The sequence below is a fragment of the Qipengyuania sp. S6317L1 genome, from assembly GCF_023015615.1.
GTDB lineage: Bacteria > Pseudomonadota > Alphaproteobacteria > Sphingomonadales > Sphingomonadaceae > Erythrobacter.
The window spans coordinates 227,354-284,760 of the sequence record NZ_JALKAJ010000003.1 but is presented as its reverse complement, the minus strand read 5'-3'; the positions used below and the strand labels follow the sequence as shown (position 1 = coordinate 284,760).

General features: G+C 57.8%; 53 protein-coding genes and 1 tRNA gene (1 of these 54 cut by a window edge). 18 read left to right on the top strand and 36 right to left on the bottom strand.

Annotation, left to right across the window (positions count from 1 at the left end; all coding sequences use genetic code 11):
- Positions 1–493 precede the first annotated feature (493 nt).
- The 3 genes from MWU38_RS09005 (at position 494) to ggt (ending at position 6,180) form a co-directional block, all read left to right on the top strand.
- Positions 494–3,778 (top strand): glycosyl hydrolase, encoded by a 3,285-nt coding sequence (locus MWU38_RS09005; protein ID WP_247271514.1) that lies wholly within the window; start codon positions 494–496, stop codon positions 3,776–3,778.
- 67 nt (positions 3,779–3,845) lie between these two features.
- On the top strand, positions 3,846–4,391 hold the full coding sequence (locus tag MWU38_RS09000; RefSeq protein ID WP_247271513.1) for a PepSY-associated TM helix domain-containing protein: 546 nt from the start codon (positions 3,846–3,848) through the stop codon (positions 4,389–4,391).
- Positions 4,392–4,401: 10 nt separating this feature from the next.
- Complete coding sequence (gene ggt, locus MWU38_RS08995) at positions 4,402–6,180, top strand: gamma-glutamyltransferase (protein ID WP_247271512.1); 1,779 nt, start codon at positions 4,402–4,404, stop codon at positions 6,178–6,180.
- Positions 6,181–6,274: 94 nt separating this feature from the next.
- Here ggt and MWU38_RS08990 read toward each other — a convergent pair.
- The 4 genes from MWU38_RS08990 to grxC form a co-directional block, all read right to left on the bottom strand.
- A tRNA-Arg gene (locus MWU38_RS08990) sits at positions 6,275–6,351 on the bottom strand.
- A gap of 55 nt (positions 6,352–6,406) precedes the next feature.
- Positions 6,407–6,901 carry a DUF1178 family protein gene (locus tag MWU38_RS08985; protein ID WP_247271511.1) on the bottom strand — a complete coding sequence of 165 codons (495 nt, stop codon included), beginning with the start codon at positions 6,899–6,901 and terminating at the stop codon, positions 6,407–6,409.
- 9 nt (positions 6,902–6,910) lie between these two features.
- A complete protein-coding gene (locus MWU38_RS08980; protein WP_247271510.1) occupies positions 6,911–7,729 on the bottom strand; it encodes a carbon-nitrogen hydrolase family protein in 819 nt (272 codons plus the stop codon).
- 12 nt (positions 7,730–7,741) lie between these two features.
- Positions 7,742–8,005: a glutaredoxin 3 gene (gene grxC, locus MWU38_RS08975; protein ID WP_247271509.1), complete on the bottom strand. Its 264-nt coding sequence runs from the start codon at positions 8,003–8,005 to the stop codon at positions 7,742–7,744.
- A 183-nt stretch (positions 8,006–8,188) separates the two neighbouring features.
- On the opposite strand from grxC, the gene MWU38_RS08970 reads away from it, so the two are divergent.
- The gene (locus MWU38_RS08970; RefSeq protein WP_247271508.1) at positions 8,189–8,680 is read left to right on the top strand and encodes an Hsp20 family protein; all 492 of its coding nucleotides are present in this window, start codon (positions 8,189–8,191) and stop codon (positions 8,678–8,680) included.
- Positions 8,681–9,171: 491 nt separating this feature from the next.
- On the opposite strand, the gene MWU38_RS08965 is transcribed toward MWU38_RS08970, so the two are convergent.
- The 3 genes from MWU38_RS08965 to tpiA all read right to left on the bottom strand — a co-directional run bounded on the left by MWU38_RS08965 (position 9,172) and on the right by tpiA (position 12,181).
- Positions 9,172–10,809 carry a CTP synthase gene (locus tag MWU38_RS08965; RefSeq protein ID WP_247271507.1) on the bottom strand — a complete coding sequence of 546 codons (1,638 nt, stop codon included), beginning with the start codon at positions 10,807–10,809 and terminating at the stop codon, positions 9,172–9,174.
- 108 nt (positions 10,810–10,917) lie between these two features.
- Positions 10,918–11,331: a preprotein translocase subunit SecG gene (gene secG / locus MWU38_RS08960; protein ID WP_247271506.1), complete on the bottom strand. Its 414-nt coding sequence runs from the start codon at positions 11,329–11,331 to the stop codon at positions 10,918–10,920.
- A gap of 85 nt (positions 11,332–11,416) precedes the next feature.
- Positions 11,417–12,181 (bottom strand): triose-phosphate isomerase, encoded by a 765-nt coding sequence (gene tpiA / locus MWU38_RS08955; protein WP_247271505.1) that lies wholly within the window; start codon positions 12,179–12,181, stop codon positions 11,417–11,419.
- Between the two features lie 307 nt (positions 12,182–12,488).
- On the opposite strand from tpiA, the gene MWU38_RS08950 reads away from it, so the two are divergent.
- From MWU38_RS08950 to lexA, 10 genes are all read left to right on the top strand, one after another.
- A complete protein-coding gene (locus tag MWU38_RS08950) occupies positions 12,489–14,426 on the top strand; it encodes a SurA N-terminal domain-containing protein (protein ID WP_247271504.1) in 1,938 nt (645 codons plus the stop codon).
- Between the two features lie 48 nt (positions 14,427–14,474).
- Positions 14,475–15,974, top strand: coding sequence for an anthranilate synthase component I (gene trpE / locus MWU38_RS08945; protein ID WP_247271572.1), 1,500 nt, complete (start codon positions 14,475–14,477; stop codon positions 15,972–15,974).
- Positions 15,971–16,804, top strand: a complete 834-nt coding sequence (locus MWU38_RS08940; RefSeq protein WP_247271503.1) for a phosphodiester glycosidase family protein — start codon at positions 15,971–15,973, stop codon at positions 16,802–16,804. The genes trpE and MWU38_RS08940 overlap by 4 nt, the downstream gene beginning before the upstream one ends.
- On the top strand, positions 16,794–17,768 hold the full coding sequence (gene pip, locus MWU38_RS08935; protein ID WP_247271502.1) for a prolyl aminopeptidase: 975 nt from the start codon (positions 16,794–16,796) through the stop codon (positions 17,766–17,768). The genes MWU38_RS08940 and pip overlap by 11 nt, the downstream gene beginning before the upstream one ends.
- The gene (locus tag MWU38_RS08930) at positions 17,765–18,388 is read left to right on the top strand and encodes an aminodeoxychorismate/anthranilate synthase component II (protein ID WP_247271501.1); all 624 of its coding nucleotides are present in this window, start codon (positions 17,765–17,767) and stop codon (positions 18,386–18,388) included. The genes pip and MWU38_RS08930 overlap by 4 nt, the downstream gene beginning before the upstream one ends.
- A complete protein-coding gene (gene trpD, locus MWU38_RS08925) occupies positions 18,385–19,377 on the top strand; it encodes an anthranilate phosphoribosyltransferase (protein WP_247271500.1) in 993 nt (330 codons plus the stop codon). Before MWU38_RS08930 ends, trpD begins: the two co-directional genes overlap by 4 nt.
- Positions 19,374–20,165 carry an indole-3-glycerol phosphate synthase TrpC gene (gene trpC / locus MWU38_RS08920; protein ID WP_247271571.1) on the top strand — a complete coding sequence of 264 codons (792 nt, stop codon included), beginning with the start codon at positions 19,374–19,376 and terminating at the stop codon, positions 20,163–20,165. The genes trpD and trpC overlap by 4 nt, the downstream gene beginning before the upstream one ends.
- Positions 20,166–20,325: 160 nt before the next feature.
- A complete protein-coding gene (gene moaC, locus MWU38_RS08915) occupies positions 20,326–20,799 on the top strand; it encodes a cyclic pyranopterin monophosphate synthase MoaC (protein WP_247271499.1) in 474 nt (157 codons plus the stop codon).
- Positions 20,800–22,005, top strand: a complete 1,206-nt coding sequence (locus MWU38_RS08910) for a molybdopterin molybdotransferase MoeA (protein ID WP_247271498.1) — start codon at positions 20,800–20,802, stop codon at positions 22,003–22,005.
- A 226-nt stretch (positions 22,006–22,231) separates the two neighbouring features.
- Positions 22,232–22,933 carry a transcriptional repressor LexA gene (gene lexA, locus MWU38_RS08905; protein WP_247271497.1) on the top strand — a complete coding sequence of 234 codons (702 nt, stop codon included), beginning with the start codon at positions 22,232–22,234 and terminating at the stop codon, positions 22,931–22,933.
- Positions 22,934–22,960: 27 nt separating this feature from the next.
- Here lexA and MWU38_RS08900 read toward each other — a convergent pair whose 3' ends face one another.
- Positions 22,961–25,108 (bottom strand): ComEC/Rec2 family competence protein, encoded by a 2,148-nt coding sequence (locus tag MWU38_RS08900; RefSeq protein ID WP_348646876.1) that lies wholly within the window; start codon positions 25,106–25,108, stop codon positions 22,961–22,963.
- A gap of 206 nt (positions 25,109–25,314) precedes the next feature.
- Between MWU38_RS08900 and gltX the strand changes: the two genes are divergently transcribed.
- Both gltX and MWU38_RS08890 read left to right on the top strand, forming a co-directional pair.
- Positions 25,315–26,745, top strand: coding sequence for a glutamate--tRNA ligase (gltX, locus tag MWU38_RS08895; protein ID WP_247271495.1), 1,431 nt, complete (start codon positions 25,315–25,317; stop codon positions 26,743–26,745).
- A 49-nt stretch (positions 26,746–26,794) separates the two neighbouring features.
- Entirely contained in the window at positions 26,795–28,081 is a 1,287-nt protein-coding gene (locus tag MWU38_RS08890) for a citrate synthase (RefSeq protein ID WP_247271494.1), read from the top strand.
- Positions 28,082–28,138: 57 nt separating this feature from the next.
- Here the strand turns inward: MWU38_RS08890 and MWU38_RS08885 are convergent, their stop codons facing one another.
- The 4 genes from MWU38_RS08885 to MWU38_RS08870 form a co-directional block, all read right to left on the bottom strand.
- Positions 28,139–29,572: a HAMP domain-containing sensor histidine kinase gene (locus tag MWU38_RS08885; RefSeq protein WP_247271493.1), complete on the bottom strand. Its 1,434-nt coding sequence runs from the start codon at positions 29,570–29,572 to the stop codon at positions 28,139–28,141.
- Positions 29,569–30,525, bottom strand: a complete 957-nt coding sequence (locus MWU38_RS08880) for a hypothetical protein (protein WP_247271492.1) — start codon at positions 30,523–30,525, stop codon at positions 29,569–29,571. The genes MWU38_RS08885 and MWU38_RS08880 overlap by 4 nt, the downstream gene beginning before the upstream one ends.
- Before the next feature lie 66 nt (positions 30,526–30,591).
- Positions 30,592–31,788, bottom strand: a complete 1,197-nt coding sequence (locus MWU38_RS08875) for a hypothetical protein (protein ID WP_247271491.1) — start codon at positions 31,786–31,788, stop codon at positions 30,592–30,594.
- Between the two features lie 101 nt (positions 31,789–31,889).
- A complete protein-coding gene (locus tag MWU38_RS08870; protein WP_247271490.1) occupies positions 31,890–32,207 on the bottom strand; it encodes an Hpt domain-containing protein in 318 nt (105 codons plus the stop codon).
- Between the two features lie 72 nt (positions 32,208–32,279).
- Here MWU38_RS08870 and MWU38_RS08865 point away from each other — a divergent pair, with 72 nt between their 5' ends.
- The gene (locus MWU38_RS08865; protein ID WP_247271489.1) at positions 32,280–34,850 is read left to right on the top strand and encodes an ATPase; all 2,571 of its coding nucleotides are present in this window, start codon (positions 32,280–32,282) and stop codon (positions 34,848–34,850) included.
- Between the two features lie 9 nt (positions 34,851–34,859).
- Here MWU38_RS08865 and MWU38_RS08860 read toward each other — a convergent pair whose 3' ends face one another.
- From MWU38_RS08860 to MWU38_RS08750, 23 genes are all read right to left on the bottom strand, one after another.
- Complete coding sequence (locus tag MWU38_RS08860; RefSeq protein ID WP_247271488.1) at positions 34,860–35,150, bottom strand: DUF1467 family protein; 291 nt, start codon at positions 35,148–35,150, stop codon at positions 34,860–34,862.
- Positions 35,150–36,814 carry a ribonuclease J gene (locus MWU38_RS08855; RefSeq protein ID WP_247271487.1) on the bottom strand — a complete coding sequence of 555 codons (1,665 nt, stop codon included), beginning with the start codon at positions 36,812–36,814 and terminating at the stop codon, positions 35,150–35,152. Before MWU38_RS08855 ends, MWU38_RS08860 begins: the two co-directional genes overlap by 1 nt.
- 36 nt (positions 36,815–36,850) lie before the next feature.
- Positions 36,851–37,648 (bottom strand): type III pantothenate kinase, encoded by a 798-nt coding sequence (locus MWU38_RS08850; protein ID WP_247271486.1) that lies wholly within the window; start codon positions 37,646–37,648, stop codon positions 36,851–36,853.
- A gap of 13 nt (positions 37,649–37,661) precedes the next feature.
- Positions 37,662–38,381 (bottom strand): biotin--[acetyl-CoA-carboxylase] ligase, encoded by a 720-nt coding sequence (locus tag MWU38_RS08845; protein ID WP_348646875.1) that lies wholly within the window; start codon positions 38,379–38,381, stop codon positions 37,662–37,664.
- A gap of 3 nt (positions 38,382–38,384) precedes the next feature.
- Positions 38,385–39,866: an NADH-quinone oxidoreductase subunit NuoN gene (gene nuoN / locus MWU38_RS08840; RefSeq protein WP_247271484.1), complete on the bottom strand. Its 1,482-nt coding sequence runs from the start codon at positions 39,864–39,866 to the stop codon at positions 38,385–38,387.
- Entirely contained in the window at positions 39,866–41,407 is a 1,542-nt protein-coding gene (locus tag MWU38_RS08835) for an NADH-quinone oxidoreductase subunit M (RefSeq protein ID WP_247271483.1), read from the bottom strand. The genes nuoN and MWU38_RS08835 overlap by 1 nt, the downstream gene beginning before the upstream one ends.
- A 15-nt stretch (positions 41,408–41,422) precedes the next feature.
- On the bottom strand, positions 41,423–43,417 hold the full coding sequence (nuoL, locus tag MWU38_RS08830) for an NADH-quinone oxidoreductase subunit L (protein WP_247271482.1): 1,995 nt from the start codon (positions 43,415–43,417) through the stop codon (positions 41,423–41,425).
- A gap of 6 nt (positions 43,418–43,423) precedes the next feature.
- The gene (gene nuoK, locus MWU38_RS08825; RefSeq protein WP_247271481.1) at positions 43,424–43,732 is read right to left on the bottom strand and encodes an NADH-quinone oxidoreductase subunit NuoK; all 309 of its coding nucleotides are present in this window, start codon (positions 43,730–43,732) and stop codon (positions 43,424–43,426) included.
- Positions 43,729–44,352 (bottom strand): NADH-quinone oxidoreductase subunit J, encoded by a 624-nt coding sequence (locus tag MWU38_RS08820; protein WP_247271480.1) that lies wholly within the window; start codon positions 44,350–44,352, stop codon positions 43,729–43,731. The genes nuoK and MWU38_RS08820 overlap by 4 nt, the downstream gene beginning before the upstream one ends.
- A 46-nt stretch (positions 44,353–44,398) precedes the next feature.
- Positions 44,399–44,887 carry an NADH-quinone oxidoreductase subunit NuoI gene (nuoI, locus tag MWU38_RS08815; RefSeq protein WP_247271479.1) on the bottom strand — a complete coding sequence of 163 codons (489 nt, stop codon included), beginning with the start codon at positions 44,885–44,887 and terminating at the stop codon, positions 44,399–44,401.
- Positions 44,887–46,023 (bottom strand): NADH-quinone oxidoreductase subunit NuoH, encoded by a 1,137-nt coding sequence (gene nuoH / locus MWU38_RS08810; protein ID WP_247271478.1) that lies wholly within the window; start codon positions 46,021–46,023, stop codon positions 44,887–44,889. Before nuoH ends, nuoI begins: the two co-directional genes overlap by 1 nt.
- Positions 46,020–46,307: a hypothetical protein gene (locus MWU38_RS08805; RefSeq protein WP_247271477.1), complete on the bottom strand. Its 288-nt coding sequence runs from the start codon at positions 46,305–46,307 to the stop codon at positions 46,020–46,022. The genes nuoH and MWU38_RS08805 overlap by 4 nt, the downstream gene beginning before the upstream one ends.
- Positions 46,304–48,319 (bottom strand): NADH-quinone oxidoreductase subunit NuoG, encoded by a 2,016-nt coding sequence (gene nuoG / locus MWU38_RS08800; protein ID WP_247271476.1) that lies wholly within the window; start codon positions 48,317–48,319, stop codon positions 46,304–46,306. Before nuoG ends, MWU38_RS08805 begins: the two co-directional genes overlap by 4 nt.
- Complete coding sequence (locus tag MWU38_RS08795) at positions 48,319–48,648, bottom strand: hypothetical protein (RefSeq protein ID WP_247271475.1); 330 nt, start codon at positions 48,646–48,648, stop codon at positions 48,319–48,321. The genes nuoG and MWU38_RS08795 overlap by 1 nt, the downstream gene beginning before the upstream one ends.
- Positions 48,645–49,937: an NADH-quinone oxidoreductase subunit NuoF gene (gene nuoF, locus MWU38_RS08790; protein WP_247271474.1), complete on the bottom strand. Its 1,293-nt coding sequence runs from the start codon at positions 49,935–49,937 to the stop codon at positions 48,645–48,647. The genes MWU38_RS08795 and nuoF overlap by 4 nt, the downstream gene beginning before the upstream one ends.
- On the bottom strand, positions 49,927–50,127 hold the full coding sequence (locus MWU38_RS08785; RefSeq protein WP_247271473.1) for a hypothetical protein: 201 nt from the start codon (positions 50,125–50,127) through the stop codon (positions 49,927–49,929). Before MWU38_RS08785 ends, nuoF begins: the two co-directional genes overlap by 11 nt.
- Before the next feature lie 88 nt (positions 50,128–50,215).
- On the bottom strand, positions 50,216–50,356 hold the full coding sequence (locus tag MWU38_RS08780; protein ID WP_247271472.1) for a hypothetical protein: 141 nt from the start codon (positions 50,354–50,356) through the stop codon (positions 50,216–50,218).
- A 6-nt stretch (positions 50,357–50,362) separates the two neighbouring features.
- A complete protein-coding gene (locus MWU38_RS08775) occupies positions 50,363–51,031 on the bottom strand; it encodes an NAD(P)H-dependent oxidoreductase subunit E (protein ID WP_247271471.1) in 669 nt (222 codons plus the stop codon).
- The gene (locus MWU38_RS08770; RefSeq protein ID WP_247271470.1) at positions 51,031–52,242 is read right to left on the bottom strand and encodes an NADH-quinone oxidoreductase subunit D; all 1,212 of its coding nucleotides are present in this window, start codon (positions 52,240–52,242) and stop codon (positions 51,031–51,033) included. The genes MWU38_RS08775 and MWU38_RS08770 overlap by 1 nt, the downstream gene beginning before the upstream one ends.
- A complete protein-coding gene (locus MWU38_RS08765; RefSeq protein WP_247271469.1) occupies positions 52,239–53,006 on the bottom strand; it encodes an NADH-quinone oxidoreductase subunit C in 768 nt (255 codons plus the stop codon). Before MWU38_RS08765 ends, MWU38_RS08770 begins: the two co-directional genes overlap by 4 nt.
- Positions 53,007–53,017: 11 nt before the next feature.
- Complete coding sequence (locus MWU38_RS08760) at positions 53,018–53,593, bottom strand: NADH-quinone oxidoreductase subunit B (protein WP_247271468.1); 576 nt, start codon at positions 53,591–53,593, stop codon at positions 53,018–53,020.
- 24 nt (positions 53,594–53,617) lie between these two features.
- The gene (locus tag MWU38_RS08755; RefSeq protein ID WP_247271570.1) at positions 53,618–54,004 is read right to left on the bottom strand and encodes an NADH-quinone oxidoreductase subunit A; all 387 of its coding nucleotides are present in this window, start codon (positions 54,002–54,004) and stop codon (positions 53,618–53,620) included.
- A gap of 212 nt (positions 54,005–54,216) precedes the next feature.
- Complete coding sequence (locus tag MWU38_RS08750; RefSeq protein ID WP_247271467.1) at positions 54,217–55,647, bottom strand: coniferyl aldehyde dehydrogenase; 1,431 nt, start codon at positions 55,645–55,647, stop codon at positions 54,217–54,219.
- 198 nt (positions 55,648–55,845) lie between these two features.
- Here MWU38_RS08750 and MWU38_RS08745 point away from each other — a divergent pair, with 198 nt between their 5' ends.
- The gene (locus MWU38_RS08745; RefSeq protein WP_247271466.1) at positions 55,846–57,042 is read left to right on the top strand and encodes an acetyl-CoA C-acyltransferase; all 1,197 of its coding nucleotides are present in this window, start codon (positions 55,846–55,848) and stop codon (positions 57,040–57,042) included.
- Between the two features lie 42 nt (positions 57,043–57,084).
- Here MWU38_RS08745 and MWU38_RS08740 read toward each other — a convergent pair whose 3' ends face one another.
- On the bottom strand, positions 57,085–57,407 hold the 3' portion of the coding sequence (locus tag MWU38_RS08740) for an SH3 domain-containing protein (RefSeq protein WP_247271465.1). 163 nt of this gene lie beyond the right edge of the window; the window shows 323 of its 486 coding nt (coding positions 164–486); the start codon falls outside the window, past its right edge; it ends in the stop codon at positions 57,085–57,087.

Sequence of the window (57,407 nt, the reverse complement as noted above, 5' to 3'; positions counted from 1 at the left end):
AGTCCCTAGGCATTCGCTAGTGTATCTTAGGCCGGCGAGGTCTAAACAAAGTGAAGAGGCCGCTAAGGATCATACCGAGGGCGGGAGGCTGGCTCCCACTTTTCCGGTTCCATCCGAGTGATCTCATAGCCACCCCGGCCTGATCGTGAGACGGGCCGTTATTAAAAGGGCGCTACGGCACTTTTTCCGAACAGCCTGCTGTTCACGGAATTGCCGAGCGCCCTTTTTTCAAGGCGCCGCTAATTATCCGAAATAGACACACCCTCGCCGTCTTGACGCTGGTCCGCCTCAATATGTCGTTCATCGGTTTCACCTTGCGGTTGAGCCGCGCGAAAGAGCTTTTGATCCATCAATGTTCATCGGCAGGTCGGGGCTTCTTCCTTGAAGGGGAGATAATGAGAGCCTAGCCATCGGACGTAAGGGGCTACGCGGTTCAAGCTGGCTGTCTTGGTTAAACTCTCGCAGGGGACGCCTCCTGCGACACGGGGGTTATATGTCGCTTCAAAAATTCTTCGTAACGCTAACGGCGGTCCTTGGGCTCGCCTTTTCTGGTCTTGGCACTTCCGCTTTTGCGCAAGACGACAGCGACAAACCGGCTTTGTCGAGCGGCACCTTTGAAGCCTTCAAACTTCGCGGAATTGGTCCTGCATTCATGTCGGGCCGCATCGCGGACATCGCCATTGTGCCCGACGAACCGGCTACCTGGTACGTCGCGGTGGGCTCTGGCGGCGTTTGGAAAACGGAGAATGCGGGAACCACCTGGACCAGTCTGTTCGATGGTCAAGGTTCCTATTCCATCGGCTCGCTCGCGCTTGACCCCAGTGACCCGAGCCGCATCTGGGTTGGCACCGGTGAAAACCACGGCGGGCGTCACCTTGCCTATGGCGACGGAATTTATCTTTCTGAAGACGGCGGTAAAAGCTGGAAGAATATGGGGCTAAAAGGGTCCGAGCGGATCGGCAAGATCATCGTTCACCCTGAAGATTCGAACACCGTCTGGGTCGCGGCGCAAGGTCCGGTCTGGAGCCCCGGCGGCGAGCGAGGCGTTTACAAGACCACCGACGGCGGTGAAACTTGGAATCTCGTTCTTTCTTCGGACAACGAATACACCGGGTCAGGCGATCTCATCATCGACCCGCGCAACCCTGACCGCCTTTATGCGACCACCTGGCAACGCCATCGCACGATCGCTGCATATGTCGGCGGCGGACCGGAAAGTGGCATCTGGCGCTCGGAAGACGGTGGAGAAACCTGGTCTGAGCTTAAAACCGGGCTTCCCCAAGGCAATATGGGCAAGATCGGCCTCGCCATTTCTCCCATGCGGCCCGACATCGTTTACGCAGCGATTGAAACCGACCGTCGCGAAGGCGGTATCTGGCGTTCGGCCGACCGCGGGTCCAGCTGGACCAAGATGTCCGACACCGTGTCGGGCGGCACGGGGCCGCACTATTACCAAGAGCTCTATGCAAGCCCGCACCACTTCGACCGCATTTACCTGATGTCGAACACCTCGCAGATTTCGAACGACGGTGGCAAGACATTCAGCGGCCTCAACAACGATCTGAAACACGTGGACGACCATGCACTTGCCTTCCGGCCGGATGATCCCGACTACGTGCTGTTTGGCTCCGATGGTGGTCTTTATGAAAGCTATGACCACACCAAAACCTGGCGCTTCATCAACAACCTGCCGATCACGCAGTTCTACAAAGTAGCGGTCGATGACGCTGAGCCGTTCTACTTCGTTTATGGCGGGACACAGGACAACAATTCGCAAGGCGGTCCGTCGCGGACCGACAACCGTCACGGCATCCGCAACGACGACTGGTTCATCACGCTGTTTGCTGACGGGCACCAGTCCGCGACCGAGCCGGGCAACCCCGACATCATGTATGCGCAATGGCAGCAGGGTAATCTGGCCCGCGTCGACCGCATCACTGGCGAAATTGTCCACATCCAACCGCAAGCCGCGCCCGGCGAACCGATTGCCCGTTTCAACTGGGATGCGCCCATTCTGGTGAGCGCGCACCAGCCTACGCGCATTTACCACGCCTCGCAGCGTTTGTGGCGTTCGGATGATCGCGGGGATAGCTGGCGGGCAATTTCACCCGACCTCACCCGCAACGAAAACCGCCTGCGCCTGCCTGTTCAGGGCCGTCAGTGGAGCTGGGATGCAGGCTGGGACCTGCTGGCCATGGGACAATACAACACGATTGCGAACATTGGTGAAAGCCCGCTGGATGAAAACCTTCTGTATGTCGGGACTGACGATGGCCTGATCCAGGTGACCGAAGATGGCGGCGCGAACTGGCGCCGGATCGAAGTCGGCTCGCTTCCGGGGGTCCCATCGACCGCCTACGTCAACGACATCCGCGCTGATCTTTTCGATGTGAACACTGTCTATGTCGCGCTCGACAATCACAAATATGGTGACTTCAAGCCGTACCTTTTGAAGAGCACGAACCGTGGCCGCACGTGGACCTCGATCAAGAGCAATATCCCTGATCGCCACCTCGTCTGGCGCATCGTTCAGGATCACGAAAACCCGAACCTGCTTTTCACTGCGACCGAATTTGCACTGTTCTTCAGCCTCGATGGCGGTCAGAAGTGGGTCAGGATGACTGGCGATGCTCCGACGATTGCGTTCCGCGATGTGACGATCCAACGCCGCGAAGATGATCTTGTTGCAGCCAGCTTTGGCCGTGGCTTCTTCATCGTCGATGATATCTCGCCCTTGCGCGAAATTAACGAAGCGAGCCTTTCCCAAGAGGCGATGCTCTTCCCGGGCCGCAAAGCGTGGTGGTACATCGAACAGCACCCGCTCGCCTTCGACGAGGGTGGCAGTCAGGGCCACGGCTATTTCCGGGCGCCCAACCCGCCATTTGGTGCAAACTTCACCTATTATCTCTCAGACGACGTTCAATCTCTGAAAGATATGCGCCAAGCGCGGGAAAAACCCGTTGCCGAGCGAGGCGGCGATACGCCACTGCCAGACTTTGACAGCCTGACTGCCGAGCTTTTGGAAGAAGAGCCTTCGATCTATCTCACCGTGCGCGATATGGATGGCAATGTGGTGCGCCGTATCAAGGGTCCGGCCAAGAAAGGCTTCCACCGCGTCAATTGGGACCTTCGATACCCCAGCCAATCGGCTGTGACGCGTATGCCACGTCCAAATTCGGACGGCAGCGGCTTCCTTGCAAGCCCCGGTCAATACACCGTCTCGCTTTCGAAGCGGGTGCGCGGTGTCACAACCGAGCTTGTGGGGCCAAAGCCGTTCATGGTGGAACGGCTTCGCGAGGGTGCTCTTCCGGCACAGCCCGATGCGGCAGACTTCTGGGCAGAGGTTGCTGCCTTCGACCGCAAGGTGACAGCTTTTGCGAACACGCTTGATGAAACTCAGAAACGCATCGATCTGATGCAAGTCGCGGTCGAGCGGGCTGGCGGCGATCCGACCGCACTCGACAACCGCCTTGCAGCAATCCGCAATGAGGCGAATGCACTCAATGGTCTTCTTAATGGCAATCAGGCACGCGAAGTCATTGGGGAGCGCACGCAGCCAACCGTTCGCAGCCGTCTGGGTATGGTGATGATGGGTCTTGGCGCATCGACCTATGGCCCGACACAATCGCACCGCGACCAGTTCGGCTACGCTCAGGCAGAATTTACCGACATTCAAAGCCGTCTGCGCACGCTCACCGAAAGCACCATTCCTGGCTTTGAGGTCGAGCTTGAAGCTGCTGGTGCCCCCTGGGTTGCGGGCAGCGCGCTTCCCCAATAACCTGCGATCGAAAAGAAAAGATGCTGGGGGCTTGTCTTCGGGCGGCCCCCGCTTCAGTTGAGAGACAATGAACGCAAAACGCTTGTTTCGTCAGGTCCATTACTGGCTCTCTGTCGCTGTATTCATCCCTGCGGCCATCATGTTTGTGGCTGGCGGGTTCCTCATGCTCAAAAAAGAGGTTGAGTGGATCCAACCCGGCACCGAAAGAGGCGCCGTTGAGGATACAATCCCCACCATCTCGTATGAGCAAATGGTCGATGCGGCGAGCCAGCACCCTGAAGCCGGCATTCAGGACTGGACCGACATCGACCGGATCGACCTGCGCGTGGACCGAGGAATTGCAAAACTTCGCGCCAATTCAGGCTGGGAGGTTCAGGTCGACACCGCGACAGCCGAGGTGCTCAAAGTTGCCTACCGCCGTTCCGACACAATTGAGGCAATTCACGATGGGTCGTGGTTCGCCGACTGGGTGAAGCTTTACGTTTTTCTGCCGGTTGGCGTCATCCTCATCATTATGTGGGGAACCGGGGCGTACCTCTTCTTGTTGCCATATCTAGCGAAATCGAAAAAGAAGCGGACCAAGAAGGCCGCATCGAAACCCGTCACAAACTAGGGGCCATTCCATGAGAACTCTCGCCGCCGCCGCTTCCCTTATTGCGTTGATTGCTTCGCCTGTTGCCGCAGAAACGCAAAAACCTGTCGAAGAACAAATCGGTGCAGGCGGCAGGCCTGTAGGGGCCAATTGGTCGCGCAGTCCGGTCTATGCCGAAAACGGCATGGCAGCGACCGCCCATCCGCTGGCGACGCAAATCGCACTCCAGATCCTTCGTGAAGGCGGCAATGCCGTGGACGCCGCGATCGCAGCGAACGCAGCACTCGGCCTCATGGAGCCGACTGGCAACGGCATTGGCGGTGATCTGTTCGCGATCATCTACGATCCAAAAACTGGCGAACTTCACGGCCTCAATGGCTCGGGCCGTTCCCCTTCGGGTCAAACCCTCGATGACCTGCTTGAAAAACTGGATGGCGCCGATGCCCTGCCACCAGTGGGCCCCCTGCCCGTCACCATTCCCGGCACAGTCGATGGCTGGTTCGCCATGCACGAACGCTTCGGCTCCATGCCGATGAATGATGTATTGGCGCCAACGGTCGCGTATGCGCGCGGCGGCCATCCCGTTGCGCCGGTGATCGCGATGTATTTCGACCGTAGCCTGCGCGCTTACGAAAACCGGCTTGAGAGCTTCCCGTTCGAATTCGAAAATGCGCGCGCAACCTATTTTGCCAACGGCGCGCCCGAAGCTGGTGACCTTTTCAAAAACCCTGATCTTGCCAACACGCTCGAGACAATCGGGCGCGAGGGGCGCAATGCCTTTTACGAAGGTGACCTGGCCAAGGTCATGGTGGATTATCTTCAACGTCAGGGTTCTGCCTACACGATGGAAGATTTCGCCAATCACACCAGCGAATGGGTGGATGTGGGCTGCGCTGAATACCGCGATGGTTATGAGCTATGCGAGCTTCCGCCAAACGGCCAAGGCTTTGCAGCTTTGCAGATGGTCAACATTCTGAAGAATGTGGACCTTCGCCAATGGGAACGTGGCAGCCCGGAGGTGATCCATTACATCACCGAAGCCAAGCGCCTAGCCTATGCCGATGTCGCGCGATTCTATGCCGATCCCGATTTCTCCGCCTTGCCAGAAGAATTGCTAAGCGAAGAATATGGAAAAGAACGCTTTGCACTGATCGACCCAGAGAAAGCGACGCCGGTCTTTGCCCCCGGCGAGCCCAAGCTTGAGGGCGAAGGAGACACCACATATCTCACCGTCACCGACAAAAACGGAATGATGGTGAGCCTCATCCAATCTAACTATCGCGGCATGGGCGGCGGTCTGGTGCCCGATGGCCTCGGCTTCATGTTCCAGGACCGCGGCGAACTTTTCAGCCTCGATCCTGAGCACCCTAACGCATACGAGCCTTCGAAGCGCCCGTTCCACACGATCATTCCGGCGTTCGTGAAGAAAGACGGAGAGCCCTTCATGACGCTTGGTTTGATGGGCGGAGGAATGCAGCCGCAAGGGCACGTGCAAGTGCTTGTCAACATGGTCGATTTCGGCATGAACATCCAGGAAGCAGGCGATGCTGCGCGCATCAATCACGATGGCGGACGGCAACCCACCGACAGCCTCGACGGGCCGATTGACGATGATCTGGGTACATTGAATGTGGAACCCGGTATTCCGGCCGAAACCATCGAAACCTTGCGCTCGATGGGTCACAATGTCCGCGTGGTTTCCGACGGCATCATGTTCGGCGGTTATCAGGCGATTATGCGCGATGCGGAAACCGGCGTCTATGCCGGCGCAACCGAGATGCGCAAGGACGGTCAAGCGAGCGGCTACTGATCCCGAAGGGCCGGAAGGGCGACTGGCGGGGGCAGCTTGCCTGCCCGTCTAGCGCGGATGCGCACCCGAATGGGCGTGCGTAAAAAGTGACGCTTGGTGACCCCGGCGTGATTCGAACACGCGGCCCCCAGATTAGGAATCTGGTGCTCTATCCGGCTGAGCTACGGGGCCAATCCAAGCGGCCACTGCCATAGCAGCGTGTGCGCGGTGATCAATTGGGCTTTGTTCAATTAAGCTTATCAGGTGGAGCCACAGGAAAGGGAAGCGGCGCGACGGGCACGCCTTCCTCGGCGAGTTCTTTGGCTTCCTCTAGGCTCGCCTGCCCATGAATGGGGGCCTCGTCGCGCTCTCCATAGTGCATTTCGCGCGCCTCCTTGACGAAGTTCTTGCCCACATAGGTGCTGTTTTCCAGAGCCTTGGCCTGCGCTTTGGCCAGCGCTTCCATCGCCTTTTGCACCTCTGCTGGAGGCGGCGCGTTGGTCACAGCTTTTCCCTCGCCGGGGGCTGACTGCTGCTCAGGTCGCGATGCGAGCGCACGGTCCGGCTTGCTGTTGCCCTTTGCAGGAACAGCAGGCGCCATGGGAGCCTTGCTCACTGCATCAGTGGCACATTCCGGACAGGTGACGAGCCCACGTGTCTTTTGCTCTTCGTAATCGGAAGATGATTTAAACCACCCCTCAAATCGGTGGCCGTGCTCACAATGGAGGTCAAAGACAATCATTACGGTTTGCTAGTTGGGAATTTTGCGACGATTGGCAAGGCTTGGGACCTGCGCACGAACTTCGGTGATGCGGCCAAGGTCTATGTCGCAAAAGGCAAGGCCAGGTTGATCACCGCCCATGTCCAACAGCACCTCGCCCCAAGGGTCAACGACGAGTGAATGACCATAAGTTTCGCGCCCGTCTTCGTGCTTGCCCACTTGGGCAGCGGCGATCACGAAAGCGCTTGCCTCAATCGCACGCGCTCGAAGGAGGACATGCCAATGTGCTTTGCCCGTGGGCCTGGTGAAGGCCGCAGGAATGGCGATGGCGTCGCACTTTCTTTGGCCAAGCGTTTCGAACAAGGCCGGAAACCGCATGTCATAACAGATAGTCAGGCCCAACCTGCCGACGGGCGTATCCTCGAGTGTGACCACTTCATCACCCGCTTGATACGCACTGCTCTCGCGCCACGTTTCGCCGGTTGAAAGCTCAACATCAAACATGTGGATCTTATCGTAGGTGACCGGAGGCGCGCCCGATGCAGATAGATAAAAGGTGCGATTGGCGTACTTGTCGTCGCTCCCAGCGACGGGCGCTGAACCCATGCAAATGTCGATTTCGAGATCTGATGCCAATTGGGCCAAGCGTTCTATCAATTCGCTCGGACGTTCGCTGGTAATCCATTGTCCGGCACGCTTGCGATTGCGATCCAGCAAGAGCGCCATTTCCGGGGTAAAAAGCACCTTGGCACCCTCGCCCGCAGCCTCACCAGCAGCCGCTGCAATAGTGTCGAAATTTGCCTCGGCATCTATCCCCGAAGTCATCTGAAGGACTGCGATTTTCGGCATCAGCGCGTTGCCTTACCCCGCCAGAAGCGCGTCGAGTTGGCCCGTTTCTTCAAGCGCTGCAAGATCGTCTGAACCGCCTACGTGCGTGTCACCAATGAATATCTGCGGTACGGTGCGAGCCGTCGGCGCACGCTCCATCATTTCGTCGCGCTTCTCGCCGCCCATCGTGATGTCAAATTCGTTGTAAGCCGCGCCCTTTTTGTCGAGCAAATGCTTGGCGCGCACGCAAAATGGGCATGCGAATTTGGTGTAAATATCGATCGTTGGAGCTGTCATGTTTCAATCCCGTTTTTATGCCTCAAGAACCTCTTGAAAGCCATTTTTCGAGAACCTAACTAATGCGTGTCGCCGCATTTCGCCAGTCTTGGGAAATGGCATCGGCGACAATCCCAAGCAGGCGCTGCACGTCGCAGGTCTGCGAATTGAAACCAAATTGCTCAAAGAAGAGGATTTGCATTTATGTCACGTCTTGATTTTACCCCCTATCGTCGCAGCACCGTCGGCTTTGACCGCCTGTTTGACATGCTCGAAAACCAGGCGCGCGCGAGCTCCGGGGACAATTATCCGCCATTCAATATCGCTCGGCAAAGCGAAGACAGCTATCGCATCACACTTGCGGTCGCTGGATTCCGTACGCAGGACATCGAAATTACTGCGCAGGCCAATTTGCTGACCGTTCAGGGTCGCAAACGCGAAGACGCCGACGAAGGCGCCGAAATGCTGCACGTTGGCATTGCGAATCGCGGCTTTGAACGCCGTTTCGAACTTGCCGATTACGTGCGCGTTGAAAACGCAGCGCTCGCCGATGGTCTCCTTGTGATCGACCTCGTGCGTGAAATTCCGGAGGCCATGAAGCCTAAGAAAATCGCTGTGAACGCGACACCCACTTTGAGCGCGGTGCCGAGCGAAGACGCACCGTCAAGCGAAGAAGGTGAAGCGAACGCTGCCTAACCGGTGTCGCTCATTGCGGTTATCCAACCCGAGGGTGACCGGAAACTATCAACAATCCCAAGTCGTTATCTTGCGATAAAGAACGGGGGCGGCTCATAAAGAGTCGCCCCCTGCGACATATGTCGCCCCAAACCAAAATCGACCGACCGGGTCGCAGTAGACGGCCAACTCTGGTCTGAGCTCTTGGTAGCGTTGCGTAAGGCAATTTCTTGATCTGTTCGCACCGCTCAACATCTCGGCAGCTTGAACATGGCACAATATCTGTGCACGCCGCGTTAATTACCCCTAGAAATAAGGGGGTACATTCGAGCTCTTGGTATTTGCGTAAAGCGCAAATCAGCACTCGCGCAAGGCCAAACTGCTGCACTTGTAAAAATGCGACAAGTATTTGACGGGTATGAAGAAAATTCACCCTGCACTGTCATGGTAATGACAGCAACCCTCACCCCAAGCGGGTGAAACTTGCGATCAAACGCTGTATTTCGCGCGCGTTAAACGAGCCGCGATTGCTCAAGCGCTGCCGCGATAAAGCCTGCAAACAACGGGTGTGGGTCAAACGGCTTTGATTTAAGCTCGGGATGGAATTGGACGCCGACGAACCAAGGGTGATCGGGCCGTTCAACTATTTCCGGCAAAAGCCCATCAGGCGACATCCCTGAAAACACCAGACCGCCTTCTTCGAGAGGCTCGATATAGCCGCTGTTCACCTCATAACGGTGGCGGTGGCGCTCTGAGATCGTCTCGGCCCCGCCATAAATCCGCGAAGTGTGGCTGTTCGCGCCAAGCTTTGCTTCGTAAGCGCCAAGGCGCATGGTCCCGCCAAGGTCCCCGCCCTCTTCGCGGCTTTGCAGCCCTTCTTCGGTCATCCATTCGGTGATGATGCCCACGACTGGCTCTTTGGTTTCGCCAAATTCGGTTGAAGAGGCGTCCGCAATGCCCACCGAACGCGCGCCCTCGATACAGGCCATCTGCATCCCGAGGCAGATGCCGAAGAAGGGGACCTTGCGCTCTCTTGCAAAGCGGACAGATGCGATCTTGCCCTCGCTGCCGCGTTCACCAAAGCCGCCGGGCACGAGGATACCGTGCATCGGTTCAAGCGCAGAGACGATATCGCCGTCATCTTCGCCTTCGAAGATTTCGGCATCGATCCACTTGATGTTGACCTTCACACGGTTCGCCAGCCCGCCGTGGACAAGCGCTTCATTGAGGCTCTTGTAAGCGTCTGGAAGGCCGACGTATTTGCCAACCACGCCGATGGTGACTTCGCCTTCCGGGTTGAAGTAGCGGTCGGTAACGTCGTTCCAGGCGGACAAATCGGGCGCAGGTGCATCGGTGATGCCAAAGCCCCGCAGGACTTCTGCATCGAGCCCTTCTTCGTGATATTGCAGCGGAACTGAATAAATCGAAGGCGCATCCAGAGCGGGGATCACCGCTTCCTTGCGCACATTACAGAAATTCGCGATTTTCTGACGCTCACCATCGGGGATCGGGTGCTCTGCACGGCACAAAAGCACATCTGGCTTGATCCCGAGCGATGCGAGTTCGCGGACCGAGTGCTGCGTCGGCTTCGTTTTCAGCTCACCGGCAGCGGCAATATAGGGCACAAGCGTCACGTGAACGCTTAAGGTCTGAAACGGCTCAAGCTCGTTCCGGATCTGGCGGATCGCTTCCATGAAAGGCAGCGACTCGATGTCGCCCACCGTCCCGCCGATCTCGCACAGGATGAAATCGTGATCGTCCTGATCGGCGAGCGCAAATTCTTTGATGGCGTCGGTCACATGCGGAACAACCTGCACGGTCGCGCCAAGATAATCACCGCGGCGTTCTTTCGCGATGATGTCGCGGTAAACGCGGCCAGATGTGATGTTGTCGCTCTGACGCGCAGAGACGCCCGTGAAGCGTTCGTAATGGCCCAGATCGAGGTCGGTTTCAGCGCCGTCGTCGGTCACATAGACCTCGCCGTGCTGATACGGGCTCATCGTGCCCGGATCGACGTTCAGATAGGGATCGAACTTGCGGATGCGGACCTTATACCCGCGCGACTGAAGGAGGGCAGCAAGACTTGCCGCCATGAGACCTTTGCCGAGCGAGGAGACCACGCCGCCGGTGATAAAAATGTACCGCGCCATGGGAGTTGAGCCTTAAGCGTTGAGTGCGATTCTTGGCAAGCGAATTGGCGCGAGAAAACTCCGCCAATCCACAAGTGTGACTTTTGGGAAATAGGTTAGCTGCGCGATTTATTCGCTGAGCGGATCATCGTCAGGAGCGGTTTCACCGGTTCCTGTGGCTGAATTGTCTTCGCCAAGCAAATCTTCGGATGATGCCGCACCGCCCTCACTTGGTGTGCCTTCGCCGAGAAGGTCGACAGGCGCCGGAGCGGCTGCATCGCGGTCGAGGGTCGATGAAACTTCGCCGACGCTCGATTCGCTGACGGCCATTGCGGCGAGCACAATCGACATCACCACAAACACGATCGCCAGCCATTTTGTCGAACGGGTCAGGAAATCGGCTGCGCCGCGCGCACCAAGTGCACCCGAAGGATTGCCGCCAATTCCAAGGCCTCCGCCTTCGGAGCGTTGCATAAGCACCACCCCGACAAGTGCGGCAGCAATCATTGCCTGAATGACAGTGAGAATAATGAAAAGCGACATATCTGTTTCTTCGATTGGTTAGCGTGCTTGAGGGCGCACTTAGGGACAAGCGCCGCCCACGACAAGGTTAGACGCGCCTAAAGCTTTACGCGTCGTCGGTCTCTGCTGCTGCAAGGGCAATGCTCATGAAGCTGTCAGCGGTAAGGCTTGCGCCGCCGACGAGCGCGCCGCCGACATTAGGCACAGCGAAAATTTCGGCAGCATTTTCAGGCTTTACCGAACCGCCATAAAGGATGCGCACACCTTGGCCTGCCTCTTCGCCATAAAGCTTGACGAGGAGCGCGCGGATGCTGGCGTGCATTTCTTCGATATCGCTGGTTTGCGCCGTATTACCGGTGCCAATGGCCCAGATTGGCTCATAGGCGACCGCGAGTTGTTCCGCTGGATCTTCGATGTCGGCGGGAAGCGACGCCTTGAGCTGGCGCGATACGAAGGCGACCGCATCGCCCTTCTCGCGCGTTTCTTCGCTCTCGCCGCAGCACATGATGACGCGAAGGCCGGCGGCTAGCGCTGATTCGCCCTTCGCTTTGATCTGCGCATTGCTTTCGCGGTGATTTTGCCGGCGTTCCGAGTGGCCAAGGATGACAAATTTCGCGCCCGCGTCGGCGATCATGGAGGCCGAGATGTCGCCTGTATGCGCCCCGCCATCTTGCTCGTGGCAATCCTGCGCGCCCACGGCGATCTGTTCGGCTTCGCGATGGATCGGGTGAATAAGGGTGTATGGCGGCGCAATCGCCACCTCGACTTTCATATGACGCTGAGCTGCGCGGTCGATCGAGCGCGCCTCTGACAGCATGGCGCGGGTGCCGTGCATCTTCCAATTGCCAACGATGTAGGGTCGAAGGGACATTGCTTTTCCTGAAAATTTTTGTCGAGGGTGACCTCGCGAATCTGGCACCAAGATGTAAACTCGCGGTGGGCGGTCGGCTAGACGAGCATGTAAGTTTAGTCAAAAGCTTGCGCAACCTGTTGCCGCGAGGTCGCAGGGGAGATAAAGCGCTCCGACCTTGAGGCCATCTGGGGGAAAGCGCAGTTTTCCCGCCCTTGGAACACTTAAGGCATCGCTATTGACATCGTGTCGCGGTCCGTTTGTTGGCCAAGCGTCACAAAAAACACGCGCCGCGCGGCGTAATTTTGCGCTTTGGGAATTGACTTAGATGATTTCGCTGTTCCGTAATTTTTTCCAGTCGAAGATCGGCCTGCCCATCTTCATCGGGTTTCTGATCATCGTGGCTCTCGCCTTTGCGGCAAGCGACATTTCGGGCTCGGCGACATTTGGCGGGCTTAGCGGCGATGATAAGATCGCAGCCGTCGGCGGCGACACGATTTCTGCCAATGAAGCCAATGGCGCAGTGAACAGCGCCCTTGATCGCGCGCGCCAACAGAACCCGACAATCACAATGCCGCAATTCATCGAGCAAGGCGGGTATGCTTCCGAAATTGACGTTTTGATCGACCGCTATGCGCTGGGCTTTTTCGCGCGCGATATTGGCCTTCGTGCAGGCGACAATCTGGTGAACAGCGAAATTCTGCAGATTCCGGCTTTTCGCAATCTGACCGGCGAGTTTGACTCCGAAACCTATCAAGCTGCGCTTCGCCGTCAGGGGATCACCGATTCCATCCTGCGCAAAGACATTGCCGACGGCCTTCTTGCACAACAAATCCTCCGCCCGGCACTGGGTGCCTCGACCCTGCCAAAAGCGGCAGCCAAACATTACGCCTCGCTGGTTCTTGAACGGCGCAAAGGTCAGGTCGGACTGATCTCTGCCCTCGCCTATGCTCCCGAAGAAGAGCCCAACAATGAGGTACTCGGTTCATTCTACTCGTCGAACCGGGAGGATTTCATCCTGCCCGAGCGCCGCACATTGCGTTTTGCCGCATTTGGGGCAGACAAGGTGACGGCCAATCTTGAGGCGAGCGATGCAGAAATTGCGGCGCGCTTCAAACAAGATGCAGAACAATACGATGCGCAAGAGCGCCGCTCTTTCAGCTCTTTCGTTGTTCCAACCGAAGAAGCGGCCAAAGCCCTGACAGCACGCATCCGCAGCGGCACTTCTCTGGAAGCTGCGGCGGCCGAGGCTGGCTTCAATGTTTCCACAAGCGAACTTCGCGACCAGGAGCAGACCGGCACAGCGACCAGCTTCGCTATCGCCGAGAAGGTCTTTTCGACGCCGCGCGGCACGGTCATTGACCCCGCCAGAAGCGCTCTTGGCTGGTATGTCGCGCGGGTTGACCAGATTGAGAACACCCCAGCACGCACCCTCGGCGAAGTGCGCAGCCAGATTGCAGAACAGATACGCGGCGAGAAGCTTGCCGCCGCGCTGATCGACCTCAGTTCACGGATTGAGGAGCAGGTGGACACCGGCACCTCCCTTACCGATGTGGCGGAGGAGTTCGGGCTCGAAGTCATTACTGCTTCGAACATCACTGCCAACGGCACCGTGTTTGGCACGCAGGGACAAAGCGTCTCTCAAGCAGTTCGTCCGCTGGTCGACACGGCATTCCAGATGGAAGAGGGCAATCCGCAGCTTGCAGAGGTGGTGCTGGGCGCGCAATTCGTCGTGTTCGATGTATCTGAAATCACCGAAAGCGCGGCTCCCCCGCTTGCAGAAGTCAAGCAGGAAGTCGCAGTTGCGTGGCGATTGGCCGAAGGGGGCAAAAAAGCGCGCAAGGTCGCTGACAAAGTGCAGAAGGCCATTGAGGGCGGCGCATCGATCAGGGATGCCATGAGCGATGCGGGCGTAGATTTGCGTCAAATTCAGAATATCGACCTCACGCGCGAAGAGCTCCTTCAGCAATCGCAAGGCCGCGTGCCCTCTGCGGTAGTTTTGTTGTTCTCTATGGCTCAGGGCTCGACCAAGGTGCTTGAAGATCAGAACGGTCTTGGGTGGTTCGTGGTCAATCTCGACGAGATTAGCGTTGGCGAGGTCGAGGATGACAATCCGCTGCTCGAACAAACACGCCAGCAGATCGGGAATGCAATCGCGAATGAATACGCAAGCCAGCTTTCGCGTTCCGTGCGCGAAGAAGTTGGCGTTGAGCGCAATGAAGAAGCGATCGAAGCGCTTCGTCGCAACCTCGCTGGCGAAAGCTAAGGAGCGGCGCTGAACCTCGTGGGACAGGCCACCTCTACCGATACGCAGTTGGGGAATGCAGCCGGCGCGGCTGATGCGCTCGGGCGCGGAAAGCCTGCGCTCGTGTGGCGCAAGATCGTGGCTGACTGCGATACGCCCGTGGGAGCTGCGCGCCGACTGATCGAACCGGGACGCGGCGACTTTCTGCTGGAATCGGTCGAAGGTGGCGAGGTGCGCGGCCGCTATTCGCTGCTCGGGCTCGACCCTGATCTGGTTTTCCGCGCAAGCGGCGCGGAAGCTTCGATCAACACGCAGTGGAAAAAGGACCGCGAGGCGTTTACCCCCTGCAAAGGCGACGCCATGCAGGAATTGCGCGCGCTGTCGCAAAGCTGCCGGATTGATGTGCCCGAAGGGCTTCCCCCGGCGCTTGCCTGTCTGGTCGGCTATTTCGGCTACGAGACGATCGGACTCGTCGAAACGTTACCACGTGCCCCGCAAAGCGAGCTTGCGCTCCCCGATATGCTGTTCGTGCGGCCGACGGTGATCCTTATCTTCGACGGGCTTTCCGACGAGCTTTTTTGCGTGGCGCCAATCTGGAAGGCCGCGAACCCGCATTCCGAAATCGAAAAAGCGGGCGAGCGGATCGACGACACACTGCGCGCTCTTGCCCGGCCCCGTCCGCCAGAGCCGCAAACATCGCCGCAAACAATCGAGCCTGAACTAACGCCGGTGATGTCGGGCGATGATTACAAAGGCATGGTCGCGCGCGCAAAGGACTACATCCTTGCAGGCGATATTTTCCAAGTGGTGCTCGCCCAGCGTTTCACCTGCCCGTTTGAGCTTCCACCGCTGGCGCTTTATCGGTCTTTGCGACGGGTAAACCCCTCGCCCTTCCTTTATTTCCTCGACCTGCCCGGCTTTGCAATTGTCGGGTCCAGCCCGGAAATTCTCGTGCGGGTTCGCGATGGCGAAGTCACCATTAGGCCTATTGCCGGCACCCGGCCTCGTGGAAGCAACCGCGTGGAGGACGACGCCAATGAAGTTTCGCTCCTCGCCGATCCCAAGGAACTGGCCGAGCACCTGATGCTGCTTGATCTGGGGCGTAATGATGTGGGCCGCGTTGCCTCTCGTGCTAGCGTCGAGGTCACCGACAGCTTCACCATCGAACGCTATTCCCACGTCATGCACATCGTCAGCAATGTGATCGGCAAGCTTGCGGATGACAAGGACGCACTGGACGCCGTTTTTGCAGGTTTTCCTGCTGGCACGGTGTCGGGCGCGCCCAAAATCCGCGCGTGTGAAATCATTGCCGAGCTGGAACCCGAAACACGCGGCGCATACGCTGGCGGTGTCGGTTATTTCGCACCCGATGGCTCGGTCGACAGTTGCATCGTTTTACGAACGGCTGTCGTAAAAGATGGCACAATGCACGTCCAAGCTGGTGCTGGCATCGTTGCCGATAGCCAGCCCGACTACGAACTTGCTGAATGCCGCGCGAAGGCTGGCGCTTTGATCGCGGCCGCCAAGGAGGCCGTGCGCGTGGCAAGCGAACCGGGATTTGGTCAATGAAACATCTATCACTGATCTTTGCAGCCACCCTTGCGCTGACCGCTTGCGAGCAGCAGCCATCGGGCGAGCCGGTGGTGCGCTCCGAGATTGGCGATGCCGTGCCGCGCCCGATACAGGACCCGGTTGAAACGCTCGCCTCCGAGGAAAACGAAGATGCGGTCTGCCGTTCGGTGACTTTCGAAAGCGTGCCGCTTACCCATTGCACCGCTGACCCTGAAACGCACCGTATCAACACCGGCCTTGCACCGTCGAGCGGGCCAAACTTCGGCACCATCGAAGGATGGGCAGCGGGCCGCGATGAAAGCCGCATCGCTTTTGTTATGAACGGCGGGATGTATGATGACGCCTTGAAGCCCGTCGGTTATTTCGTCCGCGATGAGGACCGTTTGGGTGAACTCGACCGCGGCGATGGCTCAGGCAATTTTTATCTGAAACCCAACGGCGTCTTCTTTGGGACCGGTGGCAGATGGCAAATCCTTGCCTCCGATACATTTCTGCGGACCATTGGCACGCGTCCCCAGTTCGGGACACAGTCGGGTCCCATGCTTGTAATCGATGGCAAACTCCATCCGGAAATCCAGGACAATGGCCCTTCCAAGGCGATCCGCAATGGCGTCGGCGTTGATGCAGAAGGCAAAGCGCATTTCGTCATTTCCGATGCGCCTTTGAGTTTCGGTCAACTCGCGCGTTACTTCAGAGACGAGGTGAAGACGCCCAATGCGCTTTTCCTTGATGGCAATATTTCTTCGCTCTGGCATCCGGCAAGCGGGCGCATGGATAAAAGGCGCGTGGGACCTGTAATTGTGGTGGAGAGACGTGATGGCCAATAGCAATATGCTCAGTTATGAACGCACTCTCTATCCCGAGATTGAACCCTATGAGACGGGCTTTCTCGATGTGGGTGAAAGCCATTCGCTTTACTACGAACGCGTCGGAACGCCTGGCGCGAAACCTGCAGTGTTCCTTCACGGCGGGCCGGGCGGCGGTATGTCGCCCGACCACCGCCGCCAATGGGACCCGGAAAAATACGACGTGCTGCTCTTCGATCAACGCGGATGTGGCAAATCAACGCCCTTTGCCGAAATCGAGGCGAACGACACATGGCGCATCGTTGCCGATATCGAGGCCTTGCGCGAAATGTGCGGGCATGAGGCGTGGCAGGCGTTTGGCGGCTCTTGGGGCTCAACCCTCGCGCTGGCCTATGCGCAAAAGCAACCTGAGCGCGTAACCGAGCTGGTTCTTCGCGGGGTATTTCTTGCACGGGCAGCGGAGAAACAATGGCTCTATTCCTACGGCGCAAGCGAGATTTTCCCCGAGCAGTGGGACCGCTTCACCGGTCTTATTCCACACGATGAGCGCAGCGATATGGTTGCAGCCTACCACAAGCGCCTGACCTCGGACGACGAGGCGGAGCGGCTTGCGGCAGCGAAACAATGGGCCGCTTGGGAGGGAACGGTGATTACCGTTCTACCCAACCCGGAACTTCTTACCGATTTCGTCTCACCTGAAAGCGCCCTGCCCTTTGCCCGCATTTGCGCACGCTTCTTCCTTGAAGACTTCTACCTTGAAGAAGCGCAATTGCTGCGCAACATCGAAAGAATCGCCCATATCCCCACGATCATCGTTCAGGGGCGGCATGATGCCTGCACCCCGCCGCGCTCCGCTTGGGATTTGAAAAAGGCAATGCCATCGGCGGAATTGTGGATCGTTGATGATGGAGGCCACACCGCGAGCGAGCCGGGCCTGGTCGATGGCCTTGTACGCGCAACCGATAAGTTTGCGGAGTTGTCATGAGCCAAATCCCCACGAAGCAGATATTGGTCATCGACAATTACGACAGCTTCACCTTCAACCTTGTCCATTATCTGATGGAGTTGGGAGCGGACATTCGGGTGGAGCGCAACGATGCGCTCACCGCGAGCGAAGCGTTAGCCACCAATGCGAGCGGGTTTCTCATTTCGCCCGGCCCTTGCACACCAAACGAGGCTGGCGTCAGCCTTGATCTTGTTGCCGCCTGTGAGGATGCGGGTAAGCCGCTCATGGGAGTGTGCCTTGGCCACCAGGCGATTGGTCAGCATTTTGGAGGGACGGTCACGCGCGGCGGGTTGATGCATGGCAAGACATCTCCTGTGACGCATGATGGCACGGGGCTCTTCGAAGGTTTGCCCTCCCCCTACACCGCCACGCGCTATCACAGCCTTGAGGTGGTCGATGTGCCCAATTGCCTCATCGCCAACGCCCATGCAGAGACGCCGGGAGAAGATCACCCCAGCGTCATGGGCTTCCGGCATGAGAGCCTGCCGATCCATTCAGTGCAATACCACCCTGAGAGCATCGCGACCGAGCATGGGCATGCGCTGCTTGCAAACTTCCTGAAAATCTGCGGCATTGAGCCGGAGGAATTGCAAAAATGACTTCGCTCCCGCTTGATGCTCCATTCCTCACCCGCGGCGAGGCTGATGAGGTCTTTGCCAATATCCTCGACCTGAAAGTCAGCACCGAGGAAATCGAGGCCTTCCTTATCGCCTTGGCTGCACGCGGTGAGACCGCCGTGGAGATCGCCGCCGCGGCTCAGGCAATGCGCGAGCGCGTCAATGGCATCACCCCGCCCGACGGTGCGGTCGATTGCTGCGGGACGGGCGGAGATGGGCAACATACGCTCAATGTCTCTACCGCCGTCAGCCTTGTCGTCGCAGCTTGTGGTGTACCCGTCGCCAAGCATGGCAACCGCGCGGCCTCTTCCAAGTCAGGCGCTGCCGACACATTGGAGGCCCTTGGACTTGATTTAAATGCCGCCGTGCGCTGCGCGGAAAAAACGCTGCACGAAATCGGCATCGGTTTTCTTTTCGCGCGCGTTCATCACCCCGCGCTCGGCCCCATCGCGCCTATCCGCGAGAAAATTGGCAAGCGCACGATCTTCAACCTGCTCGGCCCGCTTACCAACCCCGCTGGCGTGCGCACCCAGCTGATCGGCCTTGCCAGCCCCGACCTTGTGCCGATGTACGCCGAGGCCAAGGCGAGCCTCGATCAAACCCGCACCTTTATCGTCTCAGGCGATGAGGGTCTTGATGAGCTAAGCCTTGCGGGCGGCAACACCCTCGCGGACGTGAACAAGGGCAAAGTCACCATGCGCCGCGTTGAGGCGAGCGTTATCGGCGTGCCGAACGCCCCGCTCGAAGCAATCCGCGGCGATGACGCGCAGTACAACGCAGCCGCCCTCACGCGGCTTCTCGACGGCGAAAAAAGCGCCTACCGGGATGCGGTGCTTTTGAACGCGGCAGGCACTTTGGTGGTGGCGGGCAAAACCGATGACTGGCAAGAGGGGGCAAACATTGCTGCCGAAGCGATTGATAGCGGCGCTGCCAAAACCCTCCTCGCCAAATGGATTGAACTCACAGTCTGATGAACAAGCTTGAAGAAATCTGCGCGAACAAACGCGAGGAAGTGGCTGCGCGAAAAGCTGTCACGACCATCGCCGCGCTAGAGGCCGCTGCCAAGGACCAAACCGCCCCACGCGGGTTCGAGGCGGCGTTGCACGCCAAGGCCGAAACGGGATTTGCCCTGATCGCAGAGGTCAAGAAAGCAAGCCCTTCCAAAGGCCTCATCCGCCCGGACTTTCGTCCGGCAGACCACGCGCGCGCCTATGAAGCAGGGGGAGCGGCGTGCCTTAGCGTCCTGACCGATGCGCCCTATTTCCAGGGGCATGAGGACTACCTCGTCGAGGCCAGAAACGCCTGCGATCTCCCGGTGCTTCGCAAGGACTTTATGGTCGATCCGTGGCAGTGCCTCGAAGCGCGCGCCATCGGCGCCGATGCGATCCTCATTATCGTTGCAGCCCTCGACAATACGCAAATGGCCGAAATCGAAGCCGCCGCGACCGAACACGCGATGGATGTGCTCGTCGAGGTGCACGATGAAGAAGAGATGGAGCGCGCCAAGGCCCACCTCAAGTCCACTCTCATCGGCGTCAACAACCGCGACCTCAAAACCTTCACCACCTCGCTCGCTACGACCGAGCGTTTGGCTCCGCTTGGTCCTGATGGTGCACTGCTGGTGGGTGAGAGCGGTATTGCGACCCATGCGGATTGCGAACGCCTTTCGCAAAGCGGGGTGCGGACTTTCCTCGTCGGCGAGAGCCTTATGCGCGCAAACGACGTTGCAGCGGCCACACGGGCCCTGATCGAAGGATAGTGTCCTACCAAAGCGACCTGTGGCATAAGGCCGGCTTGACCAAGCGAGTGCCTTTCCATCAATCGAACAAACCGATTAATAGCACCTTTATTCATCGACCTGATTTCGACTCTAGGACAGTGTCTCAAGTGTCTCAAATGTCCAACATTGAGAGAGCGGCATGACCCGGCTCACCCATCTTGGCGAAGATGGCTCGGCGCATATGGTCGACGTTGGCGGCAAGGCGGAAACGCACCGTGTCGCCATCGCGTCTGGCGCAATCAGTATGAGCGAGGAGGCACTGAACGCCATCCGCGAAGGCGACGCTCCGAAGGGCGACGTGCTCGGAACCGCGCGCATCGCCGCGGTTATGGCGGCCAAGCGCACAGGCGAGCTTATCCCCCTGTGCCATCCGCTGGGTCTGGAGGCGGTCACGGTGGATTTTACCTTTCAGGAAGACGCCATTCGCGCCACCGCAAGCGCCTCGCTTACCGGTAAAACCGGGGTCGAGATGGAGGCGATGGTGGCGGTCTCCACCGCTCTTCTTACCATTTACGATATGGCCAAGGCGATCGACAAAGGCATGGTGATCAGCGAGGTGCGCCTGATCGAAAAACGCGGCGGCAAATCGGGCATTTGGAAAGCGGACAGCTAAATGGGAGGGTGGCTCGACCTTGCCGAGGCTCAGGCGCAGCTTCTCGCGCTGGCCCCCAAAATGCCCCGCGAAGAGGTGGCGGTCGAGGATGCGCTGGGACGGGTTCTTGCAGATGACCTCGCCGCACGCCGCACGCAGCCCCCTGCTGATCTATCGGCGATGGATGGCTATGCGATTGCGGGCAATGGGCCTTGGCAACTGGTCGGAGAAAGCCGCGCTGGCGCGCCGTTCGAGGGGGCGATTGCCCACGGCGAAGCGGTGCGCATCTCTACCGGCGCGCATATGCCCCAAGGCGCCAACAGCGTCCTGATTCAGGAAAATGCCACGCGCGATGGCGACACGCTGAGCGCCGAACAGACACCCGAGCCCGGGCGTCACGTGCGCCGCCGCGGTTTTGACTTTGGCAAAGGCGACCAATTGCTCGCCCAGGGCACAGTGCTCGGCCCCGGACAGCTCGCGCTCGCGATTGCCGGTGGTCATGCGGTGCTGCCTGTTGCTGCGCGCCCAAAAGTTGCGGTGCTCGACAGCGGCGACGAACTCGCACGCGATGCAACGAATGTGCGCGACGACCAAATGCCTGCTAGCAACGGCCCGATGATTGCCGCGATGTTGGCGCCACTCATCGGTTCTGCTCAACGTATCGGCCCCGTCGCCGACGATATGGGGGCACTTGCCGAGGCTCTCGCCAATGCACAGGATTGCGACATCCTGATCACCTCCGGCGGCGCATCGGTGGGCGACCACGACCTTGTGCAAGATGCGCTTCGCGAATGGGGCTGCGAGATTGCGTTCTGGAAAGTCGCCATCAAACCCGGCAAGCCCCTGATGGTGGCCACGCGCGCGATCGGTGGCCGCCGTCAAGTCGTCCTCGGGCTTCCCGGTAATCCGGTATCGAGTTTTGTGACAGCTTACCTCTTTGCGTTGCCCTTGATACGCGCTTCGCTGGGGATCGCAAATCCGCTCCCCTCCCCCCAGCAACGCATTGCCGGAGAAGTCTTCCCCGCTGGCGGCCCGAGGCGCGAATTCGTTCGTGCAATAAGCGACGGAGAGAAGGTGATGAGCGCCGCCTCTCAGGATTCCAGCGCCTTGGGTTCCCTGGCACTAGCGAATTGCCTCGCTGAACGTGAACCCGATGGATGCGAAGTGGCCGAAGGGGAGCCAATAACCGTCTACACCCTCCAAAATGGCGGTTTTGCTTGGCTTTAGCGTTTCCGACGGCTTGACTTGACGAATCAAGTTGCCTATTCGTTCCGCATTCGTTCACCATATTGGTCGAACGGTTAGTGCTCTGTATTGCATGTGTTCCGCACTGTTCTTCTCAATACGTGCGGGGCGTCATGCTACTACAAGGTGCGTACCTTTGGCACTGTGTGGTCATGGCTCAAGGGGGGCTGTGTCTCGCACGCAAGAGTGCGGCTGATGGAGTTTGCCCATGCTAACGGCAAAGCAACACGAACTGATCCGTTTTATTCAGCAGCGGCTGGAAGAGACTGGAATTTCGCCCAGTTTTGAAGAAATGAAAGAAGCGCTCGATTTGAAAAGCAAATCGGGTGTTCACCGCTTGATCTCCGCTCTTGAAGAGCGTGGCTTTATCCGGCGTCTGCCCAATCGGGCACGCGCACTGGAAGTGATCAGGAACCCTGAAGATTCGACGCCTATCCCGCGTGCTGCGCCTGCCGTGGCCAGTGCGGCGAACGATACCGTCGTTGCGGCAAACACTGCTGCCAAAGCGGCGCCTGAGCCTGCGAATGACGTCATCGAAATCCCGCTCCACGGCCGGATTGCAGCTGGCGCTCCGATCGAAGCGCTTGAAGGGCAAAGCTCGCTTCCTGTGCCAGCGGCCCTGCTTGGTCCGGGCGAGCATTACGCTCTTGAAGTGTCCGGCGACTCGATGATTGAAGCTGGCATTTTCGACGGTGACTTCGCGCTCGTGCGCCGCACGAACACTGCACGTGATGGTGAGATTGTGGTGGCTCTAGTGCGCGGCGAAGAAGCGACGCTTAAATATCTTCACAAAGACGGCGGGCTGGTGCGACTCGACCCGGCCAATGCGGCCCATGATCCGCAAGTCTACGGTCCTGAAGAAGTCGAGGTTCAAGGCAAGCTTGCGGGTCTTTTGCGACGTTATCATTGATTGCGCGCGCTCGGTGGGCGGTTCATCTTACCTCTCGCCAGCGCGCCACCATCCATGCTCTCCCTGCGATGCTGAAACCTGGGTGATGCGTTCGTTTTCAAGGTCGAGAGCGAGCCCCCCACTTTGTTGAAGGAACCGGCGGTCGGCCTTGAGCCAGCGCGGCGAGCAAGAGCGGGGCAGGAAACGGTCGGCGACGACGATGTCTGCCCGCTCGCAAGCTGCGGCTAACGCTCGCTCTTCAATCATTTCGCGGTTGCGGGCGAGAAGAAGAGACCATTGGCGGCCACCGCGTTCAAGCGCGATGGTGCAAAACTCAGGCGAACATCGCGCACCTTCCCATTCCACTAGCGGGATTGGCTCGGTTGTCACGCTGGAGAGTTCGAGAAGGTTGTCGCGCGAGTAAGAAGAACGACTGTCCCTCAAGGAAAGCAAACGGCGCGAGCCATCCTCGGCGGTGACGGTAATGCCGACATGCCGCCCTTCCCTGCCAATCAGGACATCGGGGATGGGTGTCAACAAAAGCAAAACCGTAGCGATTGCCGCTGGCACGAACCCGAGCAGCCTTGCACGCCCCGACCAAAGCGCGAGCCACAGTCCGCCACCAACAAACAGCGCAATAGTAAAACCACTCATCTGCGGCATCAGCTTGACCGCGCCGGGCTGAGCCGAGGTGAAATGCGCGATTGCCAGCAGGAGATTGAGCGACTTCTCAGTGAGCCACCAGAACGGCGCGCCCAGACCCGCCAGATCAAACAGGAGTCCCAATGCAATGAGTGGCATCGAGACGAAAGTCACAAGCGGGATGGCAAGGACGTTCGCTACTGCACCGTAGAGGCCTGCGCGGTGAAAGTGGAACAGCACGATCGGCATGAGCGCGATTTCAATCACCAGCCCAGTGACAAACAACATCGCGGTTCCACGCCCAAGTCTTACGAGATGGCTCTCTTCTCGAGGCGCAAGGAATGCTTTGACCGGCTCACTTGAATGCAAGGCCACAATCGCAAGCACAGCGGCGAAGCTCATCTGGAAACTGGGACCAACGACGCTCTCAGGCCAAAGCATAAGGACGAAAACTGCGGCCGCCGCGACCATTCGTAACGATAGTGCTTCTCTGCCTGTCGCTAGGGCAAGAAGTACCAGCATCGCCGCCGCGCACGCACGCACCGTGGGAACTTGGGCTCCGGTAAGCAGCGTGTAGCCGATCCCGGCAACAGCCCCCATGCCCGCCGCCATGACTGGCAACCGCATCCGAAGGGCAAGGGCCGGGAAAAGAGCGAGAAGCTTGATGACGAGCAGATATGTCCCTGCAATCACCGCGCTCACATGCAGACCGCTGATGGCAAGCAGGTGGGTCAATCCTGCATCGCGCATGGCGTCACGGTCGCCCTCGGTGATGGCACCCCGGTCGCCGCTCGCAAAAGCAGCAGCAATTGTGCCAGCGGAGGCACCCACATTGTCTCGGACGTGGGACGATAACCAGCGCTGGGTCCTCGCGATGAAACCATCGCTTTGCGCGGCTTCAAGAACCTCTACCTGCCCCATCGCGCTGCCGGTTCCCGACAGCCCCTTGAACCAAGCCGCGCGCGCAAAGTCGTATGCGCCGGGCAACATTGGGCTAGCCGGCGGCATAAGCCTCACCCGCAATCGCACAACCGCGCCTTCGGTGAGGACGCTGGCATCATCAACAGTCCCGTATTGCGTCCGCGCCTGCTCAACCTTTTCGAGCGGTACATTGACCCTTATTTTCCGGCTTTGCCCGGTTGTCGCATCGCGCACCGCAAGGACAAGTCGTATCCGGTCCTGCGATGGCTGATCTTCGCGAGAAAGGATGTAACCTTGCACGCGTTCCACCACTGGCCGATCTATTGCCTCTTCCCCAACCATTTCCGAGCGCAGCCAAACCACTGAAATGCCTGCTGCAAAAACAATTGCGCTGGCAATCACTGCATTCCGCAAGTGGTCACGCGCCACCTCACCGCGCCATGCCGCGAGGGCGAACCCGCCAAGGATGAGGCTTGCACCGATCGCGCCGGCCCATGCCCACGGGGTCTTGAGACCAAACCAGGTCATAATGCCGCAGGCAAAGATTACCGCCAGCCATGGCGCCCGATCGAATTGCGCCTGCTCAAGGAAGCTTTCAAGTTTATCGGCAATTGTCCGCCAAATGCTGGACAAGCCGCCGCCCCTTTGCCAGAGGCGCTTTGAAGGCTTCGTCTCCGGGTTTTCTCGAACCGAAGCAGGGGTGCTTCCCGCGCTGGCAGAATTGCCCGCAGGATCATCCCCTATTGGAATAGTTGGCACATCGGCCATGCAGTAACGCCCCTCCCCCGTTTGGGTTGGTTGGCGTTAGTATGCGACAAATAGGTAGGAATTGGTAGTCAATGCTCAGCGAAACAGGCGGCCAGGCAAACAATATGCAAGTTGTGACGCGTTTTGCGCCCTCTCCGACGGGTTTTCTTCACATTGGTGGGGCCCGCACGGCATTGTTCAATTGGCTCTATGCTCGTCATTATGGTGGCAAAGCGCTTTTGCGGATCGAAGATACTGACAAAAAGCGCTCGACGCAGGAAGCAATCGAGGCAATCTTTGACGGCCTCGATTGGCTCGGTCTGCATTTTGACGACGAACCCGTTTTTCAATCAAAGCGGGCCGAGCGCCATGCACAAGTCGCCAATCAGTTGCTGGAGGCGGGCTACGCCTACAAGTGCTTTGCGACCGCCGAAGAACTTGAAGAGATGCGCGCCGAACAACGCGCCAACAAACAGCCTTTTCTCTATGATGGACGCTGGCGCGACCGCGATCCTTCCGAGGCTCCCGAAGGTGCGCCCTTCACCGTCCGATTAAAGACCCCGGCTGAGGGTGAGACGAGTATTTCGGATCAGGTGCAAGGCGAAGTTTCCGTTAAGAACGAAGAGCTTGACGATTATATCATCCTTCGCGCTGACGGCACACCGACCTATATGCTCGCGGTGGTGGTCGACGACCATGACATGGGCGTCACCCACGTCATCCGCGGCGATGATCATTTGAATAACGCGTTTCGCCAGCTTCCGATCTATCGCGCAATGGATGCGATCGAAGGGGGATGGCCTGATCCGGTCTATGCACATGTCCCGCTTATCCACGGTCAGGACGGAGGCAAGCTTTCCAAGCGTCACGGTGCGTTGGGTGCCGAGACGTATCGCGATGAATTTGGTATCCTTCCAGAAGCCCTGTTCAATTACTTGCTGCGGCTTGGCTGGGCGCATGGCGACCGCGAAGAATTTACGCGCGAAGAGGCGATTGAGCTATTCGATATCGCTGGCGTTGGCAAAAGCCCCTCTCGGTTTGACCTCAAGAAGCTTGAGAACCTCAATGGCCATTATATTCGGGAAGCAGATGATGCACGGCTTGCGCCTCTTGTCGCAAAGCGCATCGAAGCAAAAGCGGATCTGGATCTGCTTGCCAAGGCCATGCCAGTCCTCAAACCTCGTGCAAAGACACTTGATGAACTTGCTGAAGGCGCTGGCTTTTTGTTCGCAAAACAGCCTCTTGAGATGACCGAAAAGGCGGCAAAATTCCTCGATGATGATGGCAGAGCCCGTCTGCGCCTGATTTCCAACGCATTATCGGGCGAAAATGACTGGACAATGGAGGCTCTCGAAGCCACTACGAAGGCGCTCGCCGAGGACCTGGATCTGGGATTTGGCAAGATTGCGCAGCCGCTTCGTGCTGCGCTGACTGGGACGACAACCTCGCCTGGAATTTTTGACGTACTTGTCCTGCTGGGACGGGACGAATCCTTGGCTCGCATCGACGCGCAATCAGCGTGACCGGCGCGGGGAAACAAGGACAGGATATTGACTGATTAGGAGACTCATGGTGGCTGATAAGCAAGCGACGCTCGGACTCGGCGGTTCGACAAACGAATTCCCCGTGCTCGAAGGAAGCACAGGGCCTGACGTAATTGATATTCGCAAGCTTTACGGCGCGACCGGCGCCTTCACCTTCGACCCGGGCTATAAGTCGACTGCTAGCTGTGAAAGCGCACTGACCTATATCGATGGGCAAGAGGGGGTATTGCTCCACCGCGGCTACCCGATTGGCCAGCTTGCAGAGCATTCTAGCTTCATGGAAGTGAGCTATCTGCTCCTGAATGGCGAGCTGCCGAGCGCTGAAGAACTCGGCGACTTCGAAAACACGATTACCCGCCACACCATGCTGCACGAGCAACTGCGGACTTTCCTTCAGGGTTTCCGCCGCGATGCACACCCTATGGCAATCATGTGCGGCGTTGTCGGTGCGCTGTCTGCGTTTTACCACGACAGCACCGACATCTCCGATCCTGAGCACCGTAAGATTTCATCGCACCGCTTGATCGCAAAGATGCCGACCATCGCTGCTATGGCGTATAAGTATTCGGTTGGTCAGCCCTTCCTTTACCCTGATAATTCATTGTCTTACACCGGCAACTTCCTTCGCATGACCTTCGGCGTGCCGGCGGAAGAGTACGAAGTGCACCCGGCGATCGAAAAGGCGATGGACCGCATTTTCATCCTCCACGCCGACCACGAACAGAACGCCTCGACTTCAACCGTGCGTCTTGCAGGCTCCTCTGGCGCAAACCCGTTTGCCTGTATCGCTGCAGGTATCGCCTGTCTTTGGGGTCCGGCGCATGGCGGCGCGAACGAAGCGGCTCTCAACATGCTGCAGGAAATCGGTACGCCTGATCGCATTCCGCACTATATCGAGCGCGCGAAGGACAAGAACGATCCATTCCGTCTCATGGGCTTTGGTCACCGGGTCTACAAAAACTACGACCCGCGTGCGACCGTGATGCAAAAGACGCTTCGCGAAGTGTTTGAAGCGCTCAAGACGACCGATCCTGTGTTTGAAACCGCGCTTAAACTCGAAGAGATCGCGCTTAACGACGACTACTTCAAAGAGAAGAAGCTCTTCCCGAACGTCGATTTCTATTCCGGTATCATTCTGAGCTCGATCGGCTTCCCGACCACCATGTTCACCGCGCTCTTCGCGCTCGCACGCACGGTTGGCTGGGTGGCACAATGGAACGAGATGATCTCCGATCCAGCTCAGGTTATCGGCCGTCCACGCCAGCTTTACACTGGCCCGACGCAGCGCGACTACGTTCCGGTCGACAAGCGCTGATCTGATAGAATTTCTGATAAAGCAAACGCGGTCTGTCTTTGGGCAGGCCGCGTTTTTTTATGGGTCAGCCTTGGGAAGCGTCAGCTTGAACTCTGCGCCGACCAAATCCTCATCGACCGGCGGCTGAATCACTTCGAGATCGCCGCCCATCGCTAACGCAAGCTTTCGCGAAATATAGAGGCCAAGGCCGGAACCTGTGTCGTTCCCACCATCGCTATCACGGCCAAGCCTTTCGAATTTCTCGAAAATCTTGGTCGATTGCTCTTGGGTGACGCCCGGTCCCTGATCAATGACGCTCAGGCTCACCGTATCGTTGGAATTTGCCCAAGAGGTCACTGTGACACTGCTTCCCTCAGGTGAATAAGCGATCGCATTACCGATCAGATTGATGAGAATTTGAAGCACCCGTCGGAATTCGGCAATGGCAAAGAGAGGTTCTGCGGCCGCTTCGACGGAAACGCTGATTTCGCGCGCCGAAGCCCGCACGCCGAGGATCCCGGCTGCGCGCTTGGCTATGTCGCGGACATCGACACGGTCCTTGGCAGTTTTGAACCCGGGGGCCTCGACCACTTCCAGATCGGCAAGATCGTCGAGCATTCCCGACAAATGCTGCCCCGCAGCAGCGATGTTGGCTGCATATTCGCTGTATTCGTCGCGCAATGGTCCCGCGAGCCGCGCGTGAATGGTCTCGGCATTCGCAACGATGCGCGCAATGGGTTGGCGCAAGACAGGGGTAAGAGCGCTCCCGATAAGGCGTGAATGTTCGGGAAGTGCAATGTGAGATGCCTTATCCACCTTGGCTGTTTCGCCCAGCGGTTCCTTCGCGATCAGCAACAGTTCGAACCCGTGCGGGGCATCCGACGAAAAGCCGATGGGTAGAAGCCTCACACGCCATTGGCGCACCGATCCCGGCACCCTTGCTGTCGCCCCATCCAGCAAGCGCCAGTGTAAAGGTTGTTCATGAGCTATCCCATCCAACGCTATATAATCACTCCAGATTTTACCCGGCTCGTCATCAATCGCATGTGCCAATGCTATGGCATCGGGGCTGTGCGATGTGAGCGCGCGAATGGCCTGATTTGCATCAAGATGCGCTGTTATCTCTGCTGTGGCCCGGTCCGCGTCATCCAGCCATTGTGTAGCACCGCGACCTCCTTCTTCGAGATGCGGCGCGCTCAGCCAGTTCTCAATCAGTATCTCGCAGCCGGAGCCACCTTCCGCCCCGTCGACTGCGACATTTTCAAGCGGGTGTATCCGAACGAAACCGGAGACCAGATCTTCGCCGTAAAGCGCTGAAAACGGACGCGCAATGCGCAGTCCCTGCTCCCTGCACTGGCGCACAAGGTCGAGCAATTCGGGAACAGCAAGTGTGCCTGATACCTTGCCTCCGCAAGCTTCCTGCAAATCGGCAAGTAGCTCGTCAGCGCTGATCAGGCGATCGTGGTCGTCCGTCGTGCCTTTCGCGGCCACAAGAGATTGATGCCGGTTCATTTCGGCACGCCTTGTTGCATATGCGCTGCGAGCATGTCGCGCGCATACACTTGGGAAATCGCCTCAAGACCGCCGGGAATGGCCTTTGTACCGCCCAGAAGAGCGATCTGACGCTCGCTCGCCGCGCCATTCAACCCTGCAGCTTTGAGCATTAAGGCGAGGCGCACAGTTTGTCCCTCGTGGCAAGCGAACACCGCGTGTTCACGCTCTAGCGACAGGAGCGATGCGCACGAACTGGCAAACAAGCCAAGCCCTGCGTGAGCAAGGTCCAGACCGGCAACCGCCCCACCCCTCATCGCCGAGGTGAGCCGCGCCAACAGGCCGATGCGATTTGTCCCTTCGTCATAATCGCTTTTGAGCTTGGGAAGGGCTTCATTCCCCACAGCAACATCCGCATCGTTCGCTGCCGCTTCGCCATGCTCCACCGTCCGGGCGAACACCTCAAATGGCAGCTCGCCCAATGGCAGCTCCATGCGTGTGTGGTTTAAACTAAAGCGAGATTGAGCGGCGAGCACGCTCATGGCAATCTCGGCGATTGCAGCGTTGTCAGAGGCAATGAGCTCTTGCAGCAGAGGGCTAAGAACCGGGTCAATCGCGCAATTTTGTTCGAGATTTTTGGCGATCAGACCTTCGAGCGCAACCGAATATACGTGGTCCACAACGTTCGCATCACCAGCCAGACGGTTTGATAACGCTTGGCGTACAACGGTTTCGGGCGCATCGCGGCCGGTGTCACTAAACGTTGCGGCCAGCAATTGACGGGTGAGATGCTCCAGCTGGCCGCGCATCACGGCAATGATCGCGTCGCTGAACAGACTCGGGCCATCGCTGTCGAGAAAATGCGCAAAGACAGGCACGACCGAGGCCCGCGCACGATTGCCGCGCGCAAGCTCCTCTCGCAGGAGCAAGTCCACTGATGCAGACTGAGATCGATCCATGGTTACTTTGCCCATCACGTAGCCCATACAGGCTCGTGGTTAACCCCTGGTTAGCTTAGAGATTTAATCGGAGCGATGTGTCTATTGCTTCCTCGAGGAAACAGCCAGTTGCAATAGCGCTGCGAGGGCAAATGCGATTAAACTCTCTTGCAGGTATCCAAGACCTGCGAAGAGCGCAAAGATAAGCAAATGAGCCGGCGTGTCGCGCCAGAACGCGCTGATCTGCCTCGACCGCTCTTGCCCGTTGATCGAGGCAAGGCCAAGCGCCAGAACCGGCAGCGATGCCCGCACGAGCCAGTCGTCCTCCTGGGAATTTGCCATCACAAGAGTGACTAGAGCGAGCATCAGCATCACAAAAGGAAAGCCAATCTGCCAGATCCGGTCTTCCACCGAGGTATATAGCGCGCTGCGCAGAGCGCGCCCGTTCGCGCTCAACACGGCTGCAAATGCGGCGACCGCTGCAACGAGGAGTCCCGGCACTGCGTAGCCGAACCACGCCAGACCTGCTCCGATTAGACCCAACAATAGCGCGCTTAATCCGCACCCTTCAGGCGCTGATTGAAGCCAGAGAGGTCCGGTCCGGCGCACGATTTCGGTGGCGCCTGCGCTTATTGGTCCAGCCCATTGCTGATCGGGCAGGCTGAGTGACATCATTTTCGCTTCGCGCCGCTCCAGTGCAGCCTTGTCTCCAGCAGGAACCCAATCATCGCCTTCCAGAAATTGTGAAGGAACAGCGTTGCACCCGGTGCGCTCTTGCAAGGCAAGTCGCAAAAGAAGCGAAACCGCATCGCCATCTTCCGGTAAATCGCCAAGCCCATGCACGCATTTACCCGGTATGATCGCTGCGCCTGCCCAATGACGATCGCGGTCGATCCGCTCAAACAGGTCGGGAAACGTCGAAGCAAGCGCATGGTTGGCCGGAAGCGTCCAGATGCCGGACACGAGTTCACCCTCGTGTGTCAGTAAATCGGTAGCGGTCTCGGCGCTCAAGAATAAGCCATCGCACAAAAGGAAAACGTCATCTGTGTCGCGAACGAGGTTCACCAATTGCAGCGGACCCCGCGCGGTGTGAAATGCTAGCCCCTTGTTTTCCAACCGACGCTGTTGAGCGATGACTGCCGAGGAAGGGGAGTCGCACAGGCAAATTACCCGCTCGCACCCAAGGCGCAAAGCCACATCAACCTGCCACGCAAGCAGCGCACGACTGGCCACCACCTCTTCGGCAAGAAGACTGCCGTGGCGGTCACGTGTAAGGGCAGAGATGAGCGCAGTGCGCAAAGCCGAACTCCTAATAAGGAAAGGCTCTTCGCTAAGCGCCTTGACCACCCCGCATCAAGCGGTTTGGAGCCGGTCTTTCCACGATTTTGCGGTGGTAGGTGTCAGAATTTGAGTGAATTCTTGCCCGTGAAGCCTGCAAGCACTTGCTCGATCTCACGCACAGCCATCGGCTCTCCCGGCGCGCAAGTGAGCGCATGTTCGGCAGCATCAAGCAATTCCTGGGCGTGAAAGCTGGCCGCTAAACCCTTGAGCCGCAACGCCGCGACATTCCAATTGCCGTCGCAGCGCGAGCGTTTCAGAAGGTCGAGATGTTTCTCTGCGCTCTCCAGAAACGCAAGGCGCAATTCGCCAAGCAAAGCTGCGTTATCGCCCGCAGCTGCTGCCAAAGTCGCATCAAGAGCTCCGCTTTCATAAGCCATAGAGCCATCCAGTAACCCAAATCGGGTTAATGCGGGGTTTATCCTTTGCTGTGGTGTGGTATTTATCCAGATATGGCAGGTAGAAAACACATCCGCGCAGTCAGCCAAGAAGCTGAAAATAAAGCGCAATCCAGCAGAAACGCGACCGATGAGGCACGTGAGGGCGTTGATCTTTCCGATGCGATTGAGCCTGATGAACCGCTCGAACTGACGGAAAATGAGTTTGAGGAGGAGTATGATGAACTCCACCCGTCGCGCGAAATTGCTTGGCTCGCACCTGCCGTCGCCATTGTCTTAGCCCTGACTTGGACCGGCTTTTATGGCTGGGCGATGCGGGGAGATATTTTGGCGGCGACCACGCAGCCCTCCGTTTGGGTAAGCTTGCTCGTGAACTGGTCAGTTCCGCTCCTCTTGATCGGGATGGCCTGGCTGCTTGCGATGCGCAATTCGCGTGCCGAAGCGAACCGGTTTGCCGCGAGTGCGGCCATGTTGTCGCAAGAAAGCCGCGAGCTGGAGGACCGGCTGACCGTCGTCAATCGCGAGCTGAGCCTTGCGCGTGAATTCTTGAGCGCTCAATCCCTTGAGCTTGAATCGCTGGGCCGGATCGCCAGCGAACGCATTTCCACCCATGCCGATGCCCTGCAAAGCCTCATCAAAGATAACGGCTCGCAGGTCGATGCCATCGGCAGCGCAAGCGAAAGCGCTCTCGCCAATATGACGCGGCTGCGCGCCAACCTGCCCGTCGTCGCAAATTCGGCGCGCGATGTTTCCAATCAAGTCGGCTCGGCCGGCCGCACCGCGCAAGAGCAACTGGATAAACTGGTTGCAGGCTTCGAAAGGCTCAACCAGTTCGGCAAGGCAAGCGAAGCGCAAGTAAGCTCGCTTGAGGGCGAGGTGAGCGCCATCCTTGAGCGGTTCCAGACACAAATTGATGCAATCGAAGGGGCTGCCGGTTCAAGGTTCAGCGCCTTGCAGGAGAGCACAGAAAGCTATCGCAGCGAGGTATCGCAGACCGAGGAAGCCGCCATTGCCGCCCTCAAAGAGCGGACCGCTTTGCTGCAATCCGAAACGCAAACCATCAGCGATGATCTGCGCGCGGCAGAACACAAAGCGATGGAGCAACTTAATGCATCCAAGGAACGTTTTATCGCGCAAATGACCGCAGCGATTGAGCGGCTCGATGAAACCGATGCAAAAACGATCGCCAAGGCGCAGAACCGGGTCGATCAATTGAACGCCAATGTCGCGCTATTCACTGAACAGCTTTCGACACGGGATCGCCAGTTCAACGAGCAGGTAGCGCAAGTTCAGGAACGCTTCTCGACCAATGAAGCGCAGGCAAGCGAGGTTCTGGCTCAGCGTCTTTCCGACCTTGATGATGCACTGGCCGAACGCCGTGACGCGCATCTTGCAGAGACGGAAAAGCTAGAAGCACACAGCACCGCGATTGCCGGACAAATGGAGCGATTAGCTGCCTTGCTTGCGGAAACAGGCGGACAGGGTGAGGCAACCCGTGAGGCGCTGTCGTCTGGGCTGGCAGCGCTAGACGAGCAACTCGAAGACAAGCGTGCGAAACTGCGCGAGACCGAGGCTGAAATTGCCAACCTTACCGAAAACGGTATTCGCCTGCTTGAGATCATCCAATCAAGTGCCAAGTTCAGCCGCGAGGATTTGCCGGAGGCGATGCAGACCACGCTGGGCGCTTTGAGTGACGTCGAAGAACGTGCACAGGAAGTTTCTACTTTGATGCTGGCGACCAATGAGAAGGCAGATGCCCTCACCTCCTACCTTGTTGATGCGCGCACCAAAGTCGATGACAACGAAGCGTCCATCGAAGCGCTTCAAGCCAAGGTCCAGGAACAATCCGAGGAAGCACTGGCAAAGATCAACGGTCTGCGCAGCGGGCTAACCGAATTGGCGCAGGTAAGCGAAGCATTCTCTGGCGAGACGCAAGACCACCTGCGCGGCAGCATAGAGAAACTCGAAGAGGCAACACGCCAAGTGTTTGATACCTTGGAGACTGGCACCAGCGAGAAAGTCGACGCGGTCGCACAAAGCCTTTCAGAGCGAGCGGTTGCGGAACTCGAACGGTCCTTGCGCATCAATTCGTCAGAGGCCGCTGGAAAGCTCGAACAAGCGGCGGCCCACGCCTCTGGAGTGAGCCGTGAGGCAACCTCCCATTTGCGCGATCAACTCGCCAAGGTGAATGAGCTTACCATCAATCTGGAACAACGGATTGCAAGAGCGCGAGAACTTGCCGAAGAACAGGTCAACAATGACTTCTCGCGGCGCATGGCGCTTATCACAGATAGCCTGAATTCATCGGCCATCGATATCACGACCGCGCTCTCACAAGAGGTTTCGGAAACTGCCTGGGATGCTTACCTCAAGGGCGAGCGCGGCATCTTCACAAGGCGGGCCGTGCGTTTGATCGAAAGCGGGGAAGCGCGTGAGATTGCCGAGCTTTATCAAAGCGATGGCGAATTCAAGGCAAACGTAAGCCGCTACATTCACGACTTTGAGGCGATGCTACGCTCTGTGCTGTCAACCAGAGACGGCAAAGCTCTGGGCGTGACAGTCCTCGGCTCTGACGTCGGCAAGCTCTACGTGGTGCTTGCGCAGGCGATCGAACGTCTGCGTTAATCTAGGGCTTTATCCTTCGCGGGATAGGTTTTCAGGCGGCTTTGGCAGAATGTCGAGGTCACTCGCGCCGATCCAACCATACTCGTAATTGAGCACGAAGAGGCTGGTGAGCACAATCGCGATCAGCGTTGCGCGGAACAGCAGCTTGCCCGGCTTGAATTGTGCTGGCGCGCTTTCGGACTGCCCCGGCACAAGCGCTTCGCCTGCCTCTTCCGATGTGCGCACACCGAAAGGCAACATCATGAACGCACTCATCACCCAGATGAGAAAATAGACAGCGAGGATAGAGGTCCACTGCATTAGTCTGTCGCACCTGAAAGACCCGGCATAAGCACGCGGACTTGCGGGTTCTTGCCTGACCAGCGCCGGGCTGCTCGTCTCGCAGCAAGACGGGCTGCTTCGTGAACCGCAGAGGGATCGCTGGCATCGCGGCCCTTGAGCTTGCCTATCGCTTTGAGGATATCTTCGCGGGTTTCCTCGATGAACTCGGGCAGATCCTCATCAAGAGGCAAGCCAATCGCTTCGATAAGGGGGGCTTCTCCGCGAGCGAGAACCACGATGACGAGGCCCTCGAACGACACCCTCCGCCTTGTGTTCACGGCATTGCCATCAGCCGGTGAAATGATATCACCATCAAGGACGAGGCGGCCCGAGCGAACTTCACCGATTTTGCCGGGCTCTCCCGGTGCAAGCCGGACAATATCGCCGTTTGACTGGACCACGTTGCTGGCAATTCCGAACGCTTTGCCGACCCGCGCTTGCTCCTGCATATGCCGCATTTCGCCGTGCACAGGCACGAGCACATCAGGACGAAGCCAACCGTAAAGCGCTTCAAGCTCAGGACGTCCGGGGTGTCCCGAGACGTGGATGAAGCTTTGGCGATCGGTGATCATCTCGATCCCGCGAGCTGCGAGCTGGTTTTGCATTTTGCCAACCGCAATCTCATTGCCAGGGATAAGGCGCGATGAGAAAAGCACCACGTCGCCTGAGACAAGCTCAAGCGGATGATTGTCATCGGCAATTCTGGCCAACGCTGCGCGAGGCTCACCTTGTCCGCCGGTGGCCAAAATCATCACATCGCCGCGTGGAAGACGCATGGCGGTGTCGAAGTCCACTGGGGTGGGAAAGTCTTCGAGATAGCCGTTGTCCTGCGCCACCTCAAGAATTCGGTCGATCGAGCGGCCAGCCACACACACCTGCCGCCCGGTTTCGCGCGCCACTTCGCCCAGCGTTTGCAGACGGGCGACATTGCTCGCAAAGGTGGTCACGAGAACACGCTTGCCCTTGTGACGCGCGACCTCCTCCATCAGCCCCTTATGCACCGCGCCTTCGGAGCCCGAGGGGTTGGGATTAAAGACGTTGGTGCTGTCGCACACGAGCGCGAGGACGCCCTCATTGCCAATCTCGCGAAGCTCATCCTCTGTGGTTGGCTCACCGATGATCGGATCTTCGTCGAGTTTCCAGTCGCCCGTGTGAAAAATGCGGCCATGCGGCGTGTCGATCAGCAGCGCGTTTCCTTCCGCAATCGAGTGCGCGAGCGGGAGATACCTCACCGTAAAAGGCCAAATGTCGATCTGGCCGTGATCTTCCTCGATGATGTTAAGCTCAACCTGACCCAGAAGCCCCGCCTCTTCGAGTTTGCGGGCCACCAGATCAGCGGTGAACGGCGTCGCGTAGAGCGGCACGCCAAGCTCGCCAGCGAAGTAGGGCACGGCGCCAATGTGGTCTTCGTGCGCGTGGGTGAGGACGATGCCCAATAAGTCCGTGGTGCGCTCTTCAATGAATTCCAGATCAGCAAAAACGAGATCGACGCCGGGGTATTCGCCGCCCGAAAAGGTCATGCCAAGATCGACCATCAACCATTTGCCATTGCAGCCATAAAGGTTGACGTTCATGCCAATCTCGCCCGAGCCCCCAAGGGCGAGAAAGAGCAATTCATTTTCTGGGGTGTAGTCTTTTTTCACTTTGTTTTTATCGTTCTATCTCGATTGATACGGCATTCAGCTCAATGCCTGCCTAGCGAGGATCGCGAGGCCCTCAATGGTTAAATCGGCATCGACTTCGTCGAAAATATCGGTCGCCTCGTCAAACAATATGGCAAGGCCGCCGGTTGCGACAACTTTTACCGGACGGCCGATTTCGGTCTTCATCCGCGCAACGATCCCTTCCATCATTGCAACATAGCCCCAGAAAACTCCAATGAGCATTTGGTCTTCCGTGTTGCGTCCGATGACACTCTGGCTCGCTGGTGTTTCGATCGCAATGCGCGGTAGCTTTGCAGTCTTGCCAACCAAGGCGTCGAGCGACAGATTGATCCCGGGAGCGATTGAGCCGCCCTTATACGTGCCATTGAAATCAATCACTTCAAACTTTGTTGCCGTGCCAAAGTCGATCACGACAAGGTCACCGCCATATTTATGATGGGCCGCCAGAATATTGAGCGCGCGATCTGCACCAAGCGAGCTTGGCTGATCGACGTCGGCAACAAATGGCCATGCTGCCGCACCCTCGCCTGCTTTAAGCGGCGTGATATCGAAATATTTCTGGCTCAACACCGTCAGATTATGATCTGCGCGCGGCACAACAGAGGCGTAGATGATCGCATTCACATCCTCGCGCGACACACCTTCAATATCGAGAAGCTGTAAGAGCCAGACCGCATACTCATCGCCCGTCCGGCGCGGATCGGTGGCGATGCGCCAGCGTGCGCGCGGCGGCATGGTAAAACCGCCCTCCCCGTCAGGCTCAAACAGGGCAAAGACAACATTGGTGTTTCCGACGTCAGCTGCCAGCAGCATTGCGGCGCTCCCTTTATGAAATGTCTCCAGCTCGAATGACACGTTCCGAGCCATCCGCCAAGCGCAGCCTCAATGCGCCATCACTTTCTTCCAACCCTGCAAAGCTGCCTGAGATGTACGTGCCGTCAGTGTCATGGACGGTGATCGCGCTTCCGCTCGAGTGCATTGAGCGTTCAAGAAAATGGGTAAGCAGGTGCGGCAATCCGCGTTGACGCCACTCACCAAGCCAAGCCGCAAAATTGCTGGCAAGTTCATGCGCAAACGCATCGACATTCACCACCGTACCAATGTCGACAAGCGCGCTTGTCTTTCGATCCGGCAAGCTTGGGGCTTGGGCAAGGTTCACGCCGATACCGGCGACAATCGTATTCCCAACCAGTTCAAGCAGAATGCCGGAGAGCTTGCCGTCGTTCAAAAGCACATCATTGGGCCATTTTAGCTTGAGATTGTGCGCCGCATTCGATGCCTGAAGAGTGGTGTCAAAAACAGCCAAGGCGGCGACGAAACTCAATGACGCGGGCGGAGGGTCATCCGCTGCAAGAGTAACAACTGTCGAGCCCATGAAATTGCCCGAACCATCGAACCATTCGCGGCCCTGACGCCCCTTGCCTGCAGTTTGGCGCCGGGCGACAAGCCAATCACCCTCTACCGGCCTTGCATCTGAACGAAGCGCTCCCGCCAAATCTGCGTTGGTAGAGCCTGTTTTCTCGACGAAGCGGATCAAGCCGCCCATCCTCTAGACAGCAAGGAACAGCGCATATGCTGCCTTGTTGGCAAGATCGCTGATCGAACCCGTCATGAGATAGCCCAGCGGCGAAATGATCGCTGCGGTGATCGCGAGCAGGACCCAATGCGACGTCTCACTTTTGCCGGTCGCAAGTCCCACAGGCTCATCAAAGAACATGACCTTCACAAACTTGATGTAGTAGAACGCGCCGATCACGCTGGCGGCAATGCCAATGGCTGCGAACACTATTAGGTCTGCTTCGACCACGGCCTGGAATACGACGAACTTGCTGTAGAAGCCGAGAAGCGGCGGGATACCAGCAAGGCTGAACATGAAGAGCAACAGAGCCCAGGCGATGGCAGGTCGCGTAACAGCGAGGCCTGCAATGTCGCCGAAAGTCTCATAAAGCTCACCATCCGCACCACGCAGCATCAGAAGCGCTGTAAAGCTACCAAGGCTCATCACCACATAGATGACGAGGTAAATCAACATTGCACTTGCGCCCGCCGGAGTAGCCACTGCGAGGCCCAAGAGGATGAAACCGACGTTGTTGATCGACGAGTAGGCCAGCAAGCGTTTCAAATTGTCCTGACCAATAGCACCAAGCGCACCGAAGACGATCGAGGCCAAGGCGGTAAACATTACGATCTGTTGCCAGGCCTGAACCTGACCGCCGAAGACTTCGAAAACGACGCGCGCGGTGAGCGCGACCGCTGCGACCTTCGGCGCAGTGGCGAAAAACAGCGTGACCGGCGTAGGAGCCCCTTCGTAGACGTCAGGCGTCCACATGTGGAACGGCACTGCGGCAATCTTGAACGCGAGGCCGGCAAGGACAAAAGTCAAACCGAAAAGCTGTCCGGTCGAAAGCTCTCCCTCAAGGCCAGCACGAACGCTTGCGAAGTCGGTGCCGCCGGTGAAGCCGTAAAGGAGGCTGATGCCGTACAACAGAATGCCCGAAGCAAGCGCTCCAAGGACGAAATATTTAAGACCTGCTTCTGCCGAACGCGTATCCTTGCGCAGGATCGCTGCGAGCACATAAGCCGCAAGCGAGTTCAATTCGAGCCCCATATAAAGCGTCATGAAATCGCTGGCCGAAACCATGATGCTCATACCCAGCGTCGCGAACAGGACAAGCACGGGATATTCCGCGCGAAGCCCGCGTTCGCTCGCGGCTGCGGGGCCGTTGAAAAAAGCCGGCGCAACCATCAGCGCGCCGATACCTGCAAGATAGATCAACGCCTTTGAGAAGAGCGCGAAGCTGTCGATCTTCAGAAGCGTGCCGAACGCATAAGTGTCAGGACCATCAGTTCCGAAGTGCAGGCCGGGAATGGTGAAAAGGCCCGCCGTGAACAAAGTGCCAGCAGCGACAATTGTCGCTGCGCGCGCGGCTTTGTCACCGACCCATGCGGCAACAAGCAGCAGAACGAGGCCCGCGCCCGTGAGGATCAATTCTGGAATGACCAGAGCGAAGGAGGATGAGAAATCGAGCATCAGTGCGCCTCCCCTTCGTGTCCCTCGAACTCGATGGCGTTGGCCGCCTCGCTCAAGGGTTCACCGCCGGTAAGCGCTGCATCGCTGGCAGGTGCAGCTGCAGAAAGTAGCGCATCAAGCGCAGCAATGTCGGCGCGCATCGGTGCCAGAAAGCTCTCAGGATAGACACCCATCCAAAGAACGACAGCAGCGATCGGGGTCATCATAATCCATTCGCGCGCTGTAATGTCTTTCATCGCGGCGGCGTCAGCGTTCTTCTGATCACCGAAAGCCACGCGGCGGTAGAGGTAGAGCATGTAAGCTGCGCCCAGAATAATGCCAGTGGTGCTCACAAGCGCCACGAGGCTGGAAGTTTGGTAGATGCCGGCAAGCGAGAGGAATTCGCCCACGAACCCGCTGGTGCCAGGCAGGCCAATGGATGCCATGGTGAAAAACAGGAAAAACAAAGCGTAATACGGCATGTTGATGGAAAGGCCGCCGTAACGTTCAATCTCGCGGGTGTGCAGGCGGTCGTAGATGACGCCGACACACAGGAAGAGCGCACCAGAGACGAGGCCGTGCGAGAGCATGACGATCATTGCGCCTTCAAGGCCCTGCACATTGAATGCAAAAAGGCCGACGGTCACGATCGCCATGTGAGCGACCGACGAGTAAGCAATCAGCTTCTTCATATCCGCCTGAACCAGCGCGACCAATGAGGTGTAAATCACCGCGATCATCGAGAGGATGAAAACGAACCACGCAAAGTCGGCGCTGGCATCAGGAAACATAGGCAGACTGAAACGGATAAAGCCATATCCGCCCAGTTTCAGCAAGACGCCTGCAAGGATCACAGAACCGGCAGTTGGTGCCTGAACGTGCGCATCGGGAAGCCAGGTGTGGAACGGCCACATCGGCACCTTCACCGCAAAGCTCGCGAAGAACGCCAGCCACAGCCACGTCTGCGCCCCGCCGGGGAAATTGTACTGCATCAGCGTCGGAATGTCCGACGTGCCAGCTTCGCTCACCATCCAGAACATCGCGATCAGCATCAGAACCGAGCCAATCAGCGTGTAGAGGAAGAACTTGTAGCTCGCGTAAATGCGGTTGTCCCCACCCCACACGCCGATGATGAGATACATCGGAATAAGGCCAGCTTCGAAGAAGATATAGAACAGGAACAGATCCTGCGCCGCAAACGTCCCGATCATCAGCACTTCCATGAACAGGAAGGCCGCCATGTATTCGCCGGTGCGCTTCTTGATCGAATCCCAACTCGCGAGAATGCAGATCGGCATGAGGAACACGCTGAGCATAATTAGCATCAGCGCAATGCCGTCGATCCCGAGAGCGTAAGAGAAGCCTGCGACTAGCTCATACTTTTCCTGAAACTGCCATTGCGCGCCGCCAATCTCGTAATTGGCCCACAGCATGATGCCGAGAACAAATGTCACGAGCGTAGCGCCGAGCGCGATCACGCGCGAGGCTGAACCTGCGAACAAACATGCCAACGCGCCTGCAAGCGGCACCAGCATCATGATGGTGAGGATGGGAAAGTCCATTACGCTCAAAGACCTCTAGAGCAGCACATAAGTGACAGCGGCGATCAGGCCCAGAAGCATGATCAACGCATAGGTGTAGAGATAGCCCGACTGGATCGTCTTGGCCGCGACCGAACCACGTTGGACCACCGCAGCAATGCCGTTGGGGCCGAAGCGGTCGATGGTGCCAATGTCGCCCAGTCTCCAGAACTGGCGGCCAAGCCAGAAGGCAGGCTTTACGAAGATTGCATCATAAAGCTCGTCGAAATACCATTTGCGGAATACGAAATTGTGCAACCAGCCAAAAGACGAGACGAACTTCGCAGGTATGTCGGGCTTGGCGATATAGGCGATATAAGCGCCGATAAAGCCCAGCACCATGACCACTAGGGCTGAATATTTCACCCAATACGGCACGGCGTGAAGCGCGTGGATGAGGTTTTCGTTGTAGAAGATCGAGCCTGCCCAGAAGCTTGCATCATCAATAAAGCTTGGCGCGAACACTTGGCCAGCCAGAACCGCTCCGGTGGAGAGAACCACCAGCGGGATTAGCATAGCAATCGGGCTTTCATGCGGGTGATAGCCGCCGGTTGTGTCCTCGCCCGCTTCCTCGGGTGTCTTGTGAACCGTGTGCTGGATATGCTCGCTCTCGATCCAGCGGGGCTTACCCCAGAAGGTGAGGAACATCAGTCGCCAGCTGTAGAAGCTGGTGAGAAGCGCCGCAGTCACACCTGCCCAGAAGGCAACTGTCGAAGTGGTGGTACCACGCGCAAAGGCTGCCTCAAGAATCGCGTCTTTCGACCAGAAGCCAGCGAAACCTGCACCGAGGTGATAAACACCAAGGCCCGTAATCGCGAGAGTGCCCAAGAGCATCGCCACAAAGGTAATCGGGATCGCTTTCCTGAGACCGCCATAATAGCGCATGTCCTGCTCGTGATGCATCGCATGAATTACCGAGCCTGCGCCAAGGAACAACAGTGCCTTGAAGAAGGCGTGGGTGAACAGGTGGAACATCGCAACGCCGTATGCCCCGATACCTGCGGCAAAGAACATGTATCCGAGCTGCGAGCAGGTTGAATAGGCAATGACCCGCTTAATGTCCCACTGCGTCGTGCCGATGGTCGCTGCGAAGAAGCATGTTGCTGCACCCACGATTGTCACGATCATCAGCGCGATTGGAGCGGCCTCAAACATTGGCGACAGGCGGCAGACCATGAACACGCCTGCGGTCACCATAGTCGCTGCGTGGATCAACGCCGAAACTGGCGTCGGCCCCTCCATCGCGTCAGGAAGCCATGTGTGCAGGCCAAGCTGCGCCGACTTACCCATCGCTCCGATAAAGAGCAGGAAGCACAAGATATCCATCGTCGGCAAACGCATGCCAAGGAAACCGATGGTCGAACCACTCATGCCAGCAGAGGCGGCAAGAATCTCAGGAATAGATGTCGTCTGGAACACCAGAAATGTACCAAAGATGCCGAGCATGAAGCCCAAATCGCCCACCCGGTTGACCACAAAAGCTTTGATCGCGGCAGCGCCAGCAGATGGTTTTCTGAACCAGAAACCGATCAGCAGGTATGAGGCAAGGCCCACCCCTTCCCAACCGAAGAACATCTGAACGAGGTTATCGGCTGTCACCAGCATGAGCATGGCGAAGGTGAAGAGCGAAAGGTATGCGAAGAAGCGCGGCTGATCCGGGTCTTCTTCCATATAGCCCCAGCTATACAGGTGAACGAGCGCGGAGACCGAGTTGATCACCACCAGCATGACGGCGGTAAGCGCATCGACACGAAGCGCCCAGTCGAAGCTCATATCACCCGACTGAACCCATTGAAGCACGGGCACGACCTCAGCCGTGTTCGAGCCGGTCAGAAAGCCAATGAAGATCGGCCAGCTCAGTGCCGCCGAAAGGAAAAGGCCACCCGTTGTGATCGACTTGGCAATCGTGTTGCCCAGCGCCTTGTTGCCGAGACCAGCGATGATCGAGGCAATCAGCGGGGCAAAGACGATGATTAGGATCTGCGTGTCCACGGCGCCTTATCCTTTCATCCGGTTGACATCATCAACCGCAATCGTGCCACGGCCACGGAAATAGATAACGAGGATCGCAAGACCGATCGCCGCCTCCGCAGCCGCCACTGTCAGCACCATCATCGCGAACACCTGTCCAACAAGATCGCCCTTGAAGGCACTGAATGCGACAAGGTTGATGTTCACTGCGAGCAGGATCAGCTCAACCGCCATCAGGATGACGATCACATTCTTGCGATTGAGAAAGATGCCCAGAACGCCAAGCACGAACAGGATCGCGCCAACGACAAGGTAATGTTCGATGCCGATGGTCATAGCTCGACCCCCTTCCCGACTTCCGGGTTCTTCATTTGCGTGGCCTCTTCAGGACGACGGGAAATCTGTTTGCCGATATCTTGCTGCGCGCGGCTGCCCGGAGGGGGCGCCTGGAACGTCAGCACAATCGCGCCAATCATCGCAACCAGCAGGATGATGCCAGCGATCTCGAACAGCAGGATATACCGGCCATAAAGAAGCGCGCCGATCGCCTCGATGTTCGAGGTGGTCGCGCTTGCCGCAGCCGCACCGTCGGCGCTGCCAAGCTCGACACCGCCCGCGCCATAGGCGCCAATGCCAAGGCCAAGCTCTGCAAGAAGCACCAAGGCGATAGCGATGCCCAGCGGGAAATTCTTGATAAACCCTGCGCGCATCGCGGCAAAGTCAATGTCGAGCATCATCACGACGAACAGGAACAGCACAGCGACCGCCCCCACATAGACGATGACGAGTAGCATCGCGATAAACTCGGCGCCCACCAGCACCATCAGGCCCGCCGCGTTGAAAAACGCAAGGATGAGCCACAGCACAGAGTGCACCGGGTTGCGCGACATGATGACCATCACCGCGCTCGCGATGACGACACCTGCGAACAGGTAGAAGGCTAAAGCTTGAATCATTTGATCCCTGTTATCCCGTCCCGCCTAGAAAGGCTTGGACGCGCCCTTAACGATAGGGTGCGTCTGCTTCAAGGTTCGCCGCAATGGCGCGTTCCCATTTGTCACCATTTGCGAGGAGTTTGGCCTTGTCATAAAGCAATTCCTCGCGTGTTTCGGTGGCGTATTCAAAGTTTGGCCCCTCAACCACGGCATCCACCGGGCAGGCCTCCTGACAAAATCCGCAGTAAATGCACTTTGTCATGTCGATGTCATAGCGCGTGGTGCGGCGACTGCCGTCCTCGCGCGGCTCGCTCTCGATCGTGATCGCTTGCGCGGGACAGACCGCTTCGCACAGCTTACAAGCAATGCAGCGTTCTTCGCCGTTCGGATAACGGCGCAGCGCATGCTCCCCGCGAAAGCGCGGAGAAAGCGGCGACTTCTCGAACGGATAGTTGATCGTCACCTTGGGCTTGAAGAAATACTTCAAGGTCAGCGCGTGCGCTTTCAGGAATTCCCAGAGGGTGAAGCTTTTGAGAAGCTGGGTTGCGGTAGCCATTACATATCCCTCGCAGTTGCTGGCTGCGTATTAGAAGCTTCGACGATTTCAGTTGGAGCAACGCTTGCCGGCTCAACCAACGGCGCGGCGCTTGTGAAATGACCCGTGGCCATCAAGTACCCGCTGATCACGACGACAAATCCAAGGCTCATCGGCAGGAACACTTTCCAGCCAAGACGCATCAGCTGGTCATAGCGGTAGCGAGGCACGGTCGCCCAGATCCAGCTGAACAGCAGGAAGAAGAAGAAGGTCTTGAGCAAGAACCACACGATGCCCGGCACATAGTAAAGCGGTGCCCAATCAAGCGGTGGCAGCCACCCGCCCATGAACAGGATCGTGCACAGCGAACACATCAACAGGATGTTCGCATATTCACCCAGCCAAAACAGCGCGAAGGCCATTGAGGAATATTCGGTCTGATACCCTGCGACGAGCTCGGACTCAGCTTCGGTCAAATCGAACGGAGCGCGCGCTGTTTCAGCGAGAGCCGAGATGAAGAACACCACAAACATAGGGAAAAGCAGCGGGTTGAAGAAAAACCCGTTGACGATGCCGAGCCCGTGTCCGCGCTGCGCTTCAACGATGCCAGTCATGTTGAACGTGCCTGCCCACAGGACCACGCACACCAGGATAAACCCGATAGAAACCTCGTAGGAGATCATCTGAGCCGCGGCGCGCATGGCGGAGAAGAAGGGGTATTTCGAGTTCGAGGCCCACCCGCTCATCACAACGCCGTAAACGCCGAGCGACGAGATCGCGAGGATGTAGAGCAGCCCCACATTGATGTCGGCGAGCACCACTCCCTCGCTAAATGGAATCACCGCCCACGCGGCAAGCGCCACGGTGAAGGTGATGATCGGTGCGAGCAGAAAAATGCCCTTGTTCGCAGCGCTAGGAATGATGGTCTCTTGCAGGAACACCTTAAGCCCGTCGGCAAACGACTGGAGCAAGCCAAACGGCCCCACCACATTGGGTCCGCGCCGCAGTGACACGGCACCGATTACCTTACGGTCGACATAGATCACATAGGCAACGGCAACCATCACCGGCAGCGCGATGAGGAGGATGCCAGCGATGGTGGCGATGAACCAGGCCCACTCGTATGAAAGGCCCAGACTTTCAAAGAACGCGGTCATTGAGCCGGTCCTTTCATTTTATCAAAGATTGCAATTAAGATCTGAAGCATCGCACCGTTCGCGACCATATATGCCGCCTCTACAAAGCCCCAATAGAGTGCCGCAGAACGGCCAGCGGCATGCGCCATGTTGTAGCTCGGGCTTTCAAAAGAGATGTCGTTCACCTGCGCGTAAGTGCTCTCGATGAGTGTCCATTCTGTGAGAAAGCGCCACCCACCAAAGATCAGAGCGAGAGCGTAGAAGACATAAGGCAAGCGCCGAAGAAGGCGTGGTAACTCGATCATTCCGCAGCCTCCTTCATCTCTTCGCCGTGGAGCAGTTCTGCCGAGCATTGCTGCATGACGGTTGACGCGCGGGCGATGGGGTTGGTGAGGTAGAAATCCTTGACCGGATAGGCACTGATCACGCCTTCTGCCTTGGCCTTGCTATCCGCCTTGGGGAGGTCGCCGTAATCAGCGAGTGCCTCTTCGCCAAGAGCAGGCACTTCGGCAATCATCGCGCCCTGCAATTGCGCAAAGCTGTCGAAGCCAACGTTCACGCCAATCGCATCCGCAAGCGCGCGCAGGATCGTCCAGTCTTCGCGGGCATCACCCGGTGCGAACACCGCTTTCTCAGCGAACTGCACACGCCCTTCGGTGTTGACGTAAGTGCCATCTTTCTCGGCATAGGACGCGGCGGGCAGAATGATGTCTGCATTATGTGCGCCCTTGTCGCCGTGGTGGCCGATGTAAACCTTGAGACTGTCCGCGAAGGGCTCGTAGTCCATCTCATCCGCGCCAAGGCTGAAAAGCACTCTAGGCTTGGCAGCAGCGATATCCGCCATGCCGCCTTCTTGCGCGTATCCGAGCATAAGGCCGCCCATTCGTGCCGCGCTGAAGTGCAGGACGTTGAAACCATTCCAGCCTTCTTTCACGAGGCCGAATTTATCGACCAGCTTGAGGCCAGCACCAAGCGCACCTTGAGCCAAGGCTGCTCCGCCAAGGATCACAGCAGGCCGCTCGGCTTCTTTCATCGCATCGCCAAGAGCCTTCGGCACGCGGTTCAATACCTTGAGGTCATCCCCCAAGAATTCTGCCGAGTAAGTGGTCTCCCATTCAGGACCGACCACAAACACCTTCGCACCCGCCTTCACAGCCTTGCGGATGCGCGCGTTTACGAGCGCCGCTTCCCAGCGAATGTGGCTGCCAACGATCAGGATGCAGTCCGCAGTCTCAATCCCGGCAAAGGTCGAATTAAAATTGACCGCAGCCAAGTTGGACACGTCGTAGTCCATGCCTGTCTGACGACCCTCAAGCAGTGTCGAGCCGCAAGCCTTGAGAAGCGCCTTGGCTGCGAACATGGTCTCGCAATCGACCATATCGCCAGCGACCGCCGCGACCGACGACTCGTCGGCCTCAAGTGAGCCTGCAATCATGCCGAACGCTTCGTTCCAGTCGCTTGGAGCGAGCTTGCCGTCTTTACGAACGAACACACGGTCCAAGCGACGCTTGGTCAGGCCATCGACCTGATAGCGACCCTTATCGGAGAGCCATTCCTCGTTCACGTCATCGTTGATGCGAGGAAGCGCGCGCATAACTTCGCGGCCCTTTGAATGCAGCGAAATATTCGCCCCAACCGCATCAGACACATCAATGCTGAGCGTGCGCTTCAATTCCCAAGGGCGAGCCTCGAACGCATAAGGGCGCGAGGTGAGAGCACCCACAGGGCAAAGGTCGATCACGTTCGCGCTAAGCTCGTGGCTTGCCGCCTGCTCGAGATAAGTCGTGATCTGCATATCTTCGCCGCGATAGAGCGCGCCGATTTCGTCCACGCCCGCGATCTCTTCAGAGAAGCGTACACAGCGCGTGCAGTGAATGCAGCGGGTCATCTCCGTCTTGATCAACGGCCCCATGTATTTCTCGGTCACCGCGCGGCGATTTTCTTTCGTGCGCGAAGATCCACGGCCGTAGGCCATGGCCTGGTCTTGAAGATCACACTCACCGCCCTGGTCGCAGATCGGGCAATCGAGCGGGTGATTGACGAGCAGAAACTCCATCACCCCTTCGCGCGCTTTTTTAACCATCGCGCTGTCGGTGCGAATTTCCTGACCATCAGCCGCCGGAAGCGCGCAAGATGCCTGTGGCTTGGGAGGCCCCGGCTTCACTTCGACCAGACACATGCGACAGTTACCCGCGATCGACAGGCGCTCATGATAACAGAAGCGCGGGATTTCCTTCCCCGCTTCCTCACACGCCTGAAGCACGGTCGCCCCTTGCGGGACTTCGATCTCTTGGCCGTCTACGGTTACCTTAGGCATTATTGCCCATCCTCTTCTTGACCGGGACGAAAATCGGGAAACAAAGCGAGAAATGCTCTGTTCAATTTAGCAAGACTCAAACTCCCCTCAATTTGGCAGGCGATGACGGCCAAATTCATAGCATTCTGAAAATCATCCTGCTTTTTTGCGGACACAATCTTGAACGCCAAATCACGATCAGCGTCATAGACACATTGCGCGAACTGCGTTTCGGTGGTCACTGTCTCTTGGACAGCGATAACCACATCCACTTCGTCGCTTGATGCGTTTTCGCTTGGTGCATCTTGCACCATAGCTAGCGCCGCCAGAAGGCCGATCATGATACTCATTCCGCCGCCTCCCGGAATTGTGCATTGTGTTCTTCGATCCGGCGCTCAAGCTCGGGGCGGAAGTGGCGGATGAGGCCCTGAATTGGCCACGCTGCTGCATCGCCAAGCGCACAGATTGTGTGGCCCTCAACCTGTTTGGTGACTTCCTGGAGCATGTCGATCTCTTCGATCTCGGCATCGCCTGTGCGAAGCCGCTCCATCATGCGCCACATCCAACCGGTGCCCTCACGGCACGGCGTGCATTGGCCGCAGGATTCGTGCTTATAGAAATAGCTGATGCGAGAAATCGCGCGCACGATATCGGTGGACTTGTCCATCACGATCACCGCCGCCGTGCCAAGGCCGGAGCCGAGTTCTTTCAGGCCGTCAAAGTCCATCGGCGCTGAGCGGATTTGCTCCGCTGGCACGAGCGGAACCGAAGAGCCGCCCGGAATGACCGCGAGCAGATTATCCCAACCGCCGCGAATACCGCCGCAATGCTTTTCGATAAGTTCCTCGAACGGGATGCTCATTTCTTCTTCGACGACGCATGGCTTTTCCACGTGGCCGCTGATTTGGAACAGCTTTGTTCCCGCATTGCCCTCGCGCCCGAAGCTTGCAAACCATGCGCCTGAACGACGCAGGATCGTGGGGACCACCGCGATGCTCTCAACGTTGTTCACGGTGGTCGGACAGCCATAAAGACCAGCGCCCGCCGGGAACGGAGGTTTCAAACGCGGCTGACCCTTCTTGCCCTCAAGGCTTTCGATCATCGCGGTTTCTTCGCCGCAGATATAGGCGCCCGCGCCGCGGTGCATGAACACGTCGAAATCGTAGCCGGAACCGCTGGCGTTCTTGCCAATCAGACCAGCGTCATAGGCCTCATCAATTGCGGCCTGAAGCGTCTCGGCCTCACGGATATACTCGCCGCGAATGTAGATATAGGCCGCCCTTGCCCGCATGGCGAAACCAGCAACCAATGCGCCTTCGATCAGCTTGTGCGGATCGTGGCGGATAATTTCGCGGTCTTTGCATGATCCCGGTTCAGATTCGTCGGCGTTGATGACGAGGAAGCTTGGACGGCCATCCGCGCTTTGCTTGGGCATAAACGACCATTTGAGACCGGTCGGGAAACCCGCCCCGCCCCGGCCACGCAGGCCGCTAGCCTTGATCTCTTCAATGATCGCGTCCTGCCCACGCTCGATCAGAGCCTTGGTGCCATCCCAGTCGCCGCGCTTTTGCGCCGCTTTTAGACCCCAATCCTGGAAGCCATAGACGTTGGTAAAGATGCGGTCCTTATCAGCCAGCATCGGTCATATCCCTTTGTAAGGCTCGGTTTTTCCGGGCCGATTTCATTTGTCTGAGCGTCAAAACCTGAAACACCAGTCCTACACCCATGAGGCCAATGCCAAGCGTGCGCTCACCAGTTGGCGCAAAATATGCGCCCGCGCCAAAGCAGATCAGCCCTGCCAGCATGAGGAGGAGAGTGCTGCGTCCCATCACTTGTCCTCTAACGTCTTTGCGTTGACCACAAAGAGAACCACGGTAAGTGCCAGAAACAGGCCGCCAAGAACGATCCAGAGTGCCATCAGCCGATCACTCCTGATTGCCAAAGATAGGCGGTCACTCCGATCACGAACACAATCGCCATCACACGCAAAAGGCCCATCAGGACCTTATACGCGACGAAAGCGATTGCGAGCGCCAAGATGATCGAGAGAACCTCCATCGGGTTTTACCAGTCCCCTCGGTAATCGTGGTTCGCATCGACCATCTCTTTCAAGGTGGTCGGCCCGCCAGAGGGTTCTGAGGTGTGACGCCCCGGCTCCTGCGTGCCAGCCTTGGGCGTTTCACCCGCAGCCAGCGCATCAAGCACCGCGTCGAGGCGCTCGACCGTCAAATCTTCGTAATTGTCATCGTTGATCTGAACCATGGGAGCGGTGGCGCAATTGCCCATGCACTCAACCTCGGTCAGCGTCCAAAGACCGTCTTCGGAGACGTGGCCCATCTTCATGCCGCGCTTCTTGCACGCACTGATAATGTCATCGGACCCACGCAGCATACACGGCGTCGTGCCGCAGACCTGCACGTGATATTTCCCGACCGGCTTCATATTGTACATGAAGTAGAAGGTCGCGACTTCGAGCACGCGGATCACCGGGACGTCGATATATTTGGCGACATATTCAATGACAGGCAGCGGGAGCCAGCCTTGCGTATCGGTCTCTTCGCCCACCTGACGCTGTGCGAGATCAAGCAACGGCATCGTCGCCGACTTCGCCCGGCCCTCGGGGTATTTGGCGATGTGGTAATCGGCCTTTTTCTTATTCTCTTTCGACCACTCAAAAGAGCCCCAACGCGCGCGCAGTTCAGGGGTATCGGGTGCGGGTGTACGGTCAGCCATTAGCGGTCACACTCTCCAAAAACGACATCAATCGCGCCAAGGATCGCGGTCGCATCGGCCAGCATGTGGCCTTTGGTCATCATTTCCATGGCTTGAAGGTGCGAGAAAGCGGTCGGTCGGATTTTGCAGCGGTAGGGTTTGTTCGTCCCATCGCTGACGAGGTAGACGCCGAACTCACCCTTGGGGCTTTCGGTTGCAACGTAAACTTCGCCCGCTGGCACGTGGAAACCTTCGGTGTAGAGCTTGAAGTGGTGGATCAAGCTTTCCATCGACTGCTTCATCTCGCCGCGCTTGGGCGGTGAGACCTTGCCATCGGTGCTCGCAATCGGGCCTTGCGGCATATCGCGCAGACACTGCTTGATGATCTTGGCGCTCTCGCGAACTTCCTTCACGCGCACCATAAAGCGGTCATAGCAGTCGGAATTGGTGCCGACGGGAATATCGAACTCCATCCGGTCGTAAACATCGTAAGGCTGCGATTTGCGCAGGTCCCATGGAATGCCCGCCGCCCGGATCATCGGACCGGAGAAACCCCAGGCTATCGCATCATCGCGGCCCACAATGGCGATATCGACATTGCGCTGTTTGAAAATGCGGTTGTCCATCACGAGGCTCATCGCGTCGTCGAACAATTGGAAGAAGCGGTTGTCGAGCCAATCGCCAATATCAACGAGCAGCTTCTCAGGCACATCCTGATGCACACCGCCCGGACGGAACCACGCCGAGTGCATACGCGCACCAGAGGCCCGCTCAAAGAAGTTGAGGCAGTCTTCGCGCAGTTCAAATACCCAAAGGTTGGGCGTCATCGCCCCCACATCCATCACGTGCGCGCCGATGTTGAGCATGTGGTTACAGATGCGGGTAAGCTCGGCAAACAGCACGCGCAGGTATTGTGCACGCTCTGGAACTTCGATGTTCAAAAGCTTCTCAATCGCGAGCACGTAAGAGTGCTCCTGACACAGCGGCGAACAGTAATCGAGGCGGTCAAAATACGGCAACGCCTGCAGATAGGTCTTCTGCTCGATCAGCTTTTCGGTGCCGCGGTGGAGCAGGCCCACGTGAGGGTCCACCCGCTCAACCACTTCGCCATCAAGCTCCATCACCATGCGCAAAACGCCGTGCGCCGCAGGGTGCTGGGGCCCGAAGTTCAGCGTGTAATTCTTGATAACTTCGCCGTCATTGGTGGGCGATTCTTCGATTTGGACGCTCATTTACCGTCCTCCTCATTTTCGATTTCAATCTCGATCATATCAGGGGGAACGGCGCCTGTGCCCTCCTCCGCATTCTCTTCTGCCTTAGCACCGGCGCCCGTATCAGCAGGCTTCTCGGTCACTTTAGGTTTATCCACATTCGGCGCGCCCTCAGCCTTTTCGTCACCGGGCAGCACATAGTCCGCGCCCTCCCATGGCGAGAGGAAATCAAATGTGCGCATATCCTGCGGCAGCTCAACCGGCTCGGACACGACGCGCTTTTCCTCCTCGGAATAACGCAGCTCGGTGTAGCCGGTCATCGGGAAGTCCTTGCGGAACGGGTGCCCTTCAAAGCCGTAATCGGTAAGGATACGACGAAGGTCCTGGTTGCCCTCGAACACCACGCCGTAAAGATCGAACACCTCGCGCTCGAGCCATCCTGCATTGGGCCACAGCGTCGTCACGGTGGGCACCGGCGTGTCCGCGTCAGTCGAACACTTCACCATGACGCGGTGGTTCTTTGTCAGCGACAGGAGCATGTAGACGACTTCAAACCGCTCAGCGCGATCCGGATAGTCAGCGCCCGCAATTTCCATAAGTTGCTGATACTCGTGATCCTCTTTCAAGGACTTAAGCACCGTCCCAACTTCCTCGCGCTTGGCCGTCAAGATGATTTCACCGTGCTCTTCAGATGTGGATACAAGCCACACGCTGAGTGAGCCAGCGAGGTCGTCCAAGACACCGTCGTTCGACGCGAATTTGGGGGCGGAGTGGAGAACTGTCACAGGCCTAGCTCCTAGCGCTCAATCGTGCCGACACGGCGAATTTTGCGCTGCAATTGCATTACACCATAAAGCAGCGCCTCTGCCGTCGGAGGGCAGCCGGGCACGTAGATGTCGACCGGCACAATCCGGTCACAGCCGCGAACCACGCTGTAGGAATAGTGATAATAGCCGCCACCATTGGCGCACGACCCCATGCTAATCACATATTTTGGATCAGACATCTGGTCGTAAACCTTGCGCAGAGCCGGAGCCATCTTGTTGCACAGCGTCCCTGCAACAATCATCACGTCCGATTGACGCGGTGATGCACGAGGCGCAGCGCCAAAACGCTCCATATCGTAGCGCGGCATGTTCACGTGGATCATCTCGACCGCACAGCACGCCAGGCCAAACGTCATCCACCAGAGCGAGCCCGTACGAGCCCATTGAAACAGGTCCTCGGTCGAGGTGACCAGAAAGCCCTTGTCGTTCACCTCGGATTGCAACGCGCGGAAATAATCCTGATCAGGTGCACGCACCTCTCCCGCCTTCGCGGTTTCGAGTGCGCTTACGTCAGCGAGAGATTTGGGGGGTGTGATCGTATTCATCTAAGATTCCTCAGGGCCTGTACCCTATTGCCAATCGAGGGCTCCCTTTTTCCACTCATACGCAAGCCCAATTGCAAGGATGGTGAGGAAGGTCATCATCCCGATCCACCCGATCCAGCCCGTTTGACCAAGGCTCACCGCCCAGGGAAAGAGGAAAGCAGCCTCGAGATCAAAAATGATAAAGCTGATCGCGACCAGATAGAATTGGACGTCAAACTGACTGCGCGAATCTTCAAATGCAGGAAAGCCGCACTCGTATTCTGACAGTTTTTCAGCGTCGGGATTATGCGCCCCCGTCAAGCGAGAGACACCCATCGGCAAAAAGACAAAAAGCACCGAAAGCCCGAGGGCCACGCCAATGAAGAGCAGTATCGGCAAATACTGTCCGAGGTCGACGGATTGGTCGATCATACCGATTTCCATGTAGTTCATATCCCAGTTGTGGGCCACTTACGCATGAGCCGCTCGCTGCGCAAGGGTAAGTCACGCGTAAATCGCAGCATAATGCGTGCAGAAAATCGAACGACGAACAATGGCTCTTGTCAATCGGGAAAAGACCTAGAGGCCGCGCCCCTCAATCGCGCCACTATCAACGCACCAGAAGGGTCACCTGCAGGACACGGTCACTTGATCATGTTGCCAACCGCCTTTTGCGTGGCTTTCCCGTATGGCGGCTTGAACCCTCCAAGCTTGGCAATGTCGATCTTAGGCTGATGATAGACACTGCGAGCGTGGCTGAATTCCTTAAAGCCCTCAATCGCGTGATAGCTGCCCATGCCCGATGGCCCGACACCGCCAAACGGCAGGTCCTCGATCGAGATGTGGAAAAGCACATCATTGGTCGTCACCCCGCCTGAGATCGTGCGGGTGAGCACGCGCTCCTGCTCTGCCTTGCTTTCGCCAAAGTAATAAAGGCCAAGCGGACGATCGTTTTCGTTCACATAGTCAATTGCTTCATCGACCGCGCGATAGGTTTTAACCGGCAGGACAGGGCCAAAGATTTCCTCCTGCATCGCTTGCATTTCGTCGTTTACATTCTTGAGAATCGTCAACGGCATCTTGCGCTGGTTGGCATTGCTGAAGTCCTCGCCCGCAGGGTTCACCTCAATGACCTCGGCTCCCTTGCCGCGCGCATCTTCGACGAGGCTCTGCAGCCGTTCAAAATGCCGGTCAGAAACGATTGAGGCGTAGTCATCGTTCTGAAGCACGGTCGGATACATACTGGTTGCACCCTGAACCACGCCCGCAATCGCCTCGTCCTCGCTCTCTTGCGGGACGTACATGTAATCTGGCGCTAGGCATATCTGCCCTGCGTTCATCATCTTGCCCAAGGCAATGCGCTCACCCGCTTTCGCAAAATCGGCGCTCTTACCCATGATCACAGGCGACTTGCCGCCCAGTTCCAGTGTTACGGGCACAAGATTGGCAGAGGCCGCCTCCATCACCCGGCGTCCGGTCGCGGTCGAACCGGTAAAAACCAGATGATCGAACGGAAGTGAAGAAAAGGCAGCCGCCACCTCCGGCCCGCCAGTCACCACAGCGAGTTCGTCCTTTGTGAAGTATTCCTCGACGAGTTCGGCCATGAGCATGCTGGTACGCTCGGTAAATTCGCTAGGCTTGATCATCGCCCGGTTGCCGGCTGCAAAGACTTGCATCAGCGGTCCAAAGGCAAGTTGCACCGGGAAGTTCCACGGGCTCAAAATACCGATGACACCTTTGGGTTCGTAGCGAAGTTCAGCCTTTGCACCCAAAAGCCCAAGAGGAAACTGGACCGGGCGCTTTTCGGTTTTTGCCCATTTGTCCATGTTCTTGAGGGCATGTTTACCAGCCCCCACGGTCGCACCAATGTCGGTGATCATCGACTGATCCATCGAACGATTGCCAAAATCGGCTGCCATCGCCTTGCACAAACTTTCTGCATGGTCCTTCAAAAGTGCCATGGTCCGTTTGATCCGGTCCTTGCGCAAGGCCATGCTTTCAGGCCGCGACGCGGTAAAGGCGTCACGTTGCAGCTTCAGGATCGCTTCTTGCTGTTCGCGTAGATCATCGGCCATGTTGGACCCTCTCCTAATTATCGTTTTGATTTGAGACGCACCTTGCGCGAAGTCACCGGCGCGCGCAAGATTTATGACCGGCAGGACGCTTCGCCATCTGGCCCGCACCAGAAACTGATGGCTCTAGTCGTTGCGTTTCAGCGACTCCCCTCCTACGTGCACACGAGAATATTGACCCCTTCCTGAAGGATTTAGACCATGTCGCAATTTGCTGCTTCTGACCCGATCGTCATCCTGTCTTATGCCCGTACACCGATGGGCGGAATGCAAGGGGCATTGTCCGATGTCTCGGCAACCGAACTTGGCGCAACTGCAGTCAAGGCAGCGGTAGAACGTTCGGGCGTGTCAGGCGACAAATTCGACCGCGCCTATATGGGCTGCGTGCTTCCGGCAGGGCTAGGTCAGGCGCCAGCACGCCAAGCCGCTTTGAAAGCAGGTCTGCCCAAATCCGTTCAGGCCACCACAGTCAACAAGGTATGCGGCTCGGGCATGCAGACCGTCATCATGGGCGCAGAAGCGCTCGCCAGCGGAACCGTTGACTATGTGGTCGCAGGCGGGATGGAAAGCATGACCAACGCGCCATACCTTCTTAAAAAGCACCGCTCTGGCGCGCGTATTGGCCATGACACCACCTATGACCACATGTTCCTCGACGGGCTCGAAGATGCCTATGAGGAAGGCCGCGCGATGGGCACTTTTGCGCAGGACACGGCCGACGAATACCAGCTGACCCGTGAGGAGCAGGACGCTTATTCGATTGAATCGCTTTCACGCGCCAACGCCGCGATCGAAAGCGGGGCGTTTGCGGACGAAGTCGTTCCCGTAACCTTCAAAACGCGTAAGGGCGATGTGACCGTCGACACCGACGAACAACCCGGCAAGGGCCGCCCGGACAAGATCCCGACCCTTCGTGCGGCGTTCGCAAAAGACGGCACGATCACCGCTGCGACTTCAAGCTCCATTTCAGACGGCGCCGCGGCTGTGGTTCTCACCCGCGAAAGTGTGGCGAAGGAAAATGGTCAGTCACCCGTCGCCAAGATCATCGCCCTTGCCGCACACGCGCGCGAGCCAAAGGACTTCACCGTCGCCCCGGTTGGCGCGATTGAAAAGGTCCTCGCCAATGCAGGCTGGTCAGTCGATGATGTCGATCTTTGGGAAGTGAACGAGGCTTTTGCCTGCGTCGCCATGTTCGCAATGCGCGATATCGGCATCGACCATGCCAAGATCAATGTGAACGGCGGCGCAACCGCTCTGGGCCACCCGATCGGCGCGTCTGGCACGAGGATCATCGTCACACTGATCAACGCGCTTAAATCACAAGGCAAGAAGCGCGGCATCGCCAGCCTTTGCATCGGCGGCGGTGAGGCGACAGCAGTGGCAGTCGAACTGGCTTAATCTTCAGGAGAGCTCCTGCGATCCGCGCAGGGGCTCTTCACCTCACATTTCGCTAACGCCCCAAAGCCGTTCTGCGGCGATCCATCCGCTGCGACCGCTGACATCGATTTCGCAGAAATTCTCGCGGCATCGCATAAGCTCGCCGACCACGCCGGGCTCTGCGTGCCAGCGTAAAGCGGCGGTATTGGAAGCGTCTTCGCGAATTGGGACGTTGCCCTCACCAACCACAAGAGCGCCCAGCTTCGGGCTCAACTGGCTTGCGGCGATCCATCCTTGCGTGCCATCCGGATCCTGCACCAATCGCCACCCTTCGCGAAGCCGCACCACCTTCACCGGAAGACCCTTGCGCTTGTACACCCAGTCGA

What these genes read in the sequence shown, in the direction of transcription:
- MWU38_RS08930 (WP_247271501.1), top strand. Translation starts at nt 17,765, where the DNA reads ATGAGCCAAATCCCCACGAAGCAGATATTGGTCATCGACAATTACGAC.
- trpD (WP_247271500.1), top strand. Translation starts at nt 18,385, where the DNA reads ATGACTTCGCTCCCGCTTGATGCTCCATTCCTCACCCGCGGCGAGGCT.
- MWU38_RS08850 (WP_247271486.1), bottom strand. Translation starts at nt 37,648, where the DNA reads ATGCTGCTGGCAGCTGACGTCGGAAACACCAATGTTGTCTTTGCCCTG.
- MWU38_RS08880 (WP_247271492.1), bottom strand. Translation starts at nt 30,525, where the DNA reads ATGGGCAAAGTAACCATGGATCGATCTCAGTCTGCATCAGTGGACTTG.
- MWU38_RS08865 (WP_247271489.1), top strand. Translation starts at nt 32,280, where the DNA reads ATGGCAGGTAGAAAACACATCCGCGCAGTCAGCCAAGAAGCTGAAAAT.
- grxC (WP_247271509.1), bottom strand. Translation starts at nt 8,005, where the DNA reads ATGACAGCTCCAACGATCGATATTTACACCAAATTCGCATGCCCATTT.
- MWU38_RS08870 (WP_247271490.1), bottom strand. Translation starts at nt 32,207, where the DNA reads ATGGCTTATGAAAGCGGAGCTCTTGATGCGACTTTGGCAGCAGCTGCG.
- pip (WP_247271502.1), top strand. Translation starts at nt 16,794, where the DNA reads ATGGCCAATAGCAATATGCTCAGTTATGAACGCACTCTCTATCCCGAG.
- ggt (WP_247271512.1), top strand. Translation starts at nt 4,402, where the DNA reads ATGAGAACTCTCGCCGCCGCCGCTTCCCTTATTGCGTTGATTGCTTCG.
- MWU38_RS08860 (WP_247271488.1), bottom strand. Translation starts at nt 35,150, where the DNA reads ATGCAGTGGACCTCTATCCTCGCTGTCTATTTTCTCATCTGGGTGATG.
- MWU38_RS08835 (WP_247271483.1), bottom strand. Translation starts at nt 41,407, where the DNA reads ATGGACTTTCCCATCCTCACCATCATGATGCTGGTGCCGCTTGCAGGC.
- MWU38_RS09000 (WP_247271513.1), top strand. Translation starts at nt 3,846, where the DNA reads ATGAACGCAAAACGCTTGTTTCGTCAGGTCCATTACTGGCTCTCTGTC.
- MWU38_RS08760 (WP_247271468.1), bottom strand. Translation starts at nt 53,593, where the DNA reads ATGAATACGATCACACCCCCCAAATCTCTCGCTGACGTAAGCGCACTC.
- MWU38_RS08770 (WP_247271470.1), bottom strand. Translation starts at nt 52,242, where the DNA reads ATGAGCGTCCAAATCGAAGAATCGCCCACCAATGACGGCGAAGTTATC.
- gltX (WP_247271495.1), top strand. Translation starts at nt 25,315, where the DNA reads ATGCTCAGCGAAACAGGCGGCCAGGCAAACAATATGCAAGTTGTGACG.
- MWU38_RS08785 (WP_247271473.1), bottom strand. Translation starts at nt 50,127, where the DNA reads ATGGGACGCAGCACTCTCCTCCTCATGCTGGCAGGGCTGATCTGCTTT.
- secG (WP_247271506.1), bottom strand. Translation starts at nt 11,331, where the DNA reads ATGTCGCTTTTCATTATTCTCACTGTCATTCAGGCAATGATTGCTGCC.
- nuoF (WP_247271474.1), bottom strand. Translation starts at nt 49,937, where the DNA reads ATGCTGGCTGATAAGGACCGCATCTTTACCAACGTCTATGGCTTCCAG.
- nuoN (WP_247271484.1), bottom strand. Translation starts at nt 39,866, where the DNA reads ATGCTCGATTTCTCATCCTCCTTCGCTCTGGTCATTCCAGAATTGATC.
- moaC (WP_247271499.1), top strand. Translation starts at nt 20,326, where the DNA reads ATGACCCGGCTCACCCATCTTGGCGAAGATGGCTCGGCGCATATGGTC.
- MWU38_RS08965 (WP_247271507.1), bottom strand. Translation starts at nt 10,809, where the DNA reads ATGGCGCGGTACATTTTTATCACCGGCGGCGTGGTCTCCTCGCTCGGC.
- lexA (WP_247271497.1), top strand. Translation starts at nt 22,232, where the DNA reads ATGCTAACGGCAAAGCAACACGAACTGATCCGTTTTATTCAGCAGCGG.
- MWU38_RS08795 (WP_247271475.1), bottom strand. Translation starts at nt 48,648, where the DNA reads ATGAGTATCATGATCGGCCTTCTGGCGGCGCTAGCTATGGTGCAAGAT.
- MWU38_RS08755 (WP_247271570.1), bottom strand. Translation starts at nt 54,004, where the DNA reads ATGATCGACCAATCCGTCGACCTCGGACAGTATTTGCCGATACTGCTC.
- MWU38_RS08910 (WP_247271498.1), top strand. Translation starts at nt 20,800, where the DNA reads ATGGGAGGGTGGCTCGACCTTGCCGAGGCTCAGGCGCAGCTTCTCGCG.
- MWU38_RS08780 (WP_247271472.1), bottom strand. Translation starts at nt 50,356, where the DNA reads ATGGAGGTTCTCTCGATCATCTTGGCGCTCGCAATCGCTTTCGTCGCG.
- MWU38_RS08985 (WP_247271511.1), bottom strand. Translation starts at nt 6,901, where the DNA reads ATGATTGTCTTTGACCTCCATTGTGAGCACGGCCACCGATTTGAGGGG.
- MWU38_RS08970 (WP_247271508.1), top strand. Translation starts at nt 8,189, where the DNA reads ATGTCACGTCTTGATTTTACCCCCTATCGTCGCAGCACCGTCGGCTTT.
- MWU38_RS08745 (WP_247271466.1), top strand. Translation starts at nt 55,846, where the DNA reads ATGTCGCAATTTGCTGCTTCTGACCCGATCGTCATCCTGTCTTATGCC.
- MWU38_RS08885 (WP_247271493.1), bottom strand. Translation starts at nt 29,572, where the DNA reads ATGAACCGGCATCAATCTCTTGTGGCCGCGAAAGGCACGACGGACGAC.
- MWU38_RS08820 (WP_247271480.1), bottom strand. Translation starts at nt 44,352, where the DNA reads ATGATTCAAGCTTTAGCCTTCTACCTGTTCGCAGGTGTCGTCATCGCG.
- MWU38_RS08940 (WP_247271503.1), top strand. Translation starts at nt 15,971, where the DNA reads ATGAAACATCTATCACTGATCTTTGCAGCCACCCTTGCGCTGACCGCT.
- nuoK (WP_247271481.1), bottom strand. Translation starts at nt 43,732, where the DNA reads ATGACCATCGGCATCGAACATTACCTTGTCGTTGGCGCGATCCTGTTC.
- nuoG (WP_247271476.1), bottom strand. Translation starts at nt 48,319, where the DNA reads ATGCCTAAGGTAACCGTAGACGGCCAAGAGATCGAAGTCCCGCAAGGG.
- MWU38_RS08980 (WP_247271510.1), bottom strand. Translation starts at nt 7,729, where the DNA reads ATGCCGAAAATCGCAGTCCTTCAGATGACTTCGGGGATAGATGCCGAG.
- nuoH (WP_247271478.1), bottom strand. Translation starts at nt 46,023, where the DNA reads ATGACCGCGTTCTTTGAAAGTCTGGGCCTTTCATACGAGTGGGCCTGG.
- MWU38_RS08950 (WP_247271504.1), top strand. Translation starts at nt 12,489, where the DNA reads ATGATTTCGCTGTTCCGTAATTTTTTCCAGTCGAAGATCGGCCTGCCC.
- MWU38_RS09005 (WP_247271514.1), top strand. Translation starts at nt 494, where the DNA reads ATGTCGCTTCAAAAATTCTTCGTAACGCTAACGGCGGTCCTTGGGCTC.
- tpiA (WP_247271505.1), bottom strand. Translation starts at nt 12,181, where the DNA reads ATGTCCCTTCGACCCTACATCGTTGGCAATTGGAAGATGCACGGCACC.
- MWU38_RS08775 (WP_247271471.1), bottom strand. Translation starts at nt 51,031, where the DNA reads ATGGCTGACCGTACACCCGCACCCGATACCCCTGAACTGCGCGCGCGT.
- nuoI (WP_247271479.1), bottom strand. Translation starts at nt 44,887, where the DNA reads ATGGCTACCGCAACCCAGCTTCTCAAAAGCTTCACCCTCTGGGAATTC.
- MWU38_RS08750 (WP_247271467.1), bottom strand. Translation starts at nt 55,647, where the DNA reads ATGGCCGATGATCTACGCGAACAGCAAGAAGCGATCCTGAAGCTGCAA.
- MWU38_RS08845 (WP_348646875.1), bottom strand. Translation starts at nt 38,381, where the DNA reads ATGGGCGGCTTGATCCGCTTCGTCGAGAAAACAGGCTCTACCAACGCA.
- MWU38_RS08805 (WP_247271477.1), bottom strand. Translation starts at nt 46,307, where the DNA reads ATGATCGAGTTACCACGCCTTCTTCGGCGCTTGCCTTATGTCTTCTAC.